Annotated in this window: 37 protein-coding genes, 1 tRNA gene and 1 pseudogene; 16 read left to right on the top strand and 23 right to left on the bottom strand. The window is 37.3% G+C overall.

The features are described 5' to 3' along the window. Both B494_RS21545 and B494_RS0117775 read right to left on the bottom strand, forming a co-directional pair. A pseudogene (locus tag B494_RS21545) lies at positions 1–195 on the bottom strand (hypothetical protein); the annotation flags it as partial. Positions 196–561: 366 nt separating this feature from the next. Further along, positions 562–637: transfer RNA gene (locus tag B494_RS0117775), tRNA-Ala, on the bottom strand. A 427-nt stretch (positions 638–1,064) separates the two neighbouring features. Here B494_RS0117775 and abc-f point away from each other — a divergent pair. The 6 genes from abc-f to B494_RS0117805 all read left to right on the top strand — a co-directional run bounded on the left by abc-f (position 1,065) and on the right by B494_RS0117805 (position 5,848). Further along, a complete protein-coding gene (gene abc-f / locus B494_RS0117780) occupies positions 1,065–2,630 on the top strand; it encodes a ribosomal protection-like ABC-F family protein (RefSeq protein WP_017473732.1) in 1,566 nt (521 codons plus the stop codon). Positions 2,631–3,053: 423 nt separating this feature from the next. Continuing rightward, a complete protein-coding gene (locus B494_RS0117785; protein WP_017473733.1) occupies positions 3,054–3,329 on the top strand; it encodes an autorepressor SdpR family transcription factor in 276 nt (91 codons plus the stop codon). Beyond that, positions 3,322–3,957 (top strand): SdpI family protein, encoded by a 636-nt coding sequence (locus B494_RS0117790; RefSeq protein ID WP_017473734.1) that lies wholly within the window; start codon positions 3,322–3,324, stop codon positions 3,955–3,957. The genes B494_RS0117785 and B494_RS0117790 overlap by 8 nt, the downstream gene beginning before the upstream one ends. A gap of 17 nt (positions 3,958–3,974) precedes the next feature. Continuing rightward, positions 3,975–4,172: a PLD nuclease N-terminal domain-containing protein gene (locus B494_RS0117795; RefSeq protein WP_017473735.1), complete on the top strand. Its 198-nt coding sequence runs from the start codon at positions 3,975–3,977 to the stop codon at positions 4,170–4,172. Continuing rightward, the gene (locus B494_RS0117800; protein WP_017473736.1) at positions 4,173–5,078 is read left to right on the top strand and encodes an ABC transporter ATP-binding protein; all 906 of its coding nucleotides are present in this window, start codon (positions 4,173–4,175) and stop codon (positions 5,076–5,078) included. It begins immediately after the preceding gene. Continuing rightward, a complete protein-coding gene (locus B494_RS0117805; RefSeq protein ID WP_017473737.1) occupies positions 5,075–5,848 on the top strand; it encodes an ABC transporter permease in 774 nt (257 codons plus the stop codon). The genes B494_RS0117800 and B494_RS0117805 overlap by 4 nt, the downstream gene beginning before the upstream one ends. 140 nt (positions 5,849–5,988) lie before the next feature. Here B494_RS0117805 and B494_RS0117810 read toward each other — a convergent pair whose 3' ends face one another. Then, positions 5,989–6,894, bottom strand: a complete 906-nt coding sequence (locus B494_RS0117810; RefSeq protein ID WP_241211442.1) for a dimethylarginine dimethylaminohydrolase family protein — start codon at positions 6,892–6,894, stop codon at positions 5,989–5,991. Between the two features lie 459 nt (positions 6,895–7,353). Beyond that, positions 7,354–9,468: an ATP-dependent Clp protease ATP-binding subunit gene (locus B494_RS0117815; RefSeq protein ID WP_017473739.1), complete on the bottom strand. Its 2,115-nt coding sequence runs from the start codon at positions 9,466–9,468 to the stop codon at positions 7,354–7,356. 205 nt (positions 9,469–9,673) lie between these two features. Between B494_RS0117815 and B494_RS0117820 the strand changes: the two genes are divergently transcribed. From B494_RS0117820 to B494_RS0117830, 3 genes are all read left to right on the top strand, one after another. Then, positions 9,674–10,987: a tetratricopeptide repeat protein gene (locus tag B494_RS0117820; RefSeq protein WP_017473740.1), complete on the top strand. Its 1,314-nt coding sequence runs from the start codon at positions 9,674–9,676 to the stop codon at positions 10,985–10,987. A gap of 298 nt (positions 10,988–11,285) precedes the next feature. Further along, complete coding sequence (locus tag B494_RS0117825) at positions 11,286–12,809, top strand: Ppx/GppA family phosphatase (protein WP_026065321.1); 1,524 nt, start codon at positions 11,286–11,288, stop codon at positions 12,807–12,809. Between the two features lie 27 nt (positions 12,810–12,836). Beyond that, complete coding sequence (locus B494_RS0117830; protein ID WP_017473742.1) at positions 12,837–14,930, top strand: RNA degradosome polyphosphate kinase; 2,094 nt, start codon at positions 12,837–12,839, stop codon at positions 14,928–14,930. A 136-nt stretch (positions 14,931–15,066) separates the two neighbouring features. Here B494_RS0117830 and pdaA read toward each other — a convergent pair whose 3' ends face one another. From pdaA to B494_RS21220, 3 genes are all read right to left on the bottom strand, one after another. Next, positions 15,067–15,852, bottom strand: coding sequence for a delta-lactam-biosynthetic de-N-acetylase (gene pdaA / locus B494_RS0117835; RefSeq protein ID WP_017473743.1), 786 nt, complete (start codon positions 15,850–15,852; stop codon positions 15,067–15,069). Between the two features lie 59 nt (positions 15,853–15,911). Further along, positions 15,912–17,216, bottom strand: a complete 1,305-nt coding sequence (locus B494_RS0117840; protein ID WP_017473744.1) for a Na+/H+ antiporter NhaC family protein — start codon at positions 17,214–17,216, stop codon at positions 15,912–15,914. A 93-nt stretch (positions 17,217–17,309) separates the two neighbouring features. Next, positions 17,310–17,459, bottom strand: coding sequence for an SE1561 family protein (locus tag B494_RS21220; protein WP_017473745.1), 150 nt, complete (start codon positions 17,457–17,459; stop codon positions 17,310–17,312). Positions 17,460–17,824: 365 nt separating this feature from the next. Here B494_RS21220 and B494_RS0117850 point away from each other — a divergent pair, with 365 nt between their 5' ends. Next, on the top strand, positions 17,825–18,691 hold the full coding sequence (locus B494_RS0117850; protein ID WP_017473746.1) for a mechanosensitive ion channel family protein: 867 nt from the start codon (positions 17,825–17,827) through the stop codon (positions 18,689–18,691). Between the two features lie 276 nt (positions 18,692–18,967). On the opposite strand, the gene B494_RS0117855 is transcribed toward B494_RS0117850, so the two are convergent. Both B494_RS0117855 and B494_RS0117860 read right to left on the bottom strand, forming a co-directional pair. Further along, positions 18,968–19,720, bottom strand: coding sequence for a YfkD family protein (locus tag B494_RS0117855; protein WP_017473747.1), 753 nt, complete (start codon positions 19,718–19,720; stop codon positions 18,968–18,970). A 255-nt stretch (positions 19,721–19,975) separates the two neighbouring features. Beyond that, complete coding sequence (locus B494_RS0117860; RefSeq protein WP_017473748.1) at positions 19,976–20,365, bottom strand: OsmC family protein; 390 nt, start codon at positions 20,363–20,365, stop codon at positions 19,976–19,978. Between the two features lie 149 nt (positions 20,366–20,514). On the opposite strand from B494_RS0117860, the gene B494_RS0117865 reads away from it, so the two are divergent. Then, positions 20,515–21,699: an MFS transporter gene (locus B494_RS0117865; RefSeq protein WP_017473749.1), complete on the top strand. Its 1,185-nt coding sequence runs from the start codon at positions 20,515–20,517 to the stop codon at positions 21,697–21,699. Between the two features lie 862 nt (positions 21,700–22,561). On the opposite strand, the gene B494_RS0117870 is transcribed toward B494_RS0117865, so the two are convergent. Together B494_RS0117870 and B494_RS0117875 are read right to left on the bottom strand one after the other, a co-directional pair. Then, the gene (locus tag B494_RS0117870; protein ID WP_017473750.1) at positions 22,562–23,239 is read right to left on the bottom strand and encodes an amino acid ABC transporter permease; all 678 of its coding nucleotides are present in this window, start codon (positions 23,237–23,239) and stop codon (positions 22,562–22,564) included. Between the two features lie 15 nt (positions 23,240–23,254). Beyond that, positions 23,255–24,133: a transporter substrate-binding domain-containing protein gene (locus B494_RS0117875; RefSeq protein WP_017473751.1), complete on the bottom strand. Its 879-nt coding sequence runs from the start codon at positions 24,131–24,133 to the stop codon at positions 23,255–23,257. 324 nt (positions 24,134–24,457) lie between these two features. Between B494_RS0117875 and B494_RS0117880 the strand changes: the two genes are divergently transcribed. Next, a complete protein-coding gene (locus tag B494_RS0117880) occupies positions 24,458–26,389 on the top strand; it encodes a heavy metal translocating P-type ATPase (RefSeq protein WP_017473752.1) in 1,932 nt (643 codons plus the stop codon). Between the two features lie 97 nt (positions 26,390–26,486). Here B494_RS0117880 and B494_RS0117885 read toward each other — a convergent pair whose 3' ends face one another. After that, the gene (locus tag B494_RS0117885; RefSeq protein WP_017473753.1) at positions 26,487–26,837 is read right to left on the bottom strand and encodes a winged helix-turn-helix transcriptional regulator; all 351 of its coding nucleotides are present in this window, start codon (positions 26,835–26,837) and stop codon (positions 26,487–26,489) included. A gap of 317 nt (positions 26,838–27,154) precedes the next feature. Between B494_RS0117885 and B494_RS0117890 the strand changes: the two genes are divergently transcribed. Beyond that, positions 27,155–28,219 (top strand): LLM class flavin-dependent oxidoreductase, encoded by a 1,065-nt coding sequence (locus B494_RS0117890; RefSeq protein WP_017473754.1) that lies wholly within the window; start codon positions 27,155–27,157, stop codon positions 28,217–28,219. Positions 28,220–28,273: 54 nt separating this feature from the next. Beyond that, positions 28,274–28,840, top strand: a complete 567-nt coding sequence (locus B494_RS0117895; protein WP_017473755.1) for an NADPH-dependent FMN reductase — start codon at positions 28,274–28,276, stop codon at positions 28,838–28,840. A 435-nt stretch (positions 28,841–29,275) separates the two neighbouring features. Here the strand turns inward: B494_RS0117895 and B494_RS0117900 are convergent, their stop codons facing one another. The 5 genes from B494_RS0117900 to B494_RS0117920 all read right to left on the bottom strand — a co-directional run bounded on the left by B494_RS0117900 (position 29,276) and on the right by B494_RS0117920 (position 34,449). Next, positions 29,276–30,115 (bottom strand): YihY/virulence factor BrkB family protein, encoded by an 840-nt coding sequence (locus B494_RS0117900; RefSeq protein WP_017473756.1) that lies wholly within the window; start codon positions 30,113–30,115, stop codon positions 29,276–29,278. A 24-nt stretch (positions 30,116–30,139) separates the two neighbouring features. Then, positions 30,140–30,427: a hypothetical protein gene (locus B494_RS19760; RefSeq protein WP_017473757.1), complete on the bottom strand. Its 288-nt coding sequence runs from the start codon at positions 30,425–30,427 to the stop codon at positions 30,140–30,142. Positions 30,428–30,444: 17 nt separating this feature from the next. Then, positions 30,445–30,918 carry a low molecular weight protein-tyrosine-phosphatase gene (locus B494_RS0117910; protein WP_017473758.1) on the bottom strand — a complete coding sequence of 158 codons (474 nt, stop codon included), beginning with the start codon at positions 30,916–30,918 and terminating at the stop codon, positions 30,445–30,447. A gap of 173 nt (positions 30,919–31,091) precedes the next feature. Further along, positions 31,092–33,254 carry a sensor domain-containing protein gene (locus tag B494_RS0117915; protein ID WP_017473759.1) on the bottom strand — a complete coding sequence of 721 codons (2,163 nt, stop codon included), beginning with the start codon at positions 33,252–33,254 and terminating at the stop codon, positions 31,092–31,094. A 487-nt stretch (positions 33,255–33,741) separates the two neighbouring features. Next, entirely contained in the window at positions 33,742–34,449 is a 708-nt protein-coding gene (locus B494_RS0117920) for a lysophospholipid acyltransferase family protein (protein WP_017473760.1), read from the bottom strand. 242 nt (positions 34,450–34,691) lie between these two features. Here B494_RS0117920 and mreBH point away from each other — a divergent pair, with 242 nt between their 5' ends. After that, positions 34,692–35,696 carry a rod-share determining protein MreBH gene (mreBH, locus tag B494_RS0117925; RefSeq protein ID WP_017473761.1) on the top strand — a complete coding sequence of 335 codons (1,005 nt, stop codon included), beginning with the start codon at positions 34,692–34,694 and terminating at the stop codon, positions 35,694–35,696. A gap of 18 nt (positions 35,697–35,714) precedes the next feature. On the opposite strand, the gene B494_RS0117930 is transcribed toward mreBH, so the two are convergent. The 3 genes from B494_RS0117930 to B494_RS0117940 all read right to left on the bottom strand — a co-directional run bounded on the left by B494_RS0117930 (position 35,715) and on the right by B494_RS0117940 (position 37,277). Further along, entirely contained in the window at positions 35,715–36,200 is a 486-nt protein-coding gene (locus B494_RS0117930; protein WP_017473762.1) for a PTS sugar transporter subunit IIA, read from the bottom strand. Between the two features lie 73 nt (positions 36,201–36,273). After that, positions 36,274–36,498 carry a YdbC family protein gene (locus tag B494_RS0117935; RefSeq protein WP_017473763.1) on the bottom strand — a complete coding sequence of 75 codons (225 nt, stop codon included), beginning with the start codon at positions 36,496–36,498 and terminating at the stop codon, positions 36,274–36,276. Further along, entirely contained in the window at positions 36,498–37,277 is a 780-nt protein-coding gene (locus B494_RS0117940; protein WP_017473764.1) for a TIGR01457 family HAD-type hydrolase, read from the bottom strand. Before B494_RS0117940 ends, B494_RS0117935 begins: the two co-directional genes overlap by 1 nt. A 209-nt stretch (positions 37,278–37,486) precedes the next feature. Here B494_RS0117940 and zwf point away from each other — a divergent pair, with 209 nt between their 5' ends. Then, entirely contained in the window at positions 37,487–38,959 is a 1,473-nt protein-coding gene (zwf, locus tag B494_RS0117945) for a glucose-6-phosphate dehydrogenase (RefSeq protein ID WP_017473765.1), read from the top strand. Between the two features lie 361 nt (positions 38,960–39,320). On the opposite strand, the gene gndA is transcribed toward zwf, so the two are convergent. From gndA to B494_RS0117960, 3 genes are all read right to left on the bottom strand, one after another. Then, positions 39,321–40,739 (bottom strand): NADP-dependent phosphogluconate dehydrogenase, encoded by a 1,419-nt coding sequence (gndA, locus tag B494_RS0117950; RefSeq protein WP_017473766.1) that lies wholly within the window; start codon positions 40,737–40,739, stop codon positions 39,321–39,323. Positions 40,740–41,043: 304 nt separating this feature from the next. Further along, on the bottom strand, positions 41,044–41,790 hold the full coding sequence (locus B494_RS0117955; RefSeq protein ID WP_017473767.1) for a Cof-type HAD-IIB family hydrolase: 747 nt from the start codon (positions 41,788–41,790) through the stop codon (positions 41,044–41,046). Between the two features lie 533 nt (positions 41,791–42,323). Beyond that, on the bottom strand, positions 42,324–43,121 hold the full coding sequence (locus B494_RS0117960) for an SDR family NAD(P)-dependent oxidoreductase (RefSeq protein ID WP_017473768.1): 798 nt from the start codon (positions 43,119–43,121) through the stop codon (positions 42,324–42,326). Positions 43,122–43,663 lie beyond the last annotated feature (542 nt).

A 43,663-nucleotide genomic window follows, 5' to 3' on the forward strand; every position in this document is an offset into this window, starting at 1 on the left:
TACACCCGCTGGACCTGTGGGACCCGTCGCCCCTGTTACACCTGCTGGACCTGTGGGACCTGGTATTGTTCTGATTATTTTAGCTGGCTTAGGTTCCGGCCTCTTTTGAGGTGGACAAAGTTTTCTTCCAGTTGGATAGCAGATAACTTCTTTATAACAACACGAACTTTTTTTACTGCCTTTTCCTTTTCTCACCTTATCACCTCCTTATACCTTAATCTATTCTAAATTAATTGGGAGAGGACGGCTTATATAATTACTTAACAAGCCTTTATGTTTTACCCGTGTAAAGGCTAACTTGAAAATCCGATATTTAGCAACAATTAAGTTTTCATAAGCTTGTTGGTGTGAAATAACTTCCTTATCCGATGCTAAAGTATTCTACAGCATCAGAATTAGCCACAAAAAAATTAGACGACGTCATATTTAATAACAAAAAAGATGATTAAATAACGTTACGTAACACCTATTTATCAGCAAAATGTCGGTATTTTGTTTTTTTACAAATAAAAACACTTTAAGGAAATTAGCTTAAAGTGTTGATGCAACAATGGTTATGTATGGTGGAGCATAGCGGGATCGAACCGCTGACCTCTACACTGCCAGTGTAGCGCTCTCCCAGCTGAGCTAATGCCCCAGAATTATGTGTCCTAAATTATTATAGCCAAACCTGCTCGATTTCGCAACTATAAAACGAACTTCAACCAGTGGGCATTTTACGGACGGTTATCTGTGATAAAACACTATTTTTATTGACAAATGTGCCCTCGCTTCGTTAAACTTGAATTAACATATAACGGAAGAGGTGAATGTTAGGCCGATGAAGTACTAATCCTATCAACTCATATGATTTTAAATTAAGAAGAGAAAGTGAAGCGCCTTGGTAAGCATCTTTCTTATGCCTTAATTTAAACTGGAGAATAGGATGATATCGGCAGAACATTTACACAAGAGTGTTGAGCGCTCGTCAGACCCTCAATACGTGTATAGCTATGTCTCCTATTCTCTTTGCAGAATAGGAGGCTTTTTTATGCTTCCAATCAGGAAGGAGCGGAGTGATAAACATGGCTGTTATTGAATTAGTAAATATTAAACAAGAAACGGACGGTAAACCCTTGTTCGAAATCGAGTATCTTCAAATTAAAAAGCATGCTCGGATCGGATTAGTTGGCAATAATGGTGCTGGGAAATCCACATTGTTAGCATTAATCGCTGGACAGACAGCGTTAAGTCAAGGAGAAATTAAGCGATTTGGTTTTGTTCAACTTTTACCACAGCTAAAAACCACCGCTACAACTGAAAGTGGTGGTGAAGTGACTCAACGCTATATTAACGATGCGCTAGCCAAAAAAACGGACGTTTTACTAGCTGATGAACCCTCAACGAACCTTGATCGCCAACATATTGAAAAATTAACGATACAATTAAAGCGGTGGCAAGGAGCTCTTGTTCTTGTCGCTCACGATCGCGCTTTATTAGATGCACTGTGTGATGAAATTTGGGAAATTGATCAGCAGAAGATAAATGTCTATGCTGGAAATTACAGCAATTATCGCAAACGAAAAGAGCAAAAAGCAGCTGAGCAAGAAGCTTCCTATCAACACTATGTAGAAAAGAAGAAACAATTAGAACGGGCGCAGATGCTAAAACAACAAAAAGCAGAACGCGCAACAAAAAAACCGAAACAACTAAGCCGTTCAGAAGCAAAAATAACTGGTGCCAAACCTTACTTTGCTAAAAAACAAAAAAAATTACACCAGACGAAGAAGGCATTAGAAACACGGCTCGCCCAACTTGAAAAAGTCGATAAACCTTATCAAACACGAGCGATCAAAATGGATATACCTGATGCCAAAAGCATACACCAACGACCGATCATTCGGGTAACCGATTTGGCGGGTCAGATCGAAAATAAAATGCTGTGGCAGCCTGCCAGCTTTCAAATTAAAGGTGGCGATCATGTGGCGATAATCGGTGCCAATGGTGTCGGCAAAACCACATTAATTCATATGATTATCGATCAAGTTCCTGGTGTAGAAAACTCACCAGCAATAAAAATTGGTTATTTTCATCAAAAATTAAACACACTTGATCTGAACGCATCTATTTTAACGAATGTTAGTAAAGGAGCGATTCAATCAGAAACGTTAATTCGCACTTTACTCGCCCGTTTGCATTTTTTTGAAGACGATGTGAATAAATCCGTAGGTGTGTTAAGTGGTGGTGAACGTGTAAAAGTGGTGTTAGCGCAATTAATGGTGAGTGATATAAACACATTAATTTTAGATGAACCGACTAACTTTTTAGACTTAGAAGCTGTCGAAGCGCTCGAAACACTACTAGCAGACTTCCCTGGTACTTTGCTGTTCGTCTCACACGATCAATGGTTTATTGAAAGATTAGCAACAAAATTAATCGTGATCGAGAAGCAAACATTAAAATTATTTCCCGGGACATATCGACAATTTAATGGACCCGATCATCAGCATGACCAACAAGCAACTGATTTAATGGTAATAGAAACCCGCCTTTCTGAAGTGTTGAGTAGACTTAGCTTAAATCCAAGCGACAAGCTTGAACAAGAATTTCAGGCTTTGTTAAAACAAAAACAGCAACGATTAAACAAATAGTAGAAGCTGATCAGGTTACGCACCAATACTCCTGATCAGTTTCTTTGTTTCAGCATCTTCATACAGAAGGCCGCTACGACACTTATCTATAAAACAAACGTTCAATCAGTCGGCGGAGGGCTACAGGATGTAGGTCATGCAGACGTTGCCACAGGACGTGGCGGTTTTAGTCTGTAATCCTTTTAAAGGACGTGGCGGTTTTAGTCTACGATCTTACTCACCCACTGATTGATAACTGAGTGGCACAAGAGTGTTAGCTCCCGCCTAAAAAGATTACTCTACTCTCTATTCTGTGGCGGGCCTTTTACCGTGGGCGAACTGTAATGACCTAAATTTTTCAAAAAATATAGTTGACAATATGAAATCTGTAGTTTAATATTTAAGTAAATACTTAATCACTTAAATAACGAAGGGGGAAATGTGATGAAGGAAGCATTTAAGGCTTTATCAGACCCTACGCGAAGACAAATCTTAGATTTATTAAAAGATCGCGACCTTACAGCTGGTGAAATTTCAGAACACTTTAATATGTCGAAGCCAAGTATTTCCCAGCATCTGAAGATTTTACGACAAGCTCAGCTCGTTTTTGATAACAAAAAAGGACAGTTTGTATATTACACCTTAAATACGACGGTCTTTCAAGAATTAGTAGGTTGGGCAATGGATTTTATTAAGAAAGGAGAAAGTGAAAATGAATAAACATCGATTCCCTTTATTATTAATGGGGCTCGCCATTCTCTTCTGGCTTGTATTTTATCATCAGTTGCCTGAAGACATGCCAATGCAATGGGGAGCAGACGGATCTGTTAATTGGACGGCTCCTAAACTCATTGCTCTTTTATTTAATATAGGTAACATGGTCTTCATGTACTTGATCTTGTATTTTATTCCGAAAATTGATCCTAAAAAGAAAAATTATCGACAATTCTCGAAAGCTTATTATGCGACAATGTATGGTATGGTGGTGCTTTTCTTCATAATCAACGTCTTTGTTGTATTAACTGGAGCAGGTTATGACTTTAATATTCATATATTAGTCCCCGTTTTAGTTGGATTGTTTTTTATCATTTTTGGTAACTATATGCAAACACTCAAGACAAATTGGTTTTTGGGGATTCGAACACCATGGACTTTAGATAATGAAGCAGTTTGGCGCAAAACACATCGTTTAACAGCAAAAATATTTATTATAGCTGGTATTATTTTTGTTATCTTACCTTTTCTTGAAGAGTCGATAATTATACCTGTATTTGTGGTTGTGCTTGTCATCATTTTTATTACACCGATTGCTTATTCTTATCTAATTCACAAGAAAAGTCAGCATTAATCTTAGGAGGTGAGGAGATGGATCAAGCTTTAGAGCTGATTAAACTATTATGGCCACTCATCCTTTTACAATTCATTTTAACAATTGCCGCATTAATTGTTTGGTATCGAACTGAAGAAACAAAAGGTGAAAAATGGGTGTGGCTGTTAATTATTCTATTTGCCAACATGATTGGCCCCATCTTATTCTTTATTATTGGAAGGAGAGATCGCTAAATGCCATTACAAGTGAAACAGTTAACGAAGACATTTGACCAGCACCGAGCTGTTGACCAAATCAGTTTCAGCTTAACCCCTGGGAATTGCATTGCCCTGCTTGGTGCTAATGGGGCCGGAAAAACAACGACTTTACGTATGTTATCGGGCTTATTAAAACCAAGCTCCGGCTCGATTTCATTCAATGCATTCGCTCAAGGCAAAGATATACGAGCGTTTATTGGTTATTTGCCACAATATCCTGTCTTTCACAATTGGATGTCGGGAAGGGAGTTTCTTATTTACGTCGGAGAACTTGGTCATTTATCAAAAGAACAAGCAACCAAACGCGCTGATCAACTGTTAGAACGGGTTGGGATTGCCGAGCAAAAAAATAAACGAATTGGAAAGTACTCGGGCGGGATGAAACAACGACTCGGAATTGCTCAAGCTTTAATCCACAAGCCAAAACTTATTATGCTTGATGAACCTGTATCTTCGCTTGATCCGATTGGAAGACGCGAAATATTAAGCCTTTTAGCAGATTTAAAAGATGAAATCACGATTCTTTTTTCTACCCATATTTTAAATGATGCTGAAGCAATCAGTGATGAAATCATCCTCATGCACAAAGGGAAAATTATTGAACAGGGTCTTTTAAGTCACTTGCGCGAAAAATACCAAACAAGAAAAATAGAGCTTCATTTCAAACCGTTTGATCACGTAGAAATTCCGAAATTAGATAAATTACCTAGCGTTCTTGAAGTAACACCACATCAAGAAGGGGTAACTTGTCTTGTTGAAAACACTGAAATAGCTAGACAAGCAATATTAGAATTAGCGATTGAGCAGCATTGGCCTTTAAGCCTTTTTTCAATCGGGAAAATGACTTTAGAAGATATGTTTATGGAGGTGATTGATAAGTGAGTGTATTTGTTACGCTATTAAAAAAAGAGTGCCTTGAATCTTGGCGCCAATTCAGTTGGTTTTGGGTGCCGATTGTCTTTATCCTACTAGCAATTATGGATCCATTAACGACTTATTATATGCCTACTTTATTAGACGCTGTCGGTGGCCTACCTGAAGGAACGATTTTTGAAATGCCTGATGTTACAGCAGCGGACGCAATGATGATGAGCCTCTCGCAAATGAGCATGTTTGGTGTACTTATTATCATTTTGTTAACGATGGGAACGATCTCGGGTGAAAGAAAAAGTGGCGTCGCCGAATTAATACTCGTCAAACCCGTTAATCATTCTCTTTATATAACAGCAAAATGGTTAGCTAAATTAATCCTTTTTCTGTCATCCTTTATCATCGCCATGCTTTCCAGTTGGTATTATATTAACTTATTATTCGATACGATAACCTTTACGGATTGGTTTTATATGGTGGTGTTTTATAGTTTATGGATTGGTTTTGTCGTCTCACTTACTATTTTTTATAATAGTTTTTCTAATAAACCTGGTCTCGTAGCAGCAAAGACAGTTGGAACGTTAGTAATGATGGCACTTGTCAATAGCATCCTTTTCCATCGTCTGCCTTGGTTTCCTAATAACCTTAGTACACATATTGGACAAATGCTTAATGAGGGCAGATTATCTCAGGAGCTTTGGGCAACCGCCATTATTTTAGCACTTTTAAATGGTTTGCTACTCTTTTGTTCTTTTGCAACGTTTAGAAAAAGCACCCATTAGTTTACAGGCGCTTTTACCAAGTTTAAGTTAAGTAAAATAATTAGGTTAACAAGCAAACGCGTTCGCTAACACTTAGTGAATGCGTTTGTTTACGAGTCAAGACCCAATCACTGCTTTTCATGAATCGTTTCCGCTCCCTATTATTGTGCATGATGAGAGCGAACAATTGGTAGTGTACAACATCGATAAGAACCGCCTGATTTAATAATTTCATCGAAAGGCACTTCGATCACCTCATAGCCTCTCCCCACTAAAGCTTGGTTAACCTGTGTGTTCTCTGGTAAGCTGATCACCTTCTTATCGCCAATTGATAAGACATTCGTACCTAATGTAAATTGTTCCTCTGCTGATACATGGATCAACTGATAATTTGCTTTAAGTTTATTGTAATCATCTTTCACCATCCCATCTTTGTACACTAAAGCGAGATCAGGTGCGACAATATTAAACGTACAATCTAAGTGTAAAATATCTTCCTTTAACGTAACCGATTCAATTTGATACTGAGGTAATTGAGTCCTTAATCCTTGAATAGCCGCTTCAGTTGTTCGGTCACTAACGCCAATCCAAATTTTCTTATCATCAATTAAGACATCGCCACCTTCAATCGAGTCGATTAACACCTCATGATAAGGGAGCTCTTCTTCTGCTAAAAAAGCTTTTAAATGACCTGTTTCTTCAATTCGTATATGACTAGCCATTTTCGCTATAAACACATGCTCTCCAATTGCAAAGCCAATGTCTCTAGTAAATACCTGTTCATTCAAAGCTGGATCAGGTGTTATTTCAATAACTTTAACACCATGATTTTTCATAACTTCAACAAAATATTGATGTTGTTTTAAAGCTAAATCAATATTAATATTTTGCTTTTTGTAACGTTTCTGTGTCTCATTAATTACTTTTTCAATCCTCATATAACGCGGTGATGATACGATGACTTGTTTTAATCGAACATATTCTGTGTGACAAGTAATTTCTCGCTTAACGAGCATATCGCGCTCTCCCCTTCTGACCTTTTTATCCAGTATAACAGAGTTTTTCACAAATCTACCCCATTTAAACGAGATAGTAAATCGGACTAAAAACGAATATCTCATGATTATTCACATAATTAACTGATTTATACGGTTTACACTATTTTAACTACATTTAATTGAATATATATTCAATTTTATTTTTGTTAAAATTTTTTCAACTTAATGATTTGGTTTCCTTATAACGGCTGTTTGTTAATCATTAATCTTTACCAGAAAGATCAGATTCATACGGGTGCAAAAAGCTATCCAGCATTAATCTATTTAGTGAATGACTTGTTTAGCAGAATAATAAAACGAACTTTCAAAGCGTTTGTTTCACAGACGGTTATCTGTTCCCGTTCAAACAGGTGATCGCTCATCTAGTTTGAAGAGGGGTTTACGGACGGTTATCTATGATAAAATGGGTAGGCTTGCATACAAAACAAAAAAGTTAGCTTTTACACTAACTTTTTTGGAAACGTTCAATTATTCTTTTGTCACAAGAATCTGATTATCTTTTACATCAACAGATATGCTTTGTATGTCTGTTTCATCTAGTAAGAGATCTGTTATACCATCCTCAACCGTCTCTTGGATGACCCGGCGCAATGGACGCGCCCCAAATTGTGGATCATACCCCTGTTCAGCAAGGTATTGTTTAGCCTGAGTGGTAACCTTTAATTGATAACCTTGTGCTTGAAGCTGGTTAGAAAGCTCTTCTAGCATCAAGTCTACAATCCGAATCAAATGATCTGACGCCAATTGATTAAAGGTAATGATCGCATCAAACCGATTTAAAAACTCTGGCTTGTAGAAATCACGTAAATGCTCAAACGTTAAAACAGCTTCATGATTATCTTTAGTAAAACCAACAGGGTTCTCTTTTATCGTTGAGCCGGCATTGCTTGTCATAATAATCACGGTGTCTTTAAAACTTACTGTACGACCATGACTATCTGTTAGATGACCGTCTTCCATAATTTGCAGGAACATATGTTGGACATCTGGGTGCGCCTTTTCGATCTCATCTAACAAGATCAAACTATACGGTTTACGGCGCACTTTTTCGGTAAGCTGACCAGCTTGTTCATGACCAACATAACCTGGTGGCGAACCAATAATTTTTGAAACGGCATGTTTTTCCATATATTCGCTCATGTCTAAGCGAATCAATGCTTCTTTCGTTCCAAATAACTCTTCTGCTAATACTTTTGTCAATTCTGTTTTTCCTACACCAGTCGGACCAACAAATAAGAACGAACCAATTGGACGATGTGCTGACTTCAAACCTGCTCGACTACGGCGGATCGCTTTAGCTACTTTATCTACAGCATGATCCTGACCAATGACTTTAGCAGCTAATTGTTTTTTAAGGTTTTTCATTTTCGTTTGCTCATCAGCTTGCATTTTTTTTACGGGTACGCCAGTTTTTTCTTCTATAATCGTTTGAATATCTTCAATAGCTACATCTGCAGATGGTGTATCCTCCGCTTGTGCTAATTGTTTCTCAAGTTTTAATTCCTGATGACGTAAATGAGCAGCTTGTTCATAATCTTCTTTTTCAGCAGCTGCTGCTTTTTCTTTAGCAATGTCAGCCAGACGTTCTTCAATCATCGTCTTATCTGACTCTGCATGGACTAAGTTCAAACGTGAACCTGCTTCGTCAATAAGATCAATCGCCTTATCTGGTAAAAAACGATCTTGAATATAGCGTTTTGATAATACAACAGCTTGTTCAATAACAGCATCTGAATAACGAACATGATGATATTGCTGGTAGCGATCTTTTATCCCTTGTAAAATTTGAATCGCTTCTTCAACACTCGGTTCATTAACCATGATCGGTTGAAAACGACGTTCTAGAGCGGCATCTTTTTCAATTTGTCGATATTCTTTTAGCGTTGTCGCACCGATCAATTGGAGTTCACCACGAGCAAGTGCAGGTTTTAGTATATTGCCTGCATCCATTTGTGAACTTTCCGCCGTGCCTGCACCTACAAGCAAATGAATTTCATCAACAAACAATATCACATGATGACGCTGTTGAAGCTCATTAACAAGCTGCTTCATCCGCTCTTCGAATTGCCCTCGCACGCCTGTATTTGCTACTAGTGAAGCCACATCAAGCATGTATACTTCTTTGTTAGCTAATTTATTTGGCACTGTTCCTTCAATGATTTTGACAGCAAGGCCTTCTGCAATCGCGGTTTTCCCAACGCCTGGTTCTCCTATAAGAACAGGATTATTTTTATTGCGACGGTTAAGTGTCTCAATGACACGCTTAACTTCTTGATCACGACCAATAACGGGATCGATTAAGCCAGCTTTAGCGACATCTGTTAAGTTACGACCTAGTTGATCAAGTAAACCTCCTCTACCTTTGTTTGCTTCCGTTTGATTATGCTGCCCTTGAAAGGCAGCAAAGTTTGGCTCGTGTCCTGTATGATCACCTTGGCTGCCAAAAAAGCCTGAAGGGTTCATCGATTGTTGTCTTAATTCAGTGAAGCATGTTTCACACACTTGTAAGTTTTCTGTATGTTGATTGATTCGAAGTGTTACATTGACAGTGGCAGGGCGTGTTTGGCATTTTTGACAATTCATTTTACTTTCCTCCTTTAGTTTGACTATCTTTGACCTTAGTATACTCTGACCTTTTTTGACTTTCAAGCATTTTGCATAAAACAACCTTTAATCAGGACATTCGCGTCTATTATCTATGAGAAAATATCTCTGAAAGCTTGCATCAATACATCACGTTGATGGCAATGTGTGTTATGATAGAGTTAACTAAAAGGAGGCGTTGAAGATGAAATGTACCATTCAAAGCCAAAAGAAACAAGCTGTACTAACCATTAAAAAGCTTACATTATATCAAAGATGTAAAATAATTCATGCAAAGGGACGATCTGGAGCTGATTATTATCTCATCTTCCACAAAGATCGTTATATAAATACAGCTAAAATCAACCATTTAAAAGATGATGGTTTTATTAAGAAAGCCTTTAGCAACGGCCTAGTCATTAAAGGAGCCCATCCAGCAATCTACAAATTAGTCAACGACCACGTTTTTATGTGTACACGTATGACGCAGACGATTAATAAATTCAAGCAACGCCAACCGAACCTTGAACAAGTAATTACGCTCACTTATTTTGATCAATTTATAACAAAAGATGAACTGATCAATGCTTTTATTGATTGCTTTCGAGACTATCGACGCAAAGGAAATATACAAAAAGCCTATAATGTTCTCTCTGTATTAAAACACTATGATCCAAACAATCAATTTGCTAAAGAAATGCTCGCTTCAATGACCTTCCAGGGCTATCAATCAACATATAAAGAGTATTTTTATTACACACCTTTAGATCCCCAACGTTTGTATGATATCTTTACACATCATGAACGCTCCGTCGATTTATCTATTTTAGTCACTTATCGATTACTGAACCGTTTTTCATTAACGGATTGGAATGTCTTTCAAAACTTTTTATCTTCTTATCCCAAAGAAGTACAAGCTAACACAACATTTCAATTATTTAAACAGAAGCCTGCGCTAATAAAGTATAGGTCCTTTACAGATGTCCTTTTAACTCATGCCAATACAAAGCAATTTTTTAAAATTGTTTTCAATGATTCCTTTCCACATGATCTTTATCAACCCTTATTCATTAAACATATGGAAAACGCCTCAGAAGAGCTTATTATGGAAGTATTTAATAATAAATATCCATTACAAGAAGTGATTAAAGATTTTCCAATCAATAAGCAAGAACAAGCGATTCGTCCAATGATTGAAATTATTTTAAAGCATACTTCAATTCATGAAGTGCTCGCATGGTTGGAGAATTTCAAGCATACTTTTTCCTTTCAGTCCGCATTAGAACAAATTAAACAACTTGAAGAAAACCCTGACAAGCAAGATCAGCTTGGTGATCTATATAAAATGTTTAACGATCTGGACCATGCCATCAGTTGCTATAAATGGGTAATCGAATTTAATCCTAATCATGAATTGACATTAAAAAAGTTGATCACACTACTAAAGCAGAATGGTCAGAATGAAGAAGCTGAAGCATACCAACAGCAGTTTATTCAGCAAAACAAATACTCCAGCTAGCCATTGTCACTTCAAGGTGTGTGCACCTATGTCATAACTTCCACCTACTGACTAAGTGGAGCATCAGATCATAAATGTTACTAGCACCTGTTATGATTATTATTCATCAACAGAGACGCTCTCAATAAAACCAACCTTCAATCAGTACGTGTTTGGGTGCTACTCCCACAAATTGATTGTGGAATCGACAAGTAACTTACCTTAGATAGATGAGCGATTGCTTCTATTTTGTGGCGGGCGTTTTACGAACGGTTATCTGTGCTAAATCCAAAAAAATTGAGGTGTTAATGTGACTGCTATGAACAAACGCTTTAATGCGATTATCGATATTGGTTCAAACACCATGCGGCTGGTTATCTATCTCCAAGAAGAAACAGGGCGTTTTCGTAAAGTTGAGAACGTTAAAGCTGTCGCACGACTGCGCAATCATCTTGATACAGAATTGAATTTAACCGAAGAAGGAACAAAGATCTTGATTAATACCTTAAAAGACTTTCGCGAGGTATTAAGTATATATCCCTTAGAGCATTTTGCTTGTGTTGCTACGGCAACGATTCGTCAAGCAAATAATAAGAAAGCACTAATAAATAAGGTAAAAGCCGAATTAGATTGGGATATGCGTATTCTCACTGATCAAGAAGAAGCTTTTTATGGCTTCTTAGCAGTTGTCAATTCTACCTCATTAAAAGAAGGAATTACTGTTGACATGGGTGGAGGAAGTACGGAAATCACTTATTTTAATGATCGAAAATTAATCCATGCACACAGCTTTCCATTCGGAACACTAACACTAAGATCACTGTACAACGACGACCGAACCGATGAAGAAAATGCTCAAGTCATTAAAGGATTTGTGAGAAAACAGCTTAGCCGCCTTGATTGGCTAGGTGATCGTCATGTCCCCCTTATTGCAATTGGGGGTAGTGCACGTAACGTTGCTCAAATTGATCAAAATGATAAGGCTTATCCAATGGCAGGTTTGCATCAATATCAAATGTATGATGAAGACCTTGATCGCATTGCAACTCATTTGAAAAGCCTCTCACTTGAGCAACGCCAAAAGGTTGAAGGACTGTCAAAGGATCGAGCAGATATTATTATCCCTGCTATTGAAACATTTTTGTTACTCTATCAGATCGTGCAGGCCAGTGGTTTTATTTTAAGTCAAAAAGGGTTACGTGAAGGTATTAATTATCAATTATTGTTAGCAGAGCAAAAAGATTATTTATTCCCCAACGTGCTTGAAGACAGTATACAAGAGTTAGTCATCGACTATGATTTAAATATGAAGCAAATTTTACATGTCCAATTTCTTACAAGAAAATTGTTCAACAAGCTAGTTGAAAAACATTTAAACATGCTTACTAAACAAGATTGGTTGATATTAACGCATGCGGCTTATGTGTTTAATTTAGGCGAATATATCGATGCTGAATCAAACGCACAGCATACTTTTTATTTACTTGCCAACCGAACGATTGACGGTTTAATGCATAAGGACAAGTTGAAAATTGCGCTAGTCGCCTCTTTTAAAAATAAAATGGTTTTCAAACAATTTATTAAGCCTTTCAAAACTTGGTTAACTACACAGGAGCAAAAAAAATTGCAATTGCTTGGTGCATTATTAAAGTTCACCTATTCATTAGACGCTACGAAACGACAGGTTATTAAAGATTTTGATTTGAAGATTAAACGGAAACAAATGAAGCTCACCTTATATGGTAAGAGTAATGTGAGCGCAGAAATGTATCAAAGTGAAAAACAAAAGAAACATATTGAGAAGGCCTTAGGAAAAGATATCGTTCTTAACTTTAAAACTTAACCATTGTTCATATAAGGAGAGAATCAGGTGGAGTTCCTAAATCATTCATTAAATACATTTAACCATCCTACACTATTTAATAATCGTGAAATTAGTTGGCTTCGTTTTAATAAACGTGTTTTGGAAGAAGCAATCAATAATAGTAATCCCCTTCTTGAACGGTTACGCTTCCTGGCCATTTTTTCAGCAAATTTGGATGAGTTTTTTATGGTTAGGGTAGCTGGTTTAAAAGACCAAGTGCAAGCGGGGTTTAATCGTAAAGACAATAAATCAGGCTTAACTCCTTTGCAGCAGTTAGCTGCAATTAACGAAGAAGTACATCCACTTGTCAACCAACAACAGGGTTATTATCAATCGATCAGACAGGAATTAACTAAATACGATATCACGATTTGTAAAATTGAACAGCTCTCAACTAAACAACAAAAGTGGTTAGCAAAATTTTTTGATAATATGATCTTTCCCGTCTTAACGCCATTAGCTATTGACGCATATCGCCCATTTCCTTTGTTAGCAAATAAATCTTTAAATATCGCCGTTGTTCTAAAAAGTAAAACAAATGATAATCAAGTTAATACAGCAATTGTTCAAGTCCCGGCATTGCTCGATCGCTTCATCCATGTCATCGGTAAGCACACTTATGTTTTATTGGAAGATGTCATTATTTACTTTCTCGATAAGTTATTTAATGGGTTTCAAGTTAAATCAACGACCATTTTTAGAATCACTCGAAATGCAGATATGAATATTCACGAAGAGGGCGCAAGAGATCTTTTAAAAGAAATTGAAAAGGAACTCAAAAAAAGACGGTGGGGGGCTGCCGTTCGGCTTGAAATAATGGGGGAAAAACATGATCGCCAGCTGATCAACTTCTTACAACACGTTTTAGACATCGATGAACCTGATCTATACTTTCAAAATGAGCCATTAGATCTTAGTTTTTTATTTGACTTTTATCAGCATTTAAAAACAGATTACGAAGCGTTAACTTATCAAACACTGATCCCTCAGCCAGCTCGAGAATTCAATTCAGCACAAGATATTTTTGAACAATTGAAAGCTAAAGACATCATGCTACACCACCCATATGAATCATTTGAAGTTATTGTCGATCTTATTGAAACAGCAGCACAAGATCCAAATGTGTTAGCAATAAAACAAACCTTATACCGTGTAAGTGGTGACTCACCTATCCTCGAAAGCTTAAAACAAGCCGCGGAAAATGGAAAGCAAGTGACCGTACTCGTTGAATTAAAGGCTCGCTTTGACGAGGCAAATAATGTTCAGTGGGCAAAAATGCTCGAAAAAGCTGGTTGTCATGTCATCTATGGTATTAATGGATTAAAAACACATAGTAAAATTACCTTAATTGTTCGGAGAGGGGATCATCGGATCGAACGTTTTGTTCATTTAGGAACAGGGAATTATAACGATCAAACCGCTTCACTATACACTGATTTATCAATCCTGACCGCCCGTCGTCAACTCGCAATTGACGCAACAAATTTCTTCAACTTTTTAAGCGGTTATACAAATAAACCTACTTTCCATTATTTATCCATGTCACCTTATTCGATTCGTCAAGATTTCTTAAATTATATTGATGACGAAATTGCGCACCAACATCAATTTGGTAATGGCAGAATCATTGCAAAAATGAACGCATTAACAGACAAACCATTAATTATCAAATTTTATCAAGCTTCTCAAGCAGGGGTGAAAATTGATTTAATCGTTAGGGGCATTTGTTGTTTGAAACCAGGTATCCCTGGTGTTAGTGAGAATATCCGTGTCCTTAGCATTGTTGGACGTTTCCTAGAACACAGTCGCATCTACTATTTTCATAATAATGGTGATGAGCGCTATTTGTTGTCTTCTGCTGACATGATGACAAGGAATATGGTCAAACGGATTGAACTTCTCTTTCCAGTACTTGATCCAAACCATCATGAACGTTTAAAAACAGCTTTACAGTTATTTTTAACTGACAATACAAACACACGAGAACAAGATGCCAATGGCTATTATCACTACCTTTCATCAGCAGATCAAACAAATAAGCTTAACAGCCAATTAAAATTATTTGATTTTGCCTATAAACTAATGGATGATGAAGAATAACTTTTATAAAGCCATCTGTGCATTTTTAACTGGTCTAGCTAAGCTAAAACCGAATGATTATTTCACCTATCATTCGGTTTCTTTTTTAATAAATATTTATTTGTGGTGTGACTGCTTTTTGCTATGTTATCGCTTATTATCTAATATCGTGTAATGGTTCAAGCAGGTAATCTTGAATAACTAAATCATCTAAAGATTTAAACGTGTAACCTTGTTCGCGGAAAGTTTTAATCATGTGTACCAAAGCTTTTGCATTATCCTCTGAAACGGTGTGCAACAAAATAATTGCCCCCGGATGGAGCTGTTTCTCAACTTGTTGATAGGCCGATTCCCAGCCTTTCTTTTGATCACTATGCCAATCGACGAATGCTAGCGACCAGAAAACATGGATATACCCTAACTCACTTGCCCACTTTATTGTATCTTCATTAAATGTACCACCTGGTGGTCTAAAGTATTGTAACTTATCTATCCCCGTTATTTTTTCTACCGCACGATCTAAATCCGTCAACTCTTTTTCAAAATTAGGTTTAGTCAAACCAGTAGAATCAGGGTGATGATAAGAATGATTACCAAGGAGGTGACCTTCTGCAACCATCCGCTTAATCAGTTCAGGTTCACTTCTCACATAATGACCAGTGACAAAGAAAGTAGCAGGAACTTGTTCTTCTTGAAGCACATCTAGTATACCTGCTGTATAACCTGCTTCATAACCATTATCAAATGTTAAATAAATATTCTTCTCTTCAGAATCATCAATATAATAGCCACCATATTGTTTTAGCAAATCACCATATTTTCCAACATCAGGTGGTTGATGATCATACCCTTTTTTAAATCCCCAGCCATAAGCATAGCTTGACTGTGGTAACATGAAGGCCATAACAGTTATTATAAGTGTTACAAGTACACACTTCTTCAAATCTTTCACCTGCTTTTTTCTTTAGCTTACCGAAAGATCGAATCAATTATACAATTGTTTTATAAAATTAATGCAGCTAACCAACCAAAAATAATAAGTGGGATATTAAAATGTATAAATGTTGGTACACATGTCCCCCAAATGTGATCATGCTTGCCATCTGCATTCAAGCCAGATGTTGGACCGAGTGTACTATCACTTGCCGGTGAACCTGCATCGCCTAATGCAGCAGACGTCCCAATCAAAGCAGCAATTGCAATTGACGAGAAGCCAGCTGCAATACCAATCGGAACATATAAAGCTGCTAAAATTGGCACAGTAGCAAATGAAGAACCCATACCAAGTGTAATCAATAAGCCAACCAACAATAACACGATCGCAATTAACGCCTGGTTTGTTCCTAGCATCGTTTCTGTCATTTCAACAAATGCCGTAATAGCGCCAACTTCTTGTAGCAAATGACCAAATCCAGCGGCAACAAGCATAACAAAGGCAATTGTGCCCATCATCTTTATTCCTTCGGTCATCACACGATCACCCTCACGAAATGGAACAATAAGCAAAATAAACATTAGCATCAATCCGGTTAATGCACCAATAACTAATGTTTGCGTTAATATCTGGACAATAAGTGCAGCTAAAATCGCGATTAGTGTTAGTGCATGCTTGCGATTAAAGCGTGGATACGCCTTTTGTTGTTGCTCCTCAACTGAAGCGTTGTCTTCTTGCTCGATTTCAATTGGCTTACGATAGCTTACAAATACCGCAAATAATAAACCGAAAACCATCCCTAATCCAGGTAACGCCAATGATTTGGCTATATCGCCGATTGAGATAGCAAGTCCATTTGACGCCATCCCTGATTGAATCGTTTGATGAAAAAGCAAACCATAACCAGCAGATATCGTAACATAAGGTGCTTTCAGTCCAAAAGTCAATGCTGTTGCTACAGCCCGACGATCTAATTTCATTTGATCAAATAACTTAAGTAAAGGTGGAATTAATAAAGGAATAAAGGCAATATGAACGGGAACAAGGTTTTGCGACAATGACGCAATCCCTGCAATGAATAATACCAAAATCGCGCGTTTCCCCGACATAAAATTAATTAAATAACGAACAAGAATAGTCGTAATGCCGGTATAGGAAATAGCAACCGCGAATCCCCCTAAGATGATATAGCTTAAAGCCGTACTTGATTGTTCTCCCATCCCATCAATGACCAAACGTATCGCTTCAATTATCGACAAGTTTGCCAGTAATCCTGCAATCACACTTGAAATTAGTAGTGCAATTAACACATGTACGCGTAATAAACTTAGTAATAATAAACTTAATACTGAAATAATAACAATCCATTCCATAACATTGACTCCCTCTTTTTCTTTAATGCTTTACTATGGTAAAGCATTATTGCAAAAAAATCAATCCCTTTTTAAAGGATTGATTGAAAAAAATTATGCTAACTTTTGTTCCATTTCTTCAATTAATTTGATTAAACGATCAACATCCTCTATTGACGCCTGACTTGGTTCCAATTTATCCAGTTGGTTGAGGAAAGCTTGTAATTGTTTTTTCAATTGGTCAATGTTAACATCTTGGCACATATCGTAACTCCTTTTTTATTAAAGATACCGTCCGTAAAACCCACACCACAAAATGGAAGCTAACGCTCATCTATTTAAACATAAGTTAACGGCCGCTAATGTCCTTCATTCTACAATCAATCTTTTGGGGGCAGTAACCAATCCCACCACTGATTGAAGGTTTGTTTTATGCATCCTTTCTATATTAAGCGAAAAAGCTACTGCTGTCCAATCACTCTCCAATCATGTTATAATGAAAACGAACATTGAGATCAGCTGTTTAGACGAGAACGAATGGGTGGAAACGTCCTGGTTACTCAACATCTAATCAGTTGAGGGACGAAAGCTCCTACTAATTGAAGGTTCGTTTTATTGGAGGTAAAGTAATGGATTTTTCTTGGCAGCGTTTTTTAGAAATCATGACGCTTATATTTGAACATAATTTAACAAAAATAGCACTTGGTGGTTTAGTCATTTTAATTTTGGTTGCTCTACTCCAACGGCTTGTCCGTTCCGTGCTCTCCCGTACAACACTTATTGACGGCAAAGAATCAACAACGATTATATCGCTTATTCATTCGATTATTAAATATATTGGCTCAATTGGCTTTATCTTTTATGCCTTATCTGTGTTTGGCTTGGACATAGGTGGCATGCTAGCTGGTGCAGGTGTCCTTGGTATTGTCATTGGTTTCGGTGCTCAAAGTCTTGTACAAGATCTATTAGCAGGTCTCTTTATCGTATATGAAAAACAGCTCCAAAAAGGAGATTGGGTTATTGTAAATCAACAATATGAAGGTTTAGTTGAAGAAGTAGGTTTTCGGGTTTTAAAAATCCGGACATGGTCAGGAACCATTATTTCTGTTAATAATGGTCAAGTACAAACAATCGAAAATTTCAATCGCGAGAAGATGCGACTGATTGAAACCATCACAACAAGCTTTTATGAAGATCCATCGAAAGTGATGCGTGTCTTGGAAGAAGCTTGTGCAGAATTAAATCAAAGACTTAGTGAATACTTAAAGAAAGATTTGTCTGGTGACCCTGTTGAGCCGTTTAAACTAATTGGGATGGGATCACTTAATGATCATTATCACGGCTATAATTATATCATTACCGGTTTATGTCAAGATTTAACCTTCTTCCCAGCAGCACGTGAGGCCCGATCTATTATTGCTCAACATTTATATAAGCACCACATTCAAATGCCAGAACAGCAAATTATTACCCGACATAAAGAAACAAATAACTAATAAAACCAACGATCGGTAGTAGAAATCCGTTATCCGTCGCCTATATAGCTTTACTCTGCTCTCTATTTTGAGGCGATTGATTAACGAACGGTTATTTAAATAAGCTAGTATATCGCTGTTTCTTTAGCGAATATACTAGCTTTTTATATTTGGTATTTTTAATTTTCGGCTCTAAAATATGTGTTGTAGTAACGGTACATCTTCCACTTTTCTATGAGCAAAAGAGGAAGATGTCATTTACCACATGTTTAAATACAGAAGTCCAAAAGCTTTTCGTTAACTTAAGTGGAATGCTAAATAATGCTGAATCGGCAACCATGTCATCACTTCTTCTTCGACGACATTCTTTATTTTTAGGGTTTGATTTCTACCAGTCATCGATAAGTAGACTTCTCCGTATGTTATTATACCTGATTCTTTGACTGCGGCCGCATATGCCTCTAACCTTTCTGCTCCTGCTTCATTTGCTAGAGGAATTTGTTTCTCAGTCGTTGCGCCAAAAACAGCTTTGTAAGCAATCGGCCATTCCACCCGCTCACTAACACTAGTTAAAACCATAGATTGAACTTGATCACTATTAGCGACTTTATTTTGTATTCCACCACTGATTTGTGCTTCTTCGTTTTGCAAATAAGTGAGCGGGGTACCTGAGACAAAATTTTCATTAATTTTTTGATAGGCCCAATTCACAGAGGTTTCCTTTGATTGATAATGAAGCGGCCATCTGCCTAAATAGACCTCACTTGAGTAGCCAAACGCAAACTTCGAATTATTCACATCGGTGGCATTAAGTTGCTCAATAAAATGTGGATTGGTAATCTCAACTTCACTCTTCTTTAATAGTTTTTCAACAAATCCTTCAACATCAATATCTTTAATCGTTTCTTGCTTTTGTTCTACTGTGTTTTCTTCTTCTACCGATTGAACATGTGAAGGTAAGTTTTGAGAAAAAGTTGAAATAAAATCTGTTGCCGCGGTTACTGGCGTAAATGTACAAAGAAAAAAGAGAATAGGTAACATAAACTTCATTTGCTCGTTTCCTTTCAATTCATTTTTCAATAGTTTACGTCAAACCGGTTATTTTTATGTAAGATTTACTATCAGCATCAGTCGAGGCCCCACTTTACTAGCAAAACATGCTACTAAAGTGGGGCTTTGATTAACTCCATTAGCTAGCAGGACTTATACATTCCTGGTTACCTAGGTAATGAACGCTCTTTTTTCTAAATCATTGTGTTTATCTCATATGAAAGTCAATCAAATAAACACTTTGATTTTTAAACGCTAATTTAGTGAAACTAATTCTAATGTTTCCACAATATCAATGCTATCTTCAACAGATCGAATAATAGCACACTTTGCTCGTGCATTTTCTAGCACGCGATAGAGCTTATCAATGTTTAGATTTCTTCCTTTAACAACAAAATGCAACTTAATTCTTTTAATGCGGTTACCTTCTTTTTCATCTTTAGTCACTTCACTTCTAATAAAGAAATCATCAACATGGGTATGATGTAGTTCTAATAAATCAGTGAATTCTTGAGCACTTGAGCCAGCAATGGCCGATACCAACAAATGTTCCGGTTTATAGCCATGGTATAAATCTTCCGAAACATCTAAAATACCATAAGCTAATTCAACACGAATACCTTCTTCTTTAAATTTAAATAACATAACATCGACTCCTTCTATTCGTTCGATTATTTTTATCTACCCTTTTTAAGTAAGCAATATGCTTTTTATGAGAATGGATTGTTTTTTAGGCGTTAAAGCCTTAAAGTTATAGTGGTGCAAAAGATTATATACTTTGGAGGTGAAACGACATGCTCACAAACCGAGCGCGTTTCTGGGTACTGATTAGTTTTATTATGATTTCAGGATTTGTACAAGGGATGCTACTTCCCTTATTAGCAATCATCCTAGAACAAACCGGTGTATCTTCTTCAGTTAATGGTCTACATGCTACGGGTTTATATATTGGCGTTCTAGTCGCTTCACCTTTTATGGAAAAACCTTTACAAAAATTTGGTTACAAGCCGCTGATTTTATTTGGGGGCGCGATGGTATTTGGTGCTTTAACATTATTCCCTTTGTGGCAGAATATTTGGTTCTGGTTTGTTCTTCGCTTCATAATCGGTATCGGTGATCATATGTTAAGCTTTGCTACACAGACTTGGATAACATCAACTACCACTCAGAAAAATCGTGGTCGAACGATTGCCATCTACGGGTTATTTTTTAGCCTAGGCTTCTCGTTAGGCCCTTTAATGGCACAACTTGTGTCACTTCATGAACATATGCCTTTTATCACAGCCGCTTTTCTCTGCTTCGGTGTTTGGCTGATCGTATGGTTTGTTAGAAATGACTATGTAACAGAAGACGATACATCAATCACTGTTCAATTGGCTGCTACATCTACCTTAGGGAGATTTATAAAAACAACTAAAATAGCTTGGATTGCTTTATTAGCACCGTTCACTTACGGAATTTTAGAAGCATTGCTTCATAGCACATTTCCTATTTACGGTTTGAGAATTGGTCATGGTATCGGACGAATTTCATTAATTATTTCTACCTTCTCCGTGGCAACATTATTAACTCAAGTTCCACTTGGGGCACTCAGCGATCGTGTTGGACGTGATCGTGTCCTCCCTGTAGTTACAGGATTAGGAGTAATTATCTTTTTACTTAGTGCTCAATTTGACACTTACTTTCTCGGATTAACCATTACTTTTGCAATAGCGGGTATGTTACTAGGATCGTTGTTTTCGATGGGTGTGTCTTATATGGCAGACCTATTACCACGCACCTTACTTCCATCTGGTAATATTATGTGTGGTATTACTTTTAGTATTGGAAGTATGATAGGTCCCTATCTAGGAGGGCTAATTATTAATTACTTCCCTAAGCTATCCTTTTTTTATATCATTGTAGTTGTTTTGTTTATTATAACTTTTTTATTTGTAATAAAAAAGCAACATGCTCTAATAAAAGAAAAAAACATCTAAAAACAGCTAGCGATAGCTTTCCTCATTTTTTAAAAAAGAAGCTCCGAACATGGGATTATTCGAAGCTTCTTTAATACATTCATCATATTTATTAACTCAACTTTCGCACACTGAAAATAGTTATTCAACCTTCTCATACGTTTAAACACTATTTCATTCCGATAAGCAAAGGATTCGCTTTTCGCTGGGATGGCTTCAGCTAACTTGAGTCGCAAAGATCACGCCTCAAGTGGATCTTCAGCTCATCCTATGGGAGACTGCTGAAAAACTAACCCCTGGGGGGATTTTGAATTTAAAGGATTTTGTACTCACTCCAGTTACAGACGATCGCTTTCCGCGGGCACCGGCACAAAAGCGTTATCTATTTTCACTCCTTACGTCGTAAAATAGTGACGCTCTAGCCTGAGGCTGATGCTATTCCTCAAGGCGTCTCATCCATTGGCTTTCTCCGTTTGATATGGCGGTTCTTTCTATATGTTTTTTTGCAGTTGAAGTTAGACATTCTACACAAGAATGACTCAAGCACCCAGCAGTCCCATAGACTCCTATGGGAAAAGCGCGAGCTGAAGATCCACTTCGGCTAGTGCCTGTTGGTTGCCGAAGTTAGCTGAAGCCGTGCCCATGGAAAGCGAGGGGACTACTGGGTGCGCTGCGCTAATGATTATATTGTTTATTAATCATCATCTAACACGTACAAAAATAAATGAATACTACTTTTTCAGCAGTCTCCATCCTATTTCCGCAGGAGTCTCAATCCTTGCTTATCCCAACTTAGACTGGTGGTTCATACTAAATCAGATGAGAAAGTTGAGTATCTGATTAAATATAACAACATTAAATAGAAATCACTTGTTCTATTTTTTCATTTCTGATTTACGAAGCGATTAAAGTGTTGTTCTAATTGCTCTTGAACAAAAGCAATACAAATGCATAGTGGCCAGTAAATAAGTGCGACAAGAATATACATGGTTAATGTATCAAAAGTTCGCCCACCTGCAATTTGTGTTTTCTGAAACAATTCAGGAACGGTAATAACAGCGGCTAGTGAGCTCGCCTTAACTAAATCTAAGAAAATATTAGTTAATGGTGGAATGGCTATCCGAGCCGCCTGAGGTAAAATAATGCCAGCCAATGCTTTTCGATAATTTAATCCTACTGTGAAGGCCGCTTCCCATTGACCGTCATCTACGCTACTTAGCGCAGAACGGTTCACTTCTGCAATATAAGCTGCACTGTTAAGACCAAAGCCGAGAATAGCGGCTTGAAAAGCAGAAAATTCAATTCGAATAGCAGGTAAACCAAAATAAATAATAAAGAGAAAGACGAGGATGGGCGTTCCTCGCATAAAAGAGATGTAAAGACGTGCCGGCCAACGTAACCATCGACTCTGATGATGACGAGCTAATGCTAGCGGCAAGCCAATCGCCATGCCAATCGCCATACTAATAAAAGAAACATAAATGGTCATTGGCAAACCACCTAATATAAATGGTAAATTTTCAATTGCTAGTCTTACATCAAAAAAACCGACCAAACCCATCCTTCTCACTCCTTATTACAAATCTAATCCTTCAATTTCTTCTACGTCCTCTGTCGTTGGTTCAGAGGCATCTTCTTCATAAAATTGTATCGCTAACTCCGATAAGGTTCCATCAGCTCTCATTTCTTCAAGCACTTCATTAATAACTTCAGTCAATCGATCTTCATCCTTTTTCATCACAATAGCCTGCTCAGTAGGATGGAATTTTAAATCTGGATGGATCATAATATCAAAATCAGGGAATGCAGCCACACCAAATGTTGACAAATAATAATCATTGACAATTACATCCGTACGACCCGTGGAAACATCACGTAAGTAAGCCTCATTATTGGCATTACCATAAGTAACAACTTCAGCACCGTAATGTTCGGCAATTTGACTATAAATCGTTGTTGCGCCACCACCTGCTTTTTTTCCATCTAAATCTTCAAGACTGTGAATACCGGAATAATCACTTTCTCTTACCACCATCGTTGAATAAGAATACTTGTAAGGTTCTGAAAAATTAAATTGTTGCTTACGATTATCGGTCGCTTCAATATCATTAGCGGCTAAATCAATCCGGCCACTATCAATCGCTGGTAACATACTATCAATACTCATTTCTTCAAATTGAACCTCTACATTTAATCGGTCTGCAATTTCTCGAATCACTTCTACATCATAACCTGTTAACTGGTCTTGATCATCATAATAAGAAGCATTAATAAGTGTTCCAGAAGTCGCTACTGTAATCTCTCCAGATGCTTCGATCTCACTCCACAAGTCATCGCCTTGGGTAGTTTCATCTTCACCACCTTGAGTATCCGTTTCGTTATCTTGCTCAGTTCCACACGCTGCCAATAAAAATACAGCAAATAATAGTAACATTAATGTCTTTTTCATACGCATTTTTTGGTCCCCCATTTATTTTTTTATTTGATTCTGTTATAAAAGATAACAGTTTTTGTCTATTAAATCAAGAAAAAACAGCTCTGTATTATATTTTTTATCGATATCTGTTATATAACATAATAATGCACCGCCTTTGTTTTATGTCACAGAATGTTCAAAATTAATTTTCACAGCTAAATTTAAATTGTCTTATAATAAATTTATGATATAATCTAATTATAATAATTATTATTTAATATAACTAAATAAACCTTTATATATCAATGAATTAGGTCAATATTAATGATTATTATTATCAATTAAAAAAGGAGTTGATTGTTTTTGCTTTCTTTAACTAAAATTATTCTAAATAATAATCAGATTCATTCTCAATTAGAACGAAATATTTTTTCTGGTATTAAACACCATTCGGAACTTATAGCTTCACTTATCAGTGGGGGGTTAATCATTACTGCTTGGTTGTTCACTTCATCTCTATCTGAATTTATGTGGATAACGATACATTTAGCTGCTTTTACAATTGGTGGCTTTGCCAAAGCAAAACAAGGCATTCTTGATACATTTAACAACAAAACATTAAATGTGGAGTTGCTAATGATTTTAGCAGCAATTGGCTCTGCCACGATTGGTTATTGGGCAGAAGGTGCCATCCTGATCTTTATTTTCTCCCTATCTGGCGCATTAGAAACATACACACTTCAAAAAAGTGAACGCGACCTTTCAGCATTATTAAAATTACAACCCGATACAGCTTTAAGAATTAATGATGGTGAAGAAACGGTCGTGTTAATCGAAGATTTGATAATTGGCGACTCCCTTCTAATCAAGCCAGGGGAACGTGTGGCTGCGGACGGTATTATAACAACAGGTCGATCGACTGTTGATGAAAGCGCCCTAACAGGGGAATCGATCCCCGTCGAAAAATCAATTGGTGATCATGTCTACGCAGGCACAATCAATAAAAGCGGTCGCTTAACGATGGAGGTGACCACGGAAGCAAGTCAATCTTTTGTCCAAAAAATTATGGCATTGGTTCAACATGCTCAAAATGAAAAATCACCCTCGCAACTATTTATTGAACGTTTTGAAAGTATTTATGTCAAATCGGTATTAACATTGGTTGGTATGATGATCGTTCTACCTTACTTTCTGTGGGGATGGAGTTTTACTGATACCATTTATCGGGCGATGATTTTACTTGTGGTAGCTTCACCGTGTGCATTGGTCGCTGCCATTACACCTGCAACACTATCGACGATTTCCAATGGCGCTCGGCAAGGTATCTTATTCAAAAGTGGTGTTTTTATAGAAAATTTAGCACATGTTAAAGCCATTGCTTTTGATAAAACGGGGACATTGACCATGGGGACACCGAAGGTTACTGATTTCCTAGTCAAACCTGGAGAAGCTAAAGAAGAAATTATGAAAAAGATTAAAGAAATTGAAACAGGATCATCTCATCCGTTGGCAGAAGCCATTGTTCAATATGCTGAAACTTACGAAACACCTGAACAGACTATAGAAATTAATGAAATGATAGAAGAGACTGGCATCGGTATTAGAGCTGTAGTCAATCAAGAGTCATGGGCTATTGGAAATCAAAAAATAGTCAAGACAGGGCAGCAAGATAACTGGTTTGAAGAAGCGGTGATACAGTTAACCACTGAAGCAAAAACACTTGTATTTGTGACACGCCAAGATGAAGTCATCGCTATTCTGGCATTAAAAGATCAAATCCGCCAAGATACAATTGAAGCGATTCGCGCCTTTAAAGCTAGTGGTATTCATACAGTTATGCTTACTGGGGATCACAAGAAAACAGCCCAAGCGATTGCTAATGAAATAAAAATTGACCAATATATTGCCAATTGCATGCCAGATGATAAAGTTCATGCATTAAAGGAATTACAGAGTAAGTATACATCGGTGATGATGATCGGTGATGGTATTAACGATGCCCCTGCTCTTGCTACAGCGGATATTGGGGTTGCAATGGGTGCAGGCACTGATGTTGCAATAGAAACAGCAGATATCATTTTAATAAAAAATAAGCTTGAAAAGATGTCCCATGCCCATAAATTGTCAAACCGAATGAATCGCATTATTAAGCAAAATGTCTTTTTCTCTATTAGCGTCATTCTAGTATTGATTGTCTCTAATCTTTTACAAGTTATTAATTTACCTTTAGGCGTTATCGGTCATGAAGGAAGTACGATTCTTGTCATTCTCAACGGATTACGCATGTTAAAATAACAAAATAACCTTCTCTACTTTCATTTGATACCTAAAGAAGGGCTAACTTATTGATAGAAAGCTAAACATATAAGGCATTATGTTTAGCTTTCCCTACCTATCCCTGCGCTTCATTAGCTGACCGTTTTCGGATTATTTCTGTATGTTGTCTCCCCCATTGATGCATAGCTTCTAATATAGGTTTCAAAGTCTCGCCATACACGGTGATTGTATATTCAACTTTAGGTGGTACCTCCGGGTAAACCTTCCTACTAATAATGCCTTCTTCTTCTAATTCACGCAATTGCTTCGTTAGCATCTTCTGCGTTACATTCGGAATACGACGCTTAAGTTCATTAAAACGCAGCGTGCCCTCACTCAGTAAATGCAACAAAATAATTGGTTTCCATTTGCCCACTAATATATTTAAAGCATCACTCACTTGACATGCATCAGGTTCAATTGTCATTATTCTCCCTCCCCTCAAGTATGTGTAGATATTATTCATCACAGATAAGCGCCCGTAAAACACCCGTCTCAAACTTGAACGTAGCGCTCATCGATTTAGGCGCGAGCTAACCACCACTAATGTCCTGCTTCACTCAACCAATACTCAATCGGTGAGGAACGAAGACGTCCACTGGGTCAGGGTTCGCTTTATTGACATGACAAAGCAGATCTTAATAGTATCTTTTAGGATACTATACCACTTAAATGTACGTACTTACAAAAAAACGGTTTATCACTTAAAATAGGGTACTATAAATATAAAGAAAGGTTGATAAGATGGAACAATACAGGATAAATAAAGATGCTGGCTTAGAATTTGGTATCTACTCACTGGGTGATCATTTAGCTAACCCCAATAATGGCAAACGGATTTCTGCTTCACAGAGACTACATGAGATCATTACGTTTGCTCAATTAGCTGATCAGGCTGGCTTGGACTTCTTTAGCGTAGGCGAAAGCCATCAACCGTATTTCACGACACAGGCACATGCCGTTGTGTTAGGTGCAATTGCTCAAGCAACAAGGAATATTAAAATCGGCAGTTCTTCAACAATTATTAGTACGTCTGATCCCGTTCGTGTTTATGAAAATTTCGCTACCCTTGACCTTATTTCACAGGGACGAACAGAAATCATAGCTGGTCGAGCATCTCGTGTAGGATTATTTGATTTACTCGGTTATAACCTTAATGACTATGAAGCTTTATTTGAAGAAAAATTTGAACTCTTATTGAAAATCAATAAACAAAAGATTATCAATTGGGAAGGACAATTCCGTCCACCATTACAAAATGCTGAAGTATTACCACGCCCACTCAATCATACATTACCAATCTGGCGAGCAGTTGGTGGTCATTCAGCAAGTGCGATTAAAGCAGGTAGACAAGGGGTTCCTATGTTCTTGGCTCATTTAGGCGGTCCAGTGACTACCTTTAAACAAACGATAGATGCATACCGCGAGGCGGCAAGCGAAAGTGGCCATGATCCAGAGCAACTTCCTGTTGCTACAGCAGGGTTCTTTTATGCCGCTGAAACCTCGCAACAAGCCTTAAAAGACTTATACCCTCATATTAATGAAGGGATGAAAAAAACAAATGGACAAGGCTTCCCAAAACAGCACTTTGCTCAAGGTATTGAACGCCATAATGTCATGAATATCGGAAGTCCGCAACAAATCATTGAAAAAATACTTTATCAGCATGAAATGTTTAATCATCAACGCTATATTGCACAAATTGATTTTGGTGGCATGCCATTCGATCAATTGCAGCGAAACATCGATATCATTGGTTCTGAAATTTTACCAGCTATACGCAAGTACACCAGAAAAAACGATAACTGATTACTTTTCACTCGTTCATATAAAGCTAGAAAGTTAAGGAGTTGACGTTATATTATGAATATAGTAGCACTATCCGGTTCTAATGTCGGAACAAAAACAAAAATCGCAATAGATTACGCGGTCGATAAATTAAAAGAAACTGAAGAAAACCAGCAAATGGTTACACTTGATTTATCAGCGTACGATATTCAATTTAGTGATGGGCGAAATTATTTAGATTATAAAGGGGATACCGCATACGTAGCTAAAACAATTATGGAAGCTGATGTAATTATTATAGGAACACCCATTTTTCAAGCATCTATTCCTGCATCATTAAAAAACATTTTTGATTTACTCCCAACAGATGGCTTGCGTGATAAAATTGTTAGTATGATTGTTACAGCTGGCTCACAGCGACACTATCTAGTAGCTGAAATGCAACTCAAACCTATTTTAAATTACATGAAAGCACATGTCGTTGAAAACTATGTTTTTATTGAGGAGAAAGATTATCACATGAAGGAAATAATTAATGATGATGTTTTCTTACGCATTGATCGTTTACTTGAGGATACCTTCACTTTATCTGAAGTCTACCAAGACGTTCAAAAGAAAAAAGACGCAGCTTATGGATTTTAATCACTTCAATCAACTATTATCGACCTACTCAACATTCATTTTCATCATGAAATGAACCACCAATCAGTGGGCGTTTTACGCATGATTGTCTACGATAAAGCAAGCAAGAGGTTGGGACAAAAGTAAAAGACGTAAGATCAGTTGCGAATGATCCGTTTGTTTTGTGAATGGATTATTCGTCTTTATTATATTAAAACGAATGATATCAAATAGCTGAGGAAATATGCGACACTCTAGCGGGAACAGCACGAGCTGAAGATCCATTCAGTAAAGCGCTTTTGGCTTTACTGAATTAGCTGAAGCCGTGCCCGCAGAAAGGGAGTATATTTCCTCTGCGGGTATGTGATAAACCTACACATTCTAACATCATTCGTATTTGGAGAGCATATTTTTGTTATGTCCCGGCCTCTTGTGTTTTTACAGTATCAAACCACTTTACTTTCGCCCACGATAGGCAGCAACCATCGCATTAATTTCACCACCGGTAATAATTATGATACCAGAGATATAAAACCAAATCATCAAGACAATCACACCACCTAAGCTCCCGTACGTAGCCGAGAAATCGCCCATCGTATTGACATAAAAAGAAAAACCAAGTGAAGAAGCTTGCCAACCTAATGTAGCAAATAACGCTCCAAATAATGTATCTTTTATATAAACTTTCGTATTCGGCGCCAAACGATACAAATAGAGAAAAACAATAAAGAAAACAGAAGATGAAATGACCCACCTTAACGTATTCCATATCCCAATAAACTCTTCACTCGCACCGAAAAAGGAAAAAATGTACAGACCAATCATCCGACCAAACACAGGTAGCAGTAAGGCAACTACAATAAGTATTAGCACTGAAATTAATAATGATATCGCAATTAATCTTCCAACTATAAAAGAACGATTTTCTTCAACACCGTACGCCTTGTTTAAGGCGCGCATAATGGCATTGATGCCATTAGAAGCTGACCAAACCGTCCCAATAATACCTAAAGATAATAATCCACCGCTACTTGATTGAACCACTTGATCTAAGTTATTTTCAATCAATGCCATCGAATCGCCTGGAATGTACGTCCGCATCATATTCATTATTTCTTGATAATCAATTGGCAAATAACCAAGCAAGGTCACTAAAAAAATCAGTAGTGGGAATAGAGAAAGTAAAAAAAAGTAAGATAACTGTGCAGATAAACTAGTAACTTCATCATTTGAAAAACGTTTAAATAATGCTAATATAAAGGTTTTAACCGAATCAAAATAGTTATTTTTAGCCATACAACGGCCCCCATTCTTTTGATTCTATTTGTGTATTCGTTTTTTTTCAAATTCATCAATTAATAATTCAAATTGCGTCGCCAAATGAATGGTTAAATCTAATGTTTGAGTAGTTAATGCAACTGCGCTATTCATCGTTTGAGAACAACGTTGTACGATTTCACTAGGATGAGTAGAAACATATACTATACCACGTTTTGCTTCATTAATATTTTTGCTTAATGCAGTTCTTGTTTGTCGGTGTATGAGTGAAAGTGCACCACCTACACATGCACCTACTAATATACTCTTATAAAAAAGACTTTGACGCATCAAGTCACTTCCTTTGATTAATTTAGTTGGTTTGCTTTTTTTATTTCGTCAAGTAAAGCTTGACATCCTGCTTCTATTAACGCGTAGGTCTGATCAAAATCACCGGTGAAATAGGGATCAGGGACATTTTTCATCGAGGTACTATCTAAATAATCCATAAGTTTAGCAACAGCAGCAGTGGGTGCCTCTTTCTTTATCGTTGATAAATCTGCAATATTCTGATCATCCATAGCAATAACATAATCAAATGCATCTAAATCCTCTGCTGTAACTTGCCGCGCTGTAATCCCTTGATAAGAAATTTGTTTTTCATCGAGTTTAGCCTGTGTTCCTTGATGGGGCGATTTGCCTGTGTGCCAAGAACCCATTCCACCAGAATCAATCACAAAATGGTCAGATAGGCCTTCCTTTTCAACCAAATGTCTAAAATAGGCCTCAGCCATTGGTGATCGACAGATGTTACCTAAACAAACGAATAAAACCTTTATCATACTCTATACCCCTTTTCTTATTTTTTACACGCCAAACTTGACTAGCCTTTATGTAAATGAGCATGTTCACTTTGCTGTTAAAGTAACAATAAAACAAACCTTCAATCAGTTGACGTGTGCGTTCTTCTCACACTTATTAGTCGGCCGTCATCATATCCTCATGAAGTACTCTCTTATGCTGGGTAAAGAATAGCTTCCAACTCCGTTGCGGGTAATGGGCGACTATAATAATAACCTTGATAGTAATCACACTGATAATCCTGTAATAGCTTCAACACTTGTTCTTCTTCAACCCCTTCAGCAACTACTTTCAAACCAAAAGTATGAGCCAGTTGAATCATTGCCTTAACGATTTCTAGACTACTCGGCTCTACGAGCGCATTGCGAATGAAGGATTGATCAATTTTGAGAAAATGAATCGGGAACTTTTTCAAATAACCAAATGAAGAATAACCTGTACCAAAGTCGTCAATTGATAAAGATATGCCCATTTGCTTTAAAGTATGCATTGTTTTAATACAATCTTCTGTATTTTGCATGACGCTATTCTCGGTAATTTCAATTTCTAAATAGCTAGGATCCATACGCGTTTCAGCTATTATTTGTTTAATTTGCTCAGCAAAATCAAACCTTTGTAGTTCAATAGCAGATACGTTAACAGCAATCCTAATGGGATCATGTCCTGCCTCAACCCAACGCACATGCTGATGACAAGCCTCTCGAATGACCCACGCCCCGATTTGAGTGATAATCCCACTTTCCTCTGCTAAAGGAATAAATGTTGCAGGTGATATTGCCCCCTTCAAAGGATGATCCCATCGAATTAAAGCTTCCAAGCCTGTTACTTCGCCGGTTAAAACGTTTAGTTGTGGTTGATAATAAAGCTCAAATTCGTTACGCTGCAACGCCTTGCGTATATCCGCTTCAAGCAACAAAATATCATTATACATTTTGTTCATTTTTGGTGTATAAAACAAACGACTATTTCGCCCATTCACTTTACAATAATGCACAGCGATACTGGCATGATTGATCAGTTCGTCATCTGAAAATGCGTCTTCCCCATAATAACTTATACCAATCGAGGACGTCACGAAAAATTCATTCCCTTGTATGGCGATCGGTTGCTTTATTGCTAAAAGCATTTGTTCACTTAAGTCATGAATCGATGGGTGGGAATCATGAATAATAAGACTGAATTCATCACCACCATAACGGTATAAAACGCCTCTTTGCTTAACAAATTGACTTAGCCTATTGGAAATAATATCAATAACTTGATCACCTATAGGTTCACCTAAAGTATCATTAATATATTTTAATCGATCAATGTCACAGTACAACACAGCGAAAGGTACTTTTTCACCATTTAATACCGCCTGTTTTAGATCTTCACGGAATTTCGTCCGATTTGGTAGCTGTGTTAACGTATCAAAATAAGCAAGTTGCCTTACCCTTGCTTCCGCCTTTTCTAATGACGTAATATTTATCGAAGAACCAACCACTTCAATGACATCATTATGTTCATAAATAGGTGACAGCACGGTATATAGCGATAATCCATGAAAGTGATGTTTGAAATGCATTTCCTCACCTTCAAAAGCCTGATTGAAATAACGAGTGACCTCAGCAACTTTGTCAGTAAAAAAGATATTTTCAACCGCTTCCTTGCCTTGACCATTAAGTTTGTCCATCAATTTATCGGCCAATTTACCTTCAAACATTCGAAAATGATAGCTACCATTCGCCTTATGCCTATGTACACGAAAAGTCAAATTCATCAGCTGACTAAATACCTTTCGATAATCATCATCTAATGCCTCAATTAGACGTTTATCATCATGCTTAACATCACTAATATCTGTACGAAAGACAATAAAGGTTGTAAATTGCCCATTCGGATCAGGCGTAGGGATCACACACGTACGAAACCAAAACATCTCACCTTGCTTAGTAGCTGTACAAATATCACCTCGCCATACTTCTCCTGAACGAATCGTGTACCACATCTTTTCATAAAAATCGTTATGATGTACACCTGCATGTAAAATACGATAATGGTGGTGCAATAGTTCTTCTTGTTGATAGCCAAGTTGCTGGCAAAAATCCTCATTAATAAAAGTAATATACCCATCCACGTCCATAACCAGCATTTGAAAAGCTTTGCTTACCATCGTTTTCAATGTCTCATTAAACGCTAAATAATCTTTGAGGTAAGGGTAAAATTTTTTGTTGAACGTATCCTTAAGTTCCATTGTTGGCGCATGATATATTTCGTCTAGTAATTCTTCTATTTTTTTATGATCACGCTCATATTTAATTATATTTATTGTCATCTCTTCACCTTTTAATTGAATTGTCTATAACAACACGCTTTTACTTATTATACCTAATAATTTCAATAAAAAAAAGCAAGCAATTGTAATGATGACAATTATAAAGCGAACCTTCAATCAGTGGGCGTGTTCTTCCCCACTGATTGTTAGCTGAGTGAATCAGGACATTAGCGTCCGTTAACATCCGCCTAAATAAATCAAATTTACGCTCTATTTCGAATCGGTTGTTTTACGGACGGTTATCTGTGATAAAACGAACCTTTAATCAGTGGCCATTTGCATTGTTCGCTCACTATTGGCTAGTTGATTGAGTGAAACAAGGCAATAGCGCCCACCAACCTAAATCATTTGCTCTACTTTCCATGTTGATACAGATAGGTGTTTTATCGACGGTTATCTACGATAAATAAGTCCGCTTATCTACCCAAAGCAACAATCATTCCAAGTAAAGTTGAAAAATTAAATCAGCACATTAAGCTAAATACATTTATTTTATTTGCCCAGCAATAGTTTGTTGTAGTTCTTCGGCCAGTTGATTATGTTTCCAAGCTTTATACTGTTTTGGGTATATAGCTTGCCCGATCGTTAAAGAGACATGCGCTGGCTGAATTTTTCCATCTTTCTCTTCTAGCATTTTGTATGTTCCATCAATGGTAACAGGTACAATAGGAACTTCAGCTCTCGTAGCTAGCCGTAAACTTCCGGATTTAAACGTCTGAACATCCGGTCCCTTACTTCTTGTTCCTTCAGGGAAAACCACTATCGATTGGCCTAACTTTAGGCTTTCAACGCCGTCATCAATTACTTTAATAGCAGCACGTCGATTCGAACGGTCAATAAAAACACATTTTAACTGGATCATCCACTTACTTATAATCGGAATTTTTTTTATTTCTTGTTTTGCAATAAAACCAACTGGCTTATCCAAGTAAGCGAGCAAAACGAGAATATCAAATAACCCTTGGTGATTGGCAACAACTAAAACCGGTTGATCCGGAAGGTTTTCACGGCCTTTTACCGTTACGGTTGATTTTGTTTTTTCAATGACACGCTTTGAAACCCTTGCAGGTGTGTCAAAAATTTGCTTCGCCTTTTCTGGATAAGGAGAATCAGGGATTTTGGTCGCTTTTCTTAATTTGGTTAAACTTCCAAGTACTAAAATAGCTGAATATGCATAAATTAAAATGGTTTTCATTTTTAAAAATCTCCCTTTGTTTCTATCTCGTCACATTTACTCATTATATAAGATTTACCAACGACTTACGAGCACTAATTGTAACGCTTTTATATACTTAGGGATAATTTTTAGTCGGTATGGTACTTTTTGCTTTTGTCCTTTCCCTAGAAGACATGCTATACTATTGAACACTGTGGATATAGGTCATACTATGTTCATATACTCATTACAACTCAGATACGTACTGGAGGAAAAACACGATGTTTAACCATACAGCAATTGGAATTGATCTTGGTACAGCGAATATCCTTGTTTATACAAAGCAGAAAGGGATTGTTTTTAACGAACCCTCAGTTGTAGCTGTCGACACAAAAACAAATGAACTCGTTGCTATTGGACATGAAGCAAAAGAAATGATTGGTAAGACACCAAAAAACATCGTTTCAATCCGCCCTTTAAAAGAAGGCGTCATTGCGGATTATGATGTGGCTGCGCAAATGTTAAAAGCTATTTTACGTAAAGTGGCGAAAAAAATTGGCATCTCATTAAGAAAACCTGTTGTTATCGTCTGTACACCATCTGGAAGTACAGCAGTCGAAAAACGCGCGATTGAAAATGCTGTAAAAAGCTTTGGTGTTAAAGAAGTTCATTTAATTGAAGAGCCTGTTGCCGCTGCAATCGGAGCTGGGCTACCGATTAGTGAACCGATTAGTAGTGTCATTGTTGACATTGGTGGAGGTACAAGTGAAGTAGCCATCATTTCATACGGTGGTATTGTCACCTCTCGTTCTATTCGAATAGCTGGCGATAAGATGGATGAAGAAATTATACATTACATCCGTCAAAAAAATAACGTGCTGATCGGCTATCAAACCGCCGAACGCATAAAAAAAGAAATCGGTTATGCGTTAATCGATCATGATCCAATCTCCATTCAGATTAGTGGACGAGATCTTGTGAGCGGTCTCCCTAAAGAGATTACCGTCACTTCAGAAGAAGTTCAAACAGCGATTCGTGAATCATTAGAGCATATAGTAGGTACTATTCATGCAACATTAGAGGATTCTCCACCCGAGTTAAGTGGTGACATTGTCGAACATGGCATTACTTTAGCTGGTGGGGGTGCACTATTAAAAGGGATGGAACAGTGGTTGCGTAAAGAATTAGCTGTTCCGGTTAGAATAGCAGAAGATCCACTCAATGCTATTGCCATCGGTACAGCAGAATCGATTAAACAAATGAGCAAATTTAAAAGGCTTGGTTAACAACCAAGCCTTTTAAATTTATAAATGGACAGTCAATACTTCAGTTTCACCTTTAACAACGGTTTGGTTAATATTTTTATCTACTGATGCGACATCACTTGTGATCACTAATGGCGTAATTGTTTTAGCTTTCTCTTGAACAAAATCTAGATCAACCGTAATCAGTGGGTCACCAACATTGACTTTATCACCTTCTTGAATATGAGCAGTAAATCCTTCTCCATCAAGCATAACGGTATCTAAACCAATATGGATCAAATATTCAATCCCTGCATTTGACTTAATTCCTACGGCATGTAAGGTTGGAAATAAATTCACAATTTGACCACTTATCGGCGCCACAATCTTACCATCCGTCGGTTTAAAAGCTAATCCATCTCCCATCATTTTTTCAGAAAATGTAGGATCTGGTACTTCAGTGATATCTACCGCTTCACCAGTAATTGGCGATACTAATACCTCTTTGTCTACTTTCTCTTGTTTACCAAATAACTTTTTAAACATTTATAGCTACCTCCCAAGATTTTCACTATAATTTGTATTTACCCTACTTCTGTCATTATAAAGCAAAATCAAGCTAATTCATATCGATTTTGTTGAATAATTCTTTTAAATTCGACAATTCCTCTGCTGTAAATGTAATTCCCTTCCCCATCTTTTCATGATTTGGGCCCCAATCTCGCAAATCATATTTAGGCTCACGATTATTCCATGAAATGAGGTTTAACTCTTTTTTCCACCCTGAAGATGATTCTGATAGAACGCCAAGCTCTTTTAAAATTTCAAATTGTATATTAGCCACTATTCTCCCTCCTTAATGATGGGCCAATCACTTAATGAATCGATCGTATAGGTTGGCTTAACCTTTATGCTTTTAAGTTCGTCTTTCGTTGTTACTCCAGAAAAAACAAGTAGCGAGTCAATGCCAGCCTGAATACCAGCTAAAATATCTGTATAATAGTTATCCCCTACCATAACCGTTGAAGCTTTATCAGTACCTAATACTTCTAATGCTTGTTCTACTATGATTGATTCAGGTTTACCAATAAATTGTGGCTTAACGCCTGTAGTAACAGACAAAACAGAAATGAGCGATCCGGCACCTGGTAAAAAACCACGTTCACTCGGTAATGCCACATCACCGTTAGTGGCGACAAATTTTGCACCGTTCCGGATCGCTAGTGCTCCGATCGCTAATTTTTCATATGTAATATCACGAGCTAGTCCCATGACAACATAATCAATCGCCTCATCGGTTAAGGTTAAACCTGCTTCTTCCAAAGCTAACGTTAAACCTTCTTCTCCGATCGGATAAACACGCGCACTTGGCGCTTGTTCTGCAATATAAGTAGCTGTTGCCATACTCGTTGTAAACACATCTTCTTCACGAGCAGGTACGTCCATCTCTCGTAATTTCGCAGCTACATCACGAGGATGTTTAGTTGAATTATTGGTTAAAAAAAGATAAGGAATGTTTTGTTGCTTTAAGTTTTTCACAAATTCAATGGCATCCGGAATTTTCTCAGTTCCATTATAGACTGTACCATCTAGATCAATTAAATAACCCGCATATTTTTTCATTTTTTAGCCCCCATTAAAATTTCAAAATTATTTGTTATTTTCTGAATACATGATAATATAGTACATACGTAACTAAAAGAATTATAACTTTTCAGATGGTTTAATGTAAAATAGTTTATCAAAATACATTTAAGTGGTATGTTAAGTATGGGAGAATATATAACATACACGTTTAAAATTTTCATATTAAAGAGAGGTAGTAAAAGTCAATGACACGTCATACGCCAAGAGCAGTAATTGTTATTTTCGGAGCAACAGGGGATTTAGCCAATCGGAAATTATACCCTTCATTATACCGTTTGTACCGCAATCATAAATTATCTGAACATTTTGCGGTCGTTGGAGTAGCCCGTCGGCCTTTAACTAATGAAGATTTTCGTAATAATATAAAAAAATCAATTGCAGAATTTCAAGACGACCCAATTGATCACGACGCATTTGCAGCTCATTTTCACTATAATCCTTTTGATGCACAACATTTATCTGAATATCAAAAGCTTGATAATTTTATAAGTGAATTAGATGATAAGCATCAAGCAGGTGGTAATCGTTTATTTTATATGGCAATGGCACCTAACTTCTTTGGGCCAATTGCGGCCAACTTAAAATCACAAGGATTAACCGATAATCGTGGTTGGTCACGCCTTGTCATTGAAAAACCATTTGGACATAACTACGAGACAGCACAACAATTAAATGAACAAATTGGTCAAGCGTTTTCAGAGGATCAAATTTACCGCATTGACCATTACTTAGGTAAACAAATGGTGCAAAATATTGAAATTGTCCGTTTTGCTAACGCGATGTTTGAACCACTATGGAACAATCAATATATTGCTAATGTGCAGATTACTTCAAGTGAAGTATTAGGTGTTGAAGAACGCGGGCGTTATTATGACGAATCTGGTGCGCTACGCGATATGGTTCAAAATCATATGCTTCAAATCGTTTCGTTATTAGCAATGGAGCCACCTGCTAAGTTACATCCAGATGAAGTTCGTTATGAAAAAGTCAAAGTACTTAGAAGCCTTCGTCAGTTAGAAGAAAAAGATGTGAATGCATACTTTGTACGTGGTCAATACGATCAAGGTGAAATAGCAGGGAAAGCCGTCGATAGTTACCGTGATAGTAATGGTGTAGCATCTGATTCTAACACAGAAACCTTTGTCGCCGGTAAATTTATGATTGATAACTTTCGTTGGGCAGGCGTCCCTTTCTATGTTCGTACTGGGAAACGAATGGCTAAAAAAGCAACAGAAATTGTTATTCAATTTAAAGATTTACCGATTAATTTATACAAGGATAAAGGCGATACGATCGATCCAAATTTACTTATTATTCGTATCCAACCAGATGAGGGCATTACCATGCACCTTAATGCAAAAAAAACCGACTATGAAACGACGAGCACACCTATTGCCATGCACTATAATAAGGCTGACCAGAACACTGAAAGTCCAGAAGCTTACGAAGTACTTATTAAGGATTGTTTAAATGGAGACTCAACAAGTTTTGTTCACTCTGATGAAGTGTCCTTATCATGGAAATTCGTCGATACGATATCAAAAGTTTGGATGAACGAAAAAGCTGATTTCCCCAACTATCCGTCTGGTACAAATGGACCTCAGCAAGCAAACGAACTATTAGCAGAAGACGACTTTCACTGGTGGGAAATAAATTAAAAATGTCCTTCAATTAGAGCGCATTTCGTTCTTTCCACTGATTGTTAGTGGGATGCACTAGGAGATTAGCGCCTGTTATTACCAAATTTACCTCTGTTCTCTATTTTGAGGTGGACGATTATCTGTGGTAAACGCAAAGTGGTAAGCTAAAAAGAATATATTCGTACAACGTTTTCGGACCGAAAAACTGTCAATGCGCAGCATACAGTAGAATCGAACTTTGCATTTACGGCAACAAACTTGAGAAAGTTCACAGTCTCAAATAGAAAAACACTGTCCGATTAGGTCAATAATCGCAAAAAAAGTTCCAAGCAAATTTCTTATTGCTTGGAACTTTTTATTTACTGAAATTATTTTTACTTTACGCCATCCATTCTGTGTGGAAAGTTCCTTCTTTATCAATACGCTGATACGTATGAGCACCAAAATAATCACGTTGGGCTTGGAGTAAATTAGCTGGCAATGTTTCCGTTCGATAACTATCATAATAAGCAAGTGCACTCGCAAAACCTGGAACTGGAATACCTCGCTCCATTGCAATTGCTAAAACTTTTCTTAAAGATGTTTGATAGTTCTCAACAATGTCTTTAAAGTACTCGTCTAACATAAGATTAGCCAGATGTGGATCACGATCATAGGCATCCTTGATTTTTTGCAGGAATTGCGCCCGAATAATACAACCACCTCGGAAAATCATTGCAATTTCACCATAATTTAAATCCCAACCTTGCTCTTCTGATGCTGCACGCATTTGAGCAAATCCTTGGGCATATGAAGTAATTTTACTCATATAAAGGGCTTGACGAATCGCCTCAATTAATTCCGTCTTATCACCTTGATATGGCATATCCTGAGCGGATGGCCCACTTAAAACCTGACTTGCTTTAACACGTTCATCTTTCATTGCTGAAATAAAACGAGCAAAAACAGATTCCGTAACAACTGGAAGCGGTACACCAAGGTCTAATGCACTTTGACTTGTCCATTTCCCTGTACCTTTCTGACCAGCTGTATCAAGGATAACATCAACCATCGGCTTACCCGTTTCATCATCTGTTTTTGTAAAAATATCAGCAGTGATTTCAATTAAGTAGCTATCCAATTCACCTTTATTCCATTCTGCAAAGACGTTATGAAGTTCATCTGCAGATAGGCCAAGAATATGCTTTAACATAAAATAAGCCTCACTAATTAATTGCATATCCCCATATTCAATACCATTATGCACCATTTTTACATAATGACCGGCACCGTTAGGGCCAATATAAGTCACACAAGGATCACCATTAACTTTAGCAGAAATAGCTTCGAAAATAGGTGCAACACGATCATAGGCAGCTTTTTGTCCACCAGGCATAATAGAAGGACCTTTTAATGCTCCCTCTTCACCGCCAGATACACCTGTTCCAATGAAATGAATACCTGATTGATCTAACTCTTTATTACGACGAATCGTATCCTCAAAGAAAGTATTTCCACCATCAATGATAATATCTTCATCATCTAATAATGGTTTAAGCGTCTCTATCGTTTTATCTGTTGCTGGTCCTGCTTTAACCATTAACATAATTTTACGTGGCTTTTCTAATGAATCAACAAATTCTTCAATGGTGGTTGCCCCAAAGAAATGCTTCCCCTTTGCTTCGTTAGCCATGAAGTCTTCTGTTTTTTTATACGTACGGTTAAAAACAGATACAGAATAGCCTCTGCTTTCAACATTCAAGGCAAGATTTTTTCCCATAACGGCTAAACCGATGACACCAAATTGTTGTTTTGACATGCTTTTTTATCTCCTTTATCTATGTAATACTAGTTCTATCATACGTGGAAATAGATGTTTTCGCAACTTTGACAGATCGAACTATCCCCCCCTATATACTAACTTATAATAGATTAGATAGCGATGCAATTAAATTTTTGAAAAATTCTATCATTTGTTTTAAAAAGTTAAAGTTTAAGATAAAACACCCCTCAATTTAGTGGGACTTTTTGCTCTTCGCCGATTGATTGTTAATTAAGTGGATCTCCGTTATTATCCAGCTATAATAGATTTAATGGTGTTTTCCATTTTGAGAGGGGATGTTTTACCGACGGTTATCTGTGATAAAATGTTCAATAGCATGTGCCGCTCCGTCTTGATCAAGCTCATCTGTCACCCAATCTGCCCGTTCCTTAACAAGCGCTTGGGCATTTCCCATGGCAACACCTACACCAGCTGCTTCAATCATTTTTAAATCGTTAATGCTGTCACCGACCGCCATTACCTGAGAAAAATCCAAATCTAATTGTTGTAGTAAAAAGTCAATCGCCGCAGCCTTGTGTGTACCTTTGGCATTTAATTCAATATTAGTCAAACTTGAATTACTGAGCTCAATGGTAGGCAGTTGTCTGAATTGCTCTTGCATTGCTGTTCTAATGGTATCATCTTCAACATCAAAACCAAATTTAATCCATTGATGTGCTAAATAATTATCAGGTAGTACTTCTCGATAAACTTTCTCATGGGAGACTAACCAATAAAATGTTTGATTTTGTTTATGGATCTCGATAATTTTTTCAACAGTTGCTTGGTCAATTGCTTGTCGTTTTAATAATTCCCCATCTCTTGTCCAAATTTCCCCACCATTTAAGGTAATCATATAGTTCACCCCTAATTGTTCAGCAAGTGGGAGACTTGTTGAACGATGTCTTCCTGTTGAAATGACGACTTCTACCCCTTGTTGTTGTGCTTTCTTGATAGCAGTAACCGTCGCTTCAGTCGCTCGTTCACCACCATGACTGACCAGTGTGCCATCTAAATCTAGTGCAACCAGTTTAAGTTCTTTATTCATAAATGTTTCCCCCTTTTCTCTCGTCACTTTAACTATAGCATGACCCAATAGCCACGTGAACCATTATGCTAATGCTTGGCACTTCATTTCAAAAAATAACACATCCTTTGCATAGTCAATGCTCAAGCACAGGCATTTATCAGTTCGTTAATTTGACAATAAGCAAGTTATAAGAGATAATAGGCTTTAGGCTTCGCCAAAGAAGCAAGGGTAAAATAATGGCATCTGCCAAATGTTTTTAAAAAATTTTGAAACGGAACGCAAGATTAATAAAGAAAAGCACCATTATGCTGGTGTTAAATTAAGCAAGACTTATTCACACTGGATCGACTTAGGAGTCGTAAGGATATAAGAGAGGTAGGGCTTATATCGTTTAGGTTAAAACATTCCAGGTGGAGACAACCGCGGCAATTAAATAAGGATGAGGGTTACTTCAAACAAGTAAACAAATAATCCATTAAATTTTATTTAATCATTTTACACTTGCAACATTCATGGGGGCACTTTTCTTTTGAAAAGTGCCTCTTTCCAATTCACATCAAGGTTCCACCAGAAATTTTTAATGACTCTCCTACAATATTTTTTACGGCATCTGTCAAAAGAAACGCGATTGCATTCCCCACCTCTTTTGGGGTCGTCATTCGACCTGATGGAATAGTCTCTTGTACAGCTGTCAACGTTTCCTGATAGGATAAACCATTTCGTTCCCCTTTATCACTAAGAATACGATAAGCCATTTCCGTATCGACAAACCCTGGGCATACCGCATTCACACGAATATTGTGTTTAATGGCTTCAATAGCCATCGATTGGGTCCAGCCCATCATGGCAAACTTGGTTGAGGCATAGGCACTATTTCCGTGCGTACCACGCAGACCAGATAATGATGCAACGTTAACAATATTACCGGTTTTCTTCTCCAACATTTTAGTATAAATCAACTGTGTTAAACTAAAGGCTGCTAGATAATTAATCGTCATCAATTCACTTATCGATTCCACATCTAACTGCTCAACGATCGTCCCTTTTGTTAGACCTGCACTATTGACTAAATCAGAAATAAAACCCAATTTCTGCTCAGCTCCCGCAACAAGTTGCTCTCGATCATCAGCTTGTGTGATATCTGCTTGTGCAACATAAAGTGACGCAGGATCCATCACTTGCTTTAAGTCATCTTGCAGTTGCTTTAGCTTTTCACCATTCCTCCCTGTAATCGTTAGTCTTGCTCCCATATCAGCCACGACTTTCGCCGTCTCAAACCCGATCCCACCAGTTGCACCAGTTATCAGAACATGTCTTCCTTTTAAAGCATCACTTGCAAAAATGGTCATCACAGCTTACCTCCATAATGTTTTAATGATTCGCTGATTCTATTACCCACTTAACCACCGAATAAACCATTTCTCGCCAGAGTTAGCTTCGACAACCAACAGGCACTTGCCGAAGTGGATCTTCAGCTCGCGCTTTTCCCATAGGAGTCTACGGGACTGCTGGGTGCTTGAGCCATTCTTGTGTAGAATGTTTAACTTTAACTGCAAAAAAACATATAGAAAGAACCGTCATATCAAATGGAGAAAGCCAATGGATGAGACGCCTTGAGGAATAGCATCAGCCTCAGGCTAGAGCGTCACTATTTTACGACGTAAGGAGTGAAAATAGTGACGTTTTTGTGCTGGTGGGTGAAAGTCTTTGCTGACAGAGCGAGTTAATACTCGTATTTGGAACTCGTATAAGTAATTATGAAATTCGTTATACAGAAGAAAAGAGATTAAAAACGGATTATTTTCATGTGTTTAGTCAGATTAAAACGCTAATAAAACGGAAGTGAAAGACGACGACTCCTGCGGGATCAGCACGCGTCCGAAGATCCACT

Origin of the sequence: Amphibacillus jilinensis Y1, from assembly GCF_000306965.1 — a bacterium.
In the GTDB taxonomy this organism is placed as follows: domain Bacteria; phylum Bacillota; class Bacilli; order Bacillales; family Amphibacillaceae; genus Amphibacillus_C; species Amphibacillus_C jilinensis.

What these genes read in the sequence shown, in the direction of transcription:
- B494_RS0117870 (WP_017473750.1), bottom strand. Translation starts at nt 23,239, where the DNA reads ATGGGTTTGGTCGGTTTTTTTGATGTAAGACTAGCAATTGAAAATTTA.
- B494_RS0117900 (WP_017473756.1), bottom strand. Translation starts at nt 30,115, where the DNA reads ATGGCTAAAAATAACTATTTTGATTCGGTTAAAACCTTTATATTAGCA.
- mreBH (WP_017473761.1), top strand. Translation starts at nt 34,692, where the DNA reads ATGTTTAACCATACAGCAATTGGAATTGATCTTGGTACAGCGAATATC.
- B494_RS0117960 (WP_017473768.1), bottom strand. Translation starts at nt 43,121, where the DNA reads ATGACCATTTTTGCAAGTGATGCTTTAAAAGGAAGACATGTTCTGATA.
- B494_RS0117955 (WP_017473767.1), bottom strand. Translation starts at nt 41,790, where the DNA reads ATGAATAAAGAACTTAAACTGGTTGCACTAGATTTAGATGGCACACTG.
- B494_RS0117875 (WP_017473751.1), bottom strand. Translation starts at nt 24,133, where the DNA reads ATGCGTATGAAAAAGACATTAATGTTACTATTATTTGCTGTATTTTTA.
- B494_RS19760 (WP_017473757.1), bottom strand. Translation starts at nt 30,427, where the DNA reads ATGCGTCAAAGTCTTTTTTATAAGAGTATATTAGTAGGTGCATGTGTA.
- abc-f (WP_017473732.1), top strand. Translation starts at nt 1,065, where the DNA reads ATGGCTGTTATTGAATTAGTAAATATTAAACAAGAAACGGACGGTAAA.
- B494_RS0117820 (WP_017473740.1), top strand. Translation starts at nt 9,674, where the DNA reads ATGAAATGTACCATTCAAAGCCAAAAGAAACAAGCTGTACTAACCATT.
- B494_RS0117850 (WP_017473746.1), top strand. Translation starts at nt 17,825, where the DNA reads ATGGATTTTTCTTGGCAGCGTTTTTTAGAAATCATGACGCTTATATTT.
- B494_RS0117915 (WP_017473759.1), bottom strand. Translation starts at nt 33,254, where the DNA reads ATGACAATAAATATAATTAAATATGAGCGTGATCATAAAAAAATAGAA.
- B494_RS0117815 (WP_017473739.1), bottom strand. Translation starts at nt 9,468, where the DNA reads ATGAATTGTCAAAAATGCCAAACACGCCCTGCCACTGTCAATGTAACA.
- B494_RS0117825 (WP_026065321.1), top strand. Translation starts at nt 11,286, where the DNA reads ATGAACAAACGCTTTAATGCGATTATCGATATTGGTTCAAACACCATG.
- B494_RS0117800 (WP_017473736.1), top strand. Translation starts at nt 4,173, where the DNA reads ATGCCATTACAAGTGAAACAGTTAACGAAGACATTTGACCAGCACCGA.
- B494_RS0117855 (WP_017473747.1), bottom strand. Translation starts at nt 19,720, where the DNA reads ATGAAGTTTATGTTACCTATTCTCTTTTTTCTTTGTACATTTACGCCA.
- B494_RS0117790 (WP_017473734.1), top strand. Translation starts at nt 3,322, where the DNA reads ATGAATAAACATCGATTCCCTTTATTATTAATGGGGCTCGCCATTCTC.
- B494_RS21220 (WP_017473745.1), bottom strand. Translation starts at nt 17,459, where the DNA reads ATGTGCCAAGATGTTAACATTGACCAATTGAAAAAACAATTACAAGCT.
- B494_RS0117785 (WP_017473733.1), top strand. Translation starts at nt 3,054, where the DNA reads ATGAAGGAAGCATTTAAGGCTTTATCAGACCCTACGCGAAGACAAATC.
- B494_RS0117895 (WP_017473755.1), top strand. Translation starts at nt 28,274, where the DNA reads ATGAATATAGTAGCACTATCCGGTTCTAATGTCGGAACAAAAACAAAA.
- gndA (WP_017473766.1), bottom strand. Translation starts at nt 40,739, where the DNA reads ATGTCAAAACAACAATTTGGTGTCATCGGTTTAGCCGTTATGGGAAAA.
- B494_RS0117920 (WP_017473760.1), bottom strand. Translation starts at nt 34,449, where the DNA reads ATGAAAACCATTTTAATTTATGCATATTCAGCTATTTTAGTACTTGGA.
- B494_RS0117795 (WP_017473735.1), top strand. Translation starts at nt 3,975, where the DNA reads ATGGATCAAGCTTTAGAGCTGATTAAACTATTATGGCCACTCATCCTT.
- B494_RS0117860 (WP_017473748.1), bottom strand. Translation starts at nt 20,365, where the DNA reads ATGTTATTTAAATTTAAAGAAGAAGGTATTCGTGTTGAATTAGCTTAT.
- zwf (WP_017473765.1), top strand. Translation starts at nt 37,487, where the DNA reads ATGACACGTCATACGCCAAGAGCAGTAATTGTTATTTTCGGAGCAACA.
- B494_RS0117840 (WP_017473744.1), bottom strand. Translation starts at nt 17,216, where the DNA reads ATGGAATGGATTGTTATTATTTCAGTATTAAGTTTATTATTACTAAGT.
- B494_RS0117930 (WP_017473762.1), bottom strand. Translation starts at nt 36,200, where the DNA reads ATGTTTAAAAAGTTATTTGGTAAACAAGAGAAAGTAGACAAAGAGGTA.
- B494_RS0117910 (WP_017473758.1), bottom strand. Translation starts at nt 30,918, where the DNA reads ATGATAAAGGTTTTATTCGTTTGTTTAGGTAACATCTGTCGATCACCA.
- B494_RS0117890 (WP_017473754.1), top strand. Translation starts at nt 27,155, where the DNA reads ATGGAACAATACAGGATAAATAAAGATGCTGGCTTAGAATTTGGTATC.
- B494_RS0117885 (WP_017473753.1), bottom strand. Translation starts at nt 26,837, where the DNA reads ATGACAATTGAACCTGATGCATGTCAAGTGAGTGATGCTTTAAATATA.
- B494_RS0117865 (WP_017473749.1), top strand. Translation starts at nt 20,515, where the DNA reads ATGCTCACAAACCGAGCGCGTTTCTGGGTACTGATTAGTTTTATTATG.
- B494_RS0117940 (WP_017473764.1), bottom strand. Translation starts at nt 37,277, where the DNA reads ATGAAAAAATATGCGGGTTATTTAATTGATCTAGATGGTACAGTCTAT.